Raw genomic sequence first — 56,132 nt, forward strand, 5'->3', positions numbered from 1 at the left:
CCGGGCTGCTCATCACTTCACGGGCGAGCATGACTACAGCCCGCCCCACTTCGGCGTGTCGTCCTCGGTCCAGGTCAGTTCGTTGATCAGGTCCACGACTCCGCTGACGCGCGCGCTCATCCGGGCGGCGATCTCCGCCTCACTGCGGCGTTCCATGCGCCCGCTCAGGACGGCGACGCCGTGACGGACCTCGACCTTGACGTGGGAGGTGTCGACCCACAGCGCCCGCCCCAGCACGTCCTCGCGGATCTCCCTGGCGAGCTCGTCGTCGGAGCGGACGAACACCTTGAGCAGGTCCCGCCGGCTGACGATGCCCAGCAGGCAGCCGTCGGCATCTGTCACGACCAGACGCTTGAGGTTGTGCTCGTCCATGGTGCGCGCCGCGACGACCGTCGAGGCGTCAGGATCTACGGTGATCGCGGGAGCGGACATGAGCTGGGCCGCCCGATCGCCGAGCGCCTTGCGCGCAGCATCGGGGTGACGGCGCCGGACGCGGAGCGGCGGCCGGTAGCCCTCCCGGTAGTACAGCTCGCGAAACTCCTCCTTGAACAGCAGGTCAGCCTCGGACAGGACGCCCATCACCCGGTCGTCGGCGTCAAGCACCGGGACCGAGCTGATGCCGTGCTCGATGAGCGTTTCGGCGACGTCCTTGAACGGTGTGCCGCCGTGGACGCTCACCGCTTCGGCCGTCATGACGTCGCGAACCTTGGTGCGCATGATGGTTCCTCCTTCATCGCAGATGGCGGCGCAGGGGCGAGGGCCTGGCCCCGGCCGGGGCCAGGCGGATTCGTACGTCCACGGCGGCGACGCCGTGCGGTGTGACGATGAGCGGGTTGAGGTCGAGTTCCGCGATCTCGGGCAGGTCGTCGAGCAGGTGGCTGACCCGCACGATCTGGTCGGCCAGCGCGTCCACGTCGACGGGCTCGCTGCCGCGGTAGCCGTACAGCAGGGGCGAGCAACGGAGTTCACCGAGCATCTCGATGGCCTCGGCACGGGTGAGGGGCGGGACGCGGAAGGCACGGTCGCCGAGCAGGTCGGCGGTCACCCCGCCCATGCCGGTCATGATCAGCGGGCCGAAGGCGGGATAGGCGACGCCGCCGACGATGAGCTCGACGCCCTTGGCGAGCTGGTGCTGCACGACGGCCCCCGACATCTCGGGGATGGTGGCGGCCATGTCGCGGTAGGCCTGCCGTACCTGCTCCTGGGTCTCCAGGCCGAGCCGCACCCCGCCCACGTCGCTCTTGTGCACCGGACCGACCGCTTTGAGTACGGCGGGCAACCCGACCAGGCCGGCCGCCTCGGCGGCGGTCTCCGGGCCGTCCACGGTGATCGATTCGCAGGTCTGGATGCCGTAGCAGGCCAGCAGCCGGGCGGCCGCGGCAGGGGAGAGCCACCCGCTGGACAGTTCGCGTGCCACCAGCGTGCGTGCCGCTTCGCGGTCCAGCCCGGAGAGCGGCTCGTCAGCCGGTACGGCCCGGCCGAGCCGGTCGGCGTAGGCGACGGCGCGGGCCAGGGCGCTGAGCGCCTGCTCGGGAAAGGCGTAGGCGGGAACGCGGTCGTAGATCATGCCGTCGTGCCCGACGATGCACGCCACGACGGTCTTGTCCGTCGTCCGGGTCGCGTCGGCGATGGCCTGCCGGGTGGACTCCGGCCCGTCGCCGAAGGGCGGGGTGTACACCACCAGGACGGCGTCGACGTCGGTGCAACCGGCGAGGGTCGCGACGGCTTGCCCGAGCCGCCGGGCGGGCACCTCGGCCGTCAGGTCGACCGGATTGCCCAGGGCCGAGCCGGCGGGACCGTCCACGAGCCCGGCGGGCAGCTCGGGGACCGTCAGGCCGTACCGCTCGCAGGCGTCGGCGGCCATCGCCTCCGGCCCGCCCGAGTTGCCGACGATCGCCACCCGCCGGCCGCGCGGCAACGGCTGGGAAGCCAGCAGCCGGGCGGTGTCGGCGAGTTCCTGCAGCGAGTCGAGCCGGATCACGCCGGAGGCGCGCACCAGGGCGTCCACCGCCAGGTCGGGCGTGGCCGCCGCCGCCGTGTGCGACCGGACCGCCCGGTCGCCGGAGTCGGAGCGGCCGCTCTTGACCAGCAGGACGGGTTTGCGCGCCGAGACCCGGCGGGCGATGCGGGCGAACTTGCGCGGGTTGCCGAACGACTCCAGGTACAACGCGATCACCCGGGTGCCGGGGTCGTCCTCCCAGTACTCCAGCAGGTCGTTGCCGCTCACGTCGGCCTTGTTGCCGACCGAGATGAAGCTGGAGATCGGCAGCCGTTCCAGCAGTGCGGCGCCCACGGCGCCCGACTGCGACATGACGGCCACGCCGCCCCTGGCAGGAGCCCGGTCGAGGAAGGTGGCGTTGAGCCCGGAGGCGGTGTTGGCCAGCCCCAGGCAATTGGGGCCGATGAGGCGCATGCCTGCGGCGCGGCAGATCTTCACCAGCTCGCGCTGGCTGCCGTGATCCTCGTTCTCGGCGAATCCGGCCGTCAGAACCACCAACCCGGCGACGCCAGCGGCCGCGCAGTCGCGGGCGACATCCAGCACATGCTTGGCCGGCACGGCGACGACCGCGAGATCGGTCCCTTCCGGAACCATGTCGAGGCATGGCAGGCCCTCGATCTCGGTGGCACGCGGATTGACAGGCTGGACAGTGCCGGTGAAGCCGCTGTCGAGCAGGTTGCGCACGACCCGGTGCCCCACCGAGCGAGGGTCGCGGCCCGCGCCGACCACGGCGACCGAGCCAGGGGCGAGCACCTTGGCCAGGGAGGCTCGTCCAGCCTCATGGTCGCGCGCGTCGATGGTGAGCTGCAGACCGGCGGTGGGCTCGGGTTCGATGCGGACCTCGACCGTCCCGCCCTCCTGGCGGAGCGTGACGGCCAGCCCGAGGTCGAGCAGCACCCGGCGCATCGGCATGTTCTCGGCCAGCACCTCGGCCACGAGGGCCGTGACACCCCGTTCGGCCGCCTCGAGCGCGACGTGTTCCAGCAGCAGGGTGCCCAGTCCGTCGCCCTGGGCGGCGTCGTCGATGAGGATGGCCAGGTCGGCGCTGCCGTCCTCGACGGGGATCCACTCCGCGACCGCCACGAGCCGCTCGCGGACCAGGGCCACCAAGGCGTGCCCGCGGTAGTCGTCCCCGGTGATGCGGTCCATGTAGGCGTGGGCGGTGGCTCTGCCGCCGGTGAAGAAACGCAGGTAGGCCGAGCGCTCGCTGCACCGGCCGACCAGCTCGTGCAGCGCGGGCCGGTCGTCGGGGCGGAGGTGGCGAAGTCGCGCGATACCGCCGCTTCGCAGGAGCACGTCATACATGGGGATCCTCGTTCAAAGGTCGTCGCGGAGCCCCGGGGCACGGAGGGCCCGTACCCGAGGCGCGTGGTCATCTGGGCGTGCCCCGTGCAGGTCCCGGTCGGTCCGGCGTTCGGCGACGGCCTGGTAGAGGTCGCATGTCCGGGGTCGGGGGAGCGTCGTCGACCAGGCGTACCGCCGCCAGAACCTCGAGCTCATCCTCTGCGCGGGGTAGTAGCCGGATCGGCGACCGCCGGCGGTCGGTTCCACCGTCCAGGGCCGGGTGTCGTGCACCGACGGCGCCTGGCTCGTGGCGACGAGCAGACGACGGGCGAGCGGCGTGGCCATGACGCACCTCCTGCACCTGAGCCTCGCCGAGCACGCCCGCCGGCGGTCAGAGCCACAGGGCTGCGATGGTGAGGACCAAAGTCCCACGTCGACGGGCCGAGATACCCTACGGCGGCGAAAAGCGGGTGCAGGACGCTGGCGCGCATGGATGTCCTGGATCTATCGCGCTGGCAGTTCGGCATCACGACCGTCTACCACTTTCTCTTCGTTCCGCTGACGATCGGCTTGTCGATCATCGTGGCCGGGCTGCAGACCGCCTGGTACCGCACCGGCCATGCCAAGTACCTGTCGCTCACCAAGTTCTGGGGCCGGTTGTTCCTGATCAACTTCGCCATGGGCGTGGTCACCGGCATCGTGCAGGAGTTCCAGTTCGGGATGAACTGGAGTGACTACTCCCGCTTCGTGGGCGACGTCTTCGGGGCGCCGCTGGCGATGGAAGGGCTCATGGCCTTCTTCCTGGAGTCCACCTTCCTCGGCTTGTGGATCTTCGGCTGGGACCGGCTGCCCAGACGGGTGCATCTGGCCACGATCTGGCTGGCGGCCATCGGCACGAACCTGTCGGCCTACTTCATCCTCGCGGCCAACTCCTGGATGCAGCACCCGGTGGGCTACCGGATCAACAACGGCCGGGCCGAGCTGACCGACATCTGGGCCGTTCTGACCAACTCCACGACGCTGGCCACCTTCCCGCACGTCATCTTCGGCGCCTTCCTCACCGCGGGTGGCTTCGTGCTGGGCGTGAGCGCCTGGTTCCTGCTGAGGAAACGGGACGTGCCGCTCTTTCGGACCTCGGCCAGGCTGGCCCTGGTCGTCACCGGGATCGCCGCCGTCGGCGTGGCCTTCTCGGGGCACTGGCAGGCGCAGATCATGACCCAGCAGCAGCCGATGAAGATGGCCGCCGCCGAGGCGTTGTGGGAGGACGAACCGGCCGCGGGCTTCTCCCTGTTCGCCGTCGGTGATGTGGAGAACGGCCGCAACCACGTCAACGTGCAGATCCCGTACGGCCTGAGCCTGCTGTCCACCAACACGCTCGACGGCGAGGTCGAGGGCATCAACGACATCCAGGCCCGCTACGAGCGGCAGTACGGCCCGGGCGACTACAAGCCGGTGATCGGCCTGGCGTACTGGTCGTTCCGCTTGATGATCGGCTTCGGGGCGCTGTCGGCGCTGCTGGCCCTGGCGGGACTGTGGCTGATGCGACGTGGCCGGCACAACCGCTGGCTGTATCGCGCCGCGTTGGCCGGGATCGCCCTGCCCTTCCTGGCCAACTCGCTCGGCTGGATCTTCACGGAGATGGGCCGCCAGCCCTGGACCGTCTACGGGATCATGCGCACCGCCGCCGCCGTCTCGCCCGGAGTCGACGTCACCGAGGTCGCCATCACCCTCGTCGGCTTCACCCTCCTCTACGCGGTGCTGGCGGTGATCGAGGTCAGGCTGCTGGTGAAGTTCATCCGCCGCGGCCCGGACGAGGAGCACACGCCCGAGCCCGCCGCCGCGCTCAGCTACTGACGCCCAGCTACTGACAAGGAACTCCTGCCATGGAACTCACGACCGTCTGGTTCCTGCTCATCGCCGTGCTCTGGGCCGGCTACTTCGTCCTGGAGGGCTTCGACTTCGGGGTGGGCATCCTGCTGCCGGTGCTGGGCCGTACCACGCAGGAGCGCGCCGTCGTCGTGCGCACCATCGGGCCCGTCTGGGACGGGAACGAGGTGTGGCTGCTCGTGGCCGGCGGCGCCACCTTCGCCGCCTTCCCCGAGTGGTACGCCACCTTGTTCAGCGGCTTCTACCTGCCGCTGTTCGCCATCCTGGTCGCGCTGATCGTGCGCGGGGTGGCGATCGAGTACCGCGGCAAGTCCGCCTCGGCGAAGGGATGGGACCGGGCCTTCTTCTGGGGCTCGCTGCTTCCGGCCTTCCTGTGGGGCGTGGCCTTCGCCAACATCGTCCGCGGGGTGCCGCTGGACGCCGGGCACGAGTACACCGGCACGCTCCTCACCCTGCTCAACCCCTACGCGCTGCTCGGCGGGCTGGCCACACTGGCGTTGTTCACCACGCACGGCGCCGTCTTCCTGGCGTTGCGCACCACGGGCGAGCTGCGCGCGCGGGCGGTCCGAGCCGTGCGCGCCCTGCTGCCGGCGACGATCGTGGTGGGCGCGGCCTTCCTGCTGGTCACCGCGGACAAGCCGGCGGCCTGGGTGAGCGCGGCCACGGCGGCCGTCGCGCTGACCGGCGCCCTGGTGGCGGTCCTGCGCGGTCGCGACGGCTGGACTTTCGCGGCGACGACGGCGGCGATCCTGGCGGTCGTCGCCACCCTTTTCCTCACCCTGTGGCCCGACGTCATGCCCGCGCTGGACCCGGCCAACAGCCTCACCGTCACCAACGCCGCCTCCTCGCCGTACACGCTGACCGTCATGACGTGGGTAGCCGCGATCTTCACACCGCTGGTGCTGGCCTATCAGGCGTGGACCTACTGGGTCTTCCGCCGCCGGGTGAGCGGGGCCAACGGCCCGGCGGCAGAGGCCTTTCGACCCTGAAACCGGCCTCGCGTCGATGATGGGCTGGTGGAATGAAGAGCAAAGCGGTGACCAAGGCCGACGCCCTCCATGCCGCGGTGGAAGCCGCGCGCTGGGCGCCGTCGGTGCACAACACTCAGCCCTGGACCTTCGCCGTCGCCGGCGAGGAGATCAGCCTGCGCGCCGACACCGAGCGAAAGTTGCGCATCGGCGACGCCGACGGCCGTGAGCTGCTGGTCAGTTGCGGCGCGGCGCTGTTCACGCTGCGGACCGCGCTGGCCTGCCAGGGCTACGAACCGGCCGTCCGGGTCGCCCCTGACCCTGACCGGCCATCCCTGCTCGCGCTGGTCCGGCCCGTGGACGCCATCGAGGCCGACGAGCACACCCGCCTGCTGGGCGAGCAGATCAAGCTGCGGCGCACCCACCGGGCCGGATTCACCACGCTTCCGGTCCCGGACCGTCTCGTCGACATGCTGACCCGGCAGGCCGCTGCCGAAGGGGCCAGGCTGGTCCCGTTCCGCGAACCGCCGGAGCTGGCCATCGTGGCGGGAGTGACGCGGGCGGCGCAGGGCGCGCAGTCCCGGGATCGCCTGAGCGCGCTGGAGGTGAGCCGCTGGGCCAGGCCGCCCGGCAGCTCCCGCACCGACGGCGTCCCCGCGAGGGCCTACCCCCGTGAGGCCACCCGGGGCGGGTTCGCCCAGCGCGACTACGCTCGCGGCCACGATTGGGGTTACACCGCCGACCAGCGCCTGTCGGACTCCGCCGGCGTGGTCGCCCTGCTGACCACAACCGGGGACGCACGCGAGGACTGGCTGGCCGCCGGCCAGGCTCTCCAGCGGATCCTGCTGCACGCCGCCGCCTACGGCCTCAGCGCCGCCTTCCACACTCAGGCCCTCGAGTTCCCCCTGCTCCGCGCCTTCCTGAGCGCCGAACTCTGCGACCAGGCCCATCCACAGATGATCATGCGCTTGGGGTTCACCTTCGATGACACGACGGGGGTGCGCCGGCCGCTGTCGGAGGTCCTGGAGATCAGGGACGAAAGTCCCTGAGAGCCCGAGCCGTACGGCACTGCCCGCCCGAGCTCACAGGCGGTGAACTTGGAGCAGAGACCACAGGAGGACATCATGACCGCCGTTCACCCCCGAACCGTGATGGAGACACCGTCGCGGAACGCCGCTGCCGAGCCCGTCGACTACGTCTGGGCGGTTGCCCGGATCTCGCTCGGCTGGGTTTTCCTGTGGGCGTTCCTGGACAAGACGTTCGGCTGGGGTTTCGCCACCCCGGCCGCCAAGGCGTGGCTGAACGGTGGCAGCCCGACCACCGGGTTCCTCAAGGGCGCCGGCGAGAACGCGCTGGGCGGCTTCTTCTCGGGGCTGGCCGGTCAGGCGTGGGTGGACTGGCTGTTCATGGCCGGTCTGCTCGGTGTGGGTCTGGCGCTGGTGCTGGGCATCGGCACCCGGGTGGCCGCCGCGGCGGGCGGCCTGATGCTCATGCTCATGTGGGCGGCGGAGTTGCCGCTGGCCAACAACCCGTTCATGGACGACCACATCGTCTACGCGATCGTGCTGGTGGGCCTGGCGCTGGCCAACGCCGGTGACACCCTGGGGCTGGGCAGGTACGTCCGCCGGCCGTACCTGAAGTAGCCGCTTCTGAGGCCGACGCCCATCCCGGCAGGGGTGGGCGTTTCGCCGTCCAACGCCGTCGTGCGTCAGCCGGCTCCGCCCGGGGATGGCGACGACCTCCAGGGTCGATGTGGTGCTGTTCCTGCTGGGTGATCGCCGGGTGCGCCAGCGTGATCTGGGAGAACGCCTGGCGGTGACCGAGATCGCCGAGCGGGTGCGCGGGCGCACCGGTGAGTTGCTGGAGCGGATGAACGCCTCCGCAGGCCTGCCCGTTCCGGCGGCCCAGGACATGGCGCGCGACCTCCTCGGCGAAGCCGCGGGCTACCGGCGGGCCTAGTGACGCGCTCAAGTCTCCCGGAGAAGGACACGGCGAAGAGACAAGGGACGCAAGACCAAGGACCTCGAGGGCAGGGACTTTCGCCCCCTGCGCCCGGACGCGCGAACGGCGAACCTGGACCTATGAGCATCGTTGAGCAAAGCGCCGAGCGGGTGATGAGCCGGATCCTCGTCGTTGTCAAGCCCGAGGAATCCCCGATGATGGCCTGGGAGATCATGCACCGGGCCGGGATCCGTCACCTGCCTGTGATGGAGAACGGCCGGCTGATCGGGATCCTGAGCAGGGACGACGTGCTCGCCTCCTGGTACGGCGGCCCGGAGGTACAGGCACGCCGCCAGGTACGTGCCCTGCTCCACGGCCGGCGGATGCCCAGGGCGCAGACGGGTGACCCGCTGAGCCGGATCGCCCAGCTCATGCTCGACACCGAGACCGACGCCGTTCCCGTCTTCGCCGGCGACGGCCGCGTGGCCGGGTTGGTCACCAGCACCGACGTGCTCACCGCCGTGGCCGGACGGCTCCCGGCGGAGCGGGCACCCAGCGAGGTCGTCACCGGCATGTTCCATCTGGAGCCGGTGCTCCCAGCAGCAGGAGGATGAGGAAGATGCGCGCGCTCGTGATCTACGAATCCATGTTCGGCAACACCCGGGCCATCGCGGAGGCGATCGGGCGGGGGCTGGCTCGGAACATGCCGGCCGATGTGGTCGAGGTCGGCGTTGCGCCTGACACCGTCGCCGAGGATGTGAGCATTCTCGTCATCGGCGGGCCCACGCACGCCTTCGGCATGTCCCGCCCGTCGACCCGCAGGTCCGCGGCGGAGCAGGCGCTCGGCGAGCTGGTGTCCCAAAGCAGAGGCATGCGTGAGTGGCTGGCGACGGCGAGCGTTCCGCTGACTGCCGCCACCGCCTTCGACACGCGGGTGGGCAAGCCGCGGCTTCCGGGGTCGGCGGCCAAGGGAGCACTGCGCCGCCTGCGGCGGCTGGGCCTGGGCCTGGCAGCTCCGGCCGAGAGCTTCTACGTCGGCGGCACGCTGGGCCCCCTGGCCGAGGGCGAGCTGGCCCGGGCACAGGCGTGGGGTGAACACCTGGCCGTCTCCGTGCGGTCCGCCGCCTCCCGTCCCTAGGGCGGGCTCACGATGATGGGCGCTGCCAGGGGCCGAGGCAGCACCCATCGCCTCTGCGGGACGGGAGCCGCATCGCCCGCGGCGTCGTGGCCGCGGTGTACGCGCTGTTCCCGGCGGACCGACCTGCCGGTCATCAGCAGCATCCGGGAACCACGGCCACCATCCTGCTGCTCGGCCTGGCCGGTTGTTGCGCGCTGAGCAGGCGCGACGTCTACGCCCCAGCCGCGACTGCGCGGTCCGCAGGTATTCGACGCCGCCGCGTCGCTCACATCGTGGTTGATCGCGACTGTCCGGCACGCAGTCACCCACGTCGCGGAGCAGCAATCGCTCCTCTGATCCCCGGGCCTAAGGTCCTCGCTTCGGGGGCCTTTCGGCTCCGGCCTGCGCCACGTCGGCGATGATCTGCTGAAGGTATGAGTGGTGTGACGGAATTGTCCGAGACGCAGGCGGCACGCCTGCTCACCGAAACCGGCCCGAACGAGCTGCCCCAGCCTCGGCCACCCGCCCTCGTGGAGCGGGTGGTGAGGCATCTGGCCGACCCCCTGTCGCTGCTTCTCCTGGTCGCCGGACTGGTCACGCTGGGCGTTCTCGGCGAGGTGCCGGAAGGCGTGGCGATCCTCGCCATCCTGCTGATCAACGTGGTCATCGGGGTGGGCCAGGAGCTCAAGGCGGAACAGGCGGTCCGCGCGCTCAAGTCGCTGACCGCACCCATGGCGAAAGTCCGTCGCGACGGAGTGGTCAGGCGCGTGCCCGCGGCCGAGGTGGTCCCGGGCGATCTCATCGAGCTGGCGGCAGGCGACCGCGTGCCCGCCGACGCCCGGGTGATCGAGGCCAGCGCGCTCGCGGCGGACGAGGCGATGCTGACCGGGGAGTCGCGTTCGGCGGCCAAACAGGCCGGGGGAGCGACCGGCGGGCCGCTCGGTGACCGGGACGGTGCGCTCTTCTCGGGCACGCTGGTCGTCCGCGGCAGCGGGCTCGCCGTGGTCGAGCGCACCGGCGCCACGACGGAGATCGGCCGGATCGCCTCGGCGCTCGATCACGGCGTCAAGGGCCCTCTGGAGATCGAGCTGGCCACGGTCTCCCGGCGCATCGGGGTACTGGCCGTGACCGCGGGCGCGGTCATGGTCGTGCTCGGCTTCACCCGCGGCGGCATCGCCCCCTTCGATCTCGTCCTCGCCGGGGTCGCCCTGGCGATCGCCGCGGTGCCGGAGAGCATGGCGGCCGCCGTGACCACCGCGCTCGCCCTGGGCTCGCAGCGCATGGCTCGCCTCGGGGTGATCGTGCGGCGCCTGTCGGCCATCCAGGCGATGGGCGCCACCACGGTCATCGCCTCCGACAAGACGGGGACGCTGACCACCGGACGGCTGGCGGTCGCCGAACAGGTCGGTGACCCGTGGCTCGCCGCGCTGCGCTGCAACGACTCCCGTGACGGGCTGGGCGACGCGGTCGACGTCGCGCTCAGCGCCGCCGCCGGTCTTCGCGGCGTACGGCTGCCGCCGGGCGAGCGCCGCCTGGCCACCCGGCCCTTCGAGGCGGAGACGCGCAGCATGGCGGTGGTCACCGACGGGCCGCTGCTCACCGTGAAAGGCGCGCCGGAGACGGTCCTGGACCGCTGCTCACCAGGCGCGGGCGTGAGCGCCCTGCGCGCGGCGATCCCGGATCTCACGGGTCAGGGCCTGCGCGTGCTGGCGCTGGCCGAGAAGGCGAGCGACGACCTGGACGCCGGCGGGCTGAACCCCGTGGGACTGGTCGCGCTCAGCGACGAGATCCGGCCCTCGGCGAGGAAGGCGATCGAGGACTGCCGCCGCGCCGGCATCAGAGTGATCATGGTGACGGGCGACCACGCCGACACCGCCCGCTCCGTCGCCGAACAGCTTGGCATCCCGACCGAGCCGGTCGTGACGGGCGCCGAGCTCGACGGATCCGACCGCCGGACGCTGCTCCGCCAGGCAGGGGTCGTGGCCCGCGTCGACCCCGCCACCAAGCTGGAGCTCGTCCATGCGCTACGGGAGCACGGAGAGGTCGTCACCATGACGGGTGACGGCGTCAACGACGCCCCCGCCCTGCGCAACGCCGACGTCGGCGTCGCGATGGCCGGCGACGAGGGCACAGACGTCGCCCGCGAAGCCGCCGCGGTCGTCGTCACCAACGGCGAGCTGGGCACCATCGTGGCGGGCGTCCGCGAAGGGCGGCGGCTGCACCGCAACGTCGCATCGATGATCGGTTACCTGCTGACCGGCAACCTCGCCGAGGTCTTCCTCGTGCTGGTGGGCCTGTTCGCCTGGCCCGACCTGGTCATCCCGCTCCTGCCGGTGCATCTGCTCTGGATCAACCTCGTCCTCGACGGCATCCCGGCCATCGCCCTGGGCGTCGACCGGCCGGTCGGGGACCCGCTGGCGTCGAGACCGCCGGCGGGAGGACTGCTGGCCGGACCGGTGCTGGCCAGGATCGCGCTGCGCTCGCTCGTGGTGGCCGCGCTGGTGTTCGCCGCGGTGGAGGTCGCGCGACGGCTGGGCTGGAGCGAGGAGGCCGTGCGCACCCAGGCGGTCCTGACCCTCGTGCTCGCCCGGCTGACCCTCGCCTATGTCGCCCGCGCCCGCCGGTGGACCTTCGAGAAGGGCTGGTGGCGAGGCAGAGCCGTACTCACCGCCGTGCTGGCCACCGGCGCGCTCCAGGCGCTGGTCACGCTGATCGCCCCGCTCGGCGCGCTCCTGGCCCTGGTGCCCCTTCCGCCGCTCGGCTGGGCCATGGCCGGGGTCGCGGCGCTGCTCACCCCGCTCGTCTGTGACCTTCTGCGGCCGCTGTCAGGGACCTTCGGCACTGCAGCAAAGCGTCGCCAGAAGCTGGGATAGAAGTATGAACGCACACATCGTGGTCGCTACAGACGGATCAGCTCCCGCCGCCGACGCCGTGCGCTGGGCCTCGGCCGAAGCCGCCCGCACTCGCCGCCCGCTCCGCATCGTGCACGTGTCCGGGGTATGGGCCTACGACCGCCCCACCCGCTCCGCGCTCAGCGCCATCGAGCAGGTGGGCGAGCACGAGCGCAACATCCTGGCCGAGGCCGCGCGGCTGGCGCGCGAGCAGGCGCCCGGCCTGGCCGTGGACACCGCGATCGTCTGGGGCCGGGTCAACATCGCCCTGCAGCGTGAGGCCGAGCACGCCGAGCTGCTGGTGCTCGGCCGCCACGGCCATGGCCTGAGTGCGGCCCTGCGCCTCGGCTCCGCCGTCACCGCGCTGGCCGCCCGCACCCCGTGCCCCCTGGTCGTCGTCTCCGGCAAGCCCGCCGAGCCGTTCGACGAGATCGTGGTGGGCTACGACACGAGGTCGGCAGGCGACCTCGACTACGCCTTCGCGGAGGCGGAGCGCCGTGGCGCCAGACTGCGTGCGATCCACGCCTGGGCCCCGCCCGCCTTCTCGCCCTTCACCGGCGGCTGGCCGCCCCTGTACACGCAGATGTTCGAGAACGCGCAGGCCGAGGCCCGGCGCACCCTCCAGCCCTGGCGTGACAAGCACCCCCGGGTGGAGGTGATCGAGGAAGCCGTGTGCGGAGGCGCGGCGCCGGCGCTCAACGCCGCCTCCGCCCGCGCGGACCTGGTGGTCGTGGGCGCACGCCGCGCCATCCTCGGCTCGGTCACCAACGGCGTCCTGCACGGCGCCCGCTGCCCGGTCGTGGTCGTGCAGGCGGCCCACGCCCTGGCCGGCGCCCGCTGACCGGCCCTCGGAGCAACACGGTGATCATGGCGGACGGAACAGGGGCCGAGATGGAAACACCTCTCCTGACCGCGCAGGAGGAGGTCGCGCTCGCTCAACAGATAGAGGCGGGCCTGTACGCCAGGCACCTCATCGAGACGAGGGGGCCCGACCCCGAGCTGGAGGAGGTGGCGGCGGAGGGTGCCGCGGCCCAGGAACGGATGATCTGTGCGAACCTCCGCCTGGTCCTGCCCATCGCGCATCGGTACGCCTACCAGGGCGTGACCTTCGCCGACGTGGTGCAGGACGGGAACCTGGGTCTCATCGAGGCCGTGCGGCGCTTCGACCACGCCCGGGCTTCCGCTTCTCCACCTGCGCCACCTGGTGGATCCGCAAGGCCATCCAGCAGGGACTGAAACGCTCGGGCACGATCCGCATGCCGGCTCATGCCACGAGGCCGCCCTGGGTGTGCGTCGCACTCGACACCACTTTCGGGAGGTGCTGCATGACATGGACGAACTGCCGGTGGCAGATCAAGTGGAACAGCACCTGATACAGGAATCGCTGGAGCCCGTGGTCGATCACGCCCTCGCGTCTCGTGAAGCGCTGATCACGAGGATGCTCTTCGGCCTCGGCGGCTACTCTGTCCGCACGCGCCGCTAGGCCGCTACCGAACTTGGGCTCACTGCGACCTGGGTTCGTCAGTTGGAGAAGGAATCGCTGGCGCGTCTGCACGCCCGTCCCGAGATCCTGGCGCTGGCCGGCTGAGTCGATAGGCTTCCACAGCGGCGGGCCGGGTAGGCAATGGGCGCTCCGGGCCCGATGCCGCCGTGAGCCTGTAGGCGTCCAGCGTCGCGCGCAGGTCCTGCTTCACGCGGGCCAGGGCGAAGACGCCGCGCAATCCGAGTTCAGAGCGCAGGGACTCCATCGCGTCCACCGCGGTGCTGTCGACCTCAACCATGGCCTCGACGTTGGGCACGAACCAAGAGGTGTTCTCACCCACCGCAGCCAGCGCGCGGCGCTTGAGTTTGAGCGTCGGCGAAGAGCAGCGGCAGGATCGACAGGTCGACTTCGCCGCGGCGCCGCGGCCGCCTGCACGCTGAGTGCCCGCGATGATCCGGGTGGTGCTCGTCACGGCCAGACGCTGGTGCGTGGTGCCCTGGCGGCGCTGTTGAACCTGGAACGAGATCTTGAGGTGGTCGGGCAGGCAGGCAGGCAGGCTCCGCGACGGAGGCCATCGATGCCGCCCGCGCCGCCCGGCCTGACGTCGTCCTGCTGGACATCCAGATGGCGGGCGGCGACGGGTTGAGCGCAGTCTCGGGTCTTCGTGACCTGGGCTGCCGGGTGGTCATGCTCACTACGTTCGCCCGCCCGGGCTATCTGACCCGCTTCGAGCTAGAACGCGCCGACCGCGAACCGTGCCGCACGTTTCGAAGTCCGCAGCCGGGCGACCCCTGCGGCCGTCACCCCGGCGCCTGCCAGCAGCAGCGCCCCGCCCGTGCCCACCACGCTCGGCGCGTGGGCGATCCAGTACGAGCCAACCAGGGTGGCAGTGACCTCGACTGGGTCCTGTCGGCCGTCATGGTCGACGAACGAAAGCCGGGTGCGCGGGGTGGGTGCAGGGACCCAGGGCGCACCGCCGGAACGGTGGGCGCGCAGCGCGTCCAGCCGGGCCCGGCGCTCGTTCTCCGCGGCCGCCTTGATCTGGGCGGGAGTCATGCCGAAGCAGTGCCACACGGTGCCGCCCTTGGCCGTACGCGTCTCGTGGCAGGAGATCCGGGTGAAGGTCTGCGTCTCCAGACCCGGCGCCCCGGTCCCGACGGCGGTCATCCCGCCTCCTGCGAGCAGCAGTAGCGCCCCTGCCCCCAGCCACGACATCCCCGCGACCATGCTGTGCTTTCCGGCCCCGCGCGCCCCGTCCATTCCGGCCCCCGTCGTAGGACATATGGGGCCAGACTAGGGACAATGGCGCGGCGGCGGAATCCTCGGCTGACGCGATGTCCCCCCGCGGCCCTGTTCGCCGACGGCTCAGAAGCCATCCCCGCACGGGGGCAGCCACCTTGGCGGGGGTTCCCCCGCACGTCTCCGTGAGTCCGTCCGCGTGATGTGGATGGCTGTCGCCGATCTGCCTCATGGCGGCTGTGAGCTCGGGGAGGTGCTCGCGGCGGCGCCTGCCGAGGCGGCAGGGCGGGGTGGGCAGCTCGCCCTAGCAGGAGTGGGCCACGCGCAGGTTCGCATTTTCTGTGGAGTTGGACCGGTTCGCCACGGTTGCGGAGGCTCTCGATTGGCTCGATATCCGGGCGTGATGCCTCGATCAGGTCGTGTTGGGTTGACGGTGGTGTGCCGGGAAGCCTGATCGGCGTGGGAGCGTCGTCAGGAGCAGAGATTCGGTGCACCGCCCGATCTGCTGGTTCGAGCCTTGCTCTTCGTGCTCTTCGTCGTGGCCTGGTGCGGCGTTAGGCGGCTCGACGGACTATCTGTGGCTCACCGTCTGTGTCGTAGCGCTCGGTCTTGGCCTGAGGATCCGCGTGCTACGGCATGGGAAAGGCATCGGCGACTCTTCTGGCTCCGGAAGGACTCGACCAGCGCATGAGCTTGGGCGGCGCCCCGCTCCGGAGGGCAGGCCGCACGTGCACAGCGGCCCCGCGGGCTGCGGCGGGGGAGGCTGGCACGTCTGGCACGACGAGCAGGGCGCCCTCTGGCTCCAACGGCGAACGAGCGGTGAAACGCCGCCCGGTTCGCCGTCGACGTACTCGCCGTGACCATCATGGCTGATCCGCAGTGCCGTTCAAATCGGATCAGGGGAGCTCGGCGAGCAATCGTCGTTCGAGGGACAAGTCCAGCCAGGAGTCCGGAGAGGGAGCGTCCGGACGCGGGGCGGGATCGCCCTCGGCCTGTAGCCAGGCCCAGGTAGCGTCGATGGTCTCGGCCAAGGGGCGGATGCTCAGCCCTGCGGCGACGGCGGCGGAGACGTCGGCGTCATGCATGCCGGCCGGGTAGGCCTCGCCGGGGAAGCACAAACCGAGTTCCATGCCCAACGGCAGCCCACGTTCCAGCAGCCACGGGATCGGAGCCCAGACGAGTTCGGCCGACGACCCGCACGCCTCATGCATGGCTCGCAGCAGGGCGCCGACGGTGGTCTCGCCTGGCGGCCCGGTGACGGTGAAGGCCCCATGCGTGCCGTTCTCGGCGCAGGTGAGCATCCATGCCGCCAGGTCCCGGACGTCGATGTACTGCAGCGGCGTCCCCTCAGGGCCCGGCGCCAGCACGCGGCCACCCTTCTCCAGACGGCGCAGCCACCAGGGGATGCGGCCGACGTCCTCGTACGGGCCGAGGACCATGCCCGCACGGGCCAGCAGCGACCGGCCGCTGAAGTGTTCCAGTACGGCCAGCTCGCCGCCGCGCTTCGCCGCAGCGTAGTCGTCGCTGTCGTCGCTGCCCGGGTCACCGGCGACCAGCGGAGCGCTCTCGTCGGCGCCAGAGGGCCAAGGCCAGGCGTGCACGGCACGGCTGGAGACGTAGCCGTAATGGCCGGCCCGTTCAGCCAGCAGCCCGGCCGTGTGACGGACGGCGCGTGGGGCCCAGGCCCAGGTATCGAGGACCGCATCCCATTCGCCGTGAGCCAGCGCTTGCCGTACCGCATCGGGGTCGGTGCGATCGGCGATCAGCGCATGGACACCGGGCGCGGGGGAGCGGGACAGCCCGCGGTTGAGGGTGGTCACCTCGTCGCCACGTTCCAGCGCCGCTTCGACGAGGGCGCGGCCCACATGGTGGGTGCCGCCCAGGATCAGTACGCGCATGCGGACATGCTCCTTATCGTTGGATCTGGAAGTTGCGTTCGATGAGCCGGCGGACCGGTTTGTAGGAGGCCAGCCGCAGGGGTAGCTGGGTGAGCTCCAGGAGGAGGGCGTTGCGCGGGGCGTAGACGCCCTTCACCCGCCGGCCGAGTTTCTGCTTCTGCTCGGCTTCGGGCCGGAGCTCGTCCTCCCATGCGGCCAGTGCTGCCGGGATGTCGCCGGGATGGCGTTCCAGCGCGGCGCCCAGCCGGTCGGCGCCGCCGACGGCGAGTGACGAGCCGTACCCGGCGAACAAGGTGACACACCAGGCGGCGTCGCCGAGCAGGACCACTCGGCCCTGGCTCCAGCGGTCGACGACCATCTGGCTGATCGTGTCGAAGTAGACCGACTCTGCGCTCTTCAGCTCGTGCAGGGCGTGCGGGACGAGCCAGCCCATGTCGCCGTAGACGTCGTGCAGCTCCTCGATGGAGGCGCCGGGAGCCAGGTCGGTTCGGTAGCCGAAGAAGGCCGCGCTCCGCCCGTCGCCCACGCTGATCATCGCGAAGGTGCGCCCGCCGGAGGTGATCGAGCCGGTGGTGCCCGATGGCAGCTCCGCCGGCGGGCGGCGCATCATGAAGACGGCGACCCGGTGGCCGAGGTCGAGGCGGTAGCGCTCCTCGGGCCCGAAGACCATGGCTCGGGTGGCCGAGTGCAGGCCGTCCGCGCCGACCAGCAGGTCGGCGTGCTCGACGCGGCCGTCGCTGAGGGTGGCCGTGACGCCGTCGGCGCTCTGGTCGATGGCGGTGATCGTGGTGGCGAAGCGGATCTCGCAGTCCTGCTCGACGGCTTCGTACAGGACCGCCTCGATGTCGCCGCGCAGGATGTTGAACGCCTTCTTGCCGAGGGTGGCGGCGATGGTCGGGCCGTTGAGCACGAAGCGTCGTCTCCCGTCCGGCCTGCGGTAGACGAGCTCGGTCGTGGTGAAGGCCTTCTGGCGGAGCGCGGGCAGGATGCCCATGTTCTCGGCGCCGTCGTGGCCGATGCCGCCGAAGGTGACGCCGTAGCCGCCGCCGCGCCGCTGCGGGGCGCGCTCGACGATCAGGCACTGCCAGCCCGCCTGGTGCAGGCGCAGGGCGGTGGCGAGGCCGGCGATTCCGGCGCCGGCGATGAGGGCACGCATGGCGTGCTCCTTTCCAAGGGTGAAGATCAAGAGGGTGAGGAGGCGAGGGGAAGCCATACCGCGGACGGCCGGTCCGCGCTGTGGAAGATCTCCTGCTCGGACGGACGCAGTTCGCCGGCGGTCGCCAGGGGCTGACCGGTGCCGGGGTTGCGGCCGTAGCGCGGGTGCGCGCCGGAGCAGACCTGCAGCCGGATGCGGTGCCCGCGGCGGAAGCGGTGCGCGAGTGGCCACAGCTCGATGTCGGCGACCTCGGCCGCCGACTCCAGGCGGATGATGCCGTCGCACAGGCCGATGGAGCGGCCGCGTTGATCGACCTCGCACAGGCGGGCGACGAAGTCGGTGCGGGGGTTGCCGGCGCGTACGTGCAGCCGGACCCGGACCGGGCCGATCACCTCGACGTCGCCGGCCAGGGGCTCGGTGGTGAAGGTCAGGACGTCCGGGCGGGACTCCAGCGCGCGCTGGTCCTTGCGCCCGGACGTCCAGCCGACCTGGGTGCCGCCGATGGCCGGCGTGGGGTCGTGCGGGTCGTAGCGGTAGCGGCTCGGCGGCTCGTCCGAGGCCGGCGCTTCGGTGCCGAGCAGTCCGGCCGGGTGCAGGAACCAGGGGGTGGGCTCGTGCGGTGGCGGCCAGGACGGCAGGTTCGTCCAGCGGCCGGATCCGGTGACCATGACCCGCACCCCGGTCCGCGGCTCGCGCCCGAGCAGGACGGAGTCCAGAGCGTGCAGGGCGTCCCGCAATCCCGCGCGGGTGTAGAGACCCCGGCCGTGGGTCCACGGCCCGACCAGCAGGCGCACCCGCCGCCCGGCCGCGACCAGCGCGGCGTGATCGGCGAGCATGGACGGCAGGAAGAAGTCGTCCCAGCCGCCCTGCAGATGCACCACCGGCGGCATCCGCCCGACGTTGGCACGGTGGTCCGTCGGCCGCCAGTAGGCCTCGTCCGGCCCGTGCGTGACCCATTCGCGGAACCACGGCACCCGGTGCCCGGTCAACGCCACGTCCGCGTCCAGTAGCGGCACCGTCAGACACGCCCGGCGAAGCCGCCGGGAGGCCCCAGCCAGCCCCAGCACCTGGCGGATCATCGAGTGGCCGCCGGCGAACATGCGATCCACCAACTGCACCCAGCCCAGCGCGTTGCCGGTGGCGAACGCCCCGCCCGGGTACATGAAGGGGTGCGCGAACGACGAGGGCGCGTCCTGGATGAGGGCGATCTTCCACTCCGGGATCTCCCGGGCGGCCAGCTCCCACTGCGCGAAGCCGAGGTAGCTGGCTCCCCAGGTGGCGAGCACGCCGCCGAACCAGGGCTGTTCCCGCAGCCAGGTCAGCGTGCCGTCCGCATCGGCCGGGTCGATGACGAACCCGTCGAAGCGGCCCTCCGATCCGGCTGTGCCGCGCAGGCTCTGGTACAGAACCTGGTAGCCCCGCTCGGCCAGGAGCCTGGGCAGCCCGTCGGCGGCGTTGCCTCTGCCGTACGGCGAGCGCAGCAGCACCAGCGGCGGGCGCCGCAGTCCTGCGGGGAAGTAGTGCGTGGCCAGTAGCCGGGTGCCGTCCGCGGCCGGGATCGCCACGTCGTGTCGTACCCGCACCCGGTAGCTGGGACTGGGACGCACGCCGTACAGGCGGCTGAGCAGGGTCATGTGGCCGGTCTCCTCATCGACGTTGAGCGCTGTTGGACTCACCTCGCCGACCAGGCTTCCCGGCACACCTCAGCCCGTAGAACGGACCGACACCTCTCAACATACCGAAATTTCAGAAATTTCTGAAGACTCAGGGATTCGATATTCTGCGGGGCATGGACGACAACGACAAGCGGTGGCAGGCGGCCGAACATCTGGCGCTCAGGCTGACCGAGGGCGGGCTGCAACGCATGGCCGCCCGCACCCTTGCCGTGTTTCTGTTCACCGAGCAGCCGAGCGTCACCGCGGGTGAGATCGCCGAGCGGCTCGACGCCTCGACCGGCGCGGTGTCCGGCGCCGTCAAGTCGCTCCTCTCCGTGGGCCTCATCGAACGGCTGCCCGTCCCCGGCAGCCGCCGCGAGCACTACCGGCTCCGCGACGACGCCTGGGCGACCCTGTTCACCGCCCAGAACACCGTGATCGGGGCCATGTTGGAGGCCGCCGAATCCGGCATGGCCGCCACCGCCGCCGATGGTCCGGCCCACCAGCGGCTGGCCGGGATGCGCGACTTCTACACCTTCCTGCTCGGCGAACTGCCTGCGCTCCTGCAACGCTGGAGCCGGCAGCGCGCTACGTGAGCTCAGTCGCCGCCGCGGCGACACCGACAGGTTGCGCGATCCAGCCAACCCCGCCCAGGAGACGCGGCCAGATGTCTGCGGTGGCTTTCACGCTCACTTCAAAAAGACCACTGCCTCCTGGGTGGTGGGAAAGACGTTGAAGTGCGCCTTCAGCCCCGTAGCTTGCAGCATCCAGGCCAGCCGGCCAGTGACCGAGCACAACGCCACGCGCCCGCCGGCCTCCTCGGTCGCCATCCGGGCGTTCAGCAGGACCGACAGGCCGGTGGAATCGCAGAAGGTGAGCTCCGCGACATCGAAGACCACGGCCGGTGCGTGGCACCCGGCCAGCGCCTTCCCGATTCCTCCCCGCAGTGTCGACGCGGTCACCTGGTCGAGCGCGCCCCGCAGACGAAGAAGGACGACGCCGTCACGGGTGTCAGAGTCGATGCTGAAATTGTTCTCCACGTGACCTACCTTCAGTAGCGGCGCCGGCTCAGCAGACCGGCCGGCCGGGTGGTCGATGAAACTGGGGCGCTTGGCTCCGGCGGAGTTGCCAGGCCGCCCAGGAGACTGTCCGCGCGCAAGATCAGTGCCGCGCGAAGGACCCGGCGCGGTCACCTCGGCAGTGCCCCCAACGTGTGTGCTCAACGTTGCAACCTGCGGATGCCCTCGTCGATCAGCTCGGCTAACGCCTCATCGAGGCTGCCTCGCACGACGAGACGCGGGTCCGGCGGGTCAGTGCGGAGTCCGGTCAGGACGAGTCGGCCCGACGAGCGGCTGATCAGGTCGTGCGCGTCGATGAATACGCCGAACCCCTCTTGCTCATCGACGGTCACCCCGGACAAGTCCACGATGACCCAGGGCGGGTGCCGGATGCTGATGGCCAGGTCGAGATGCTCTCGCAGGAAAGGAAAGTCGTCGCTGGACAGCCGTCCGCCCAACCGCAAGACGATGCAGGGCCCGTAAAGCCCCACCCGGACGAGCAAGTTGGAGAAAGGTTCACGGCGCCGACCGCGGTGATGAGGTAGATCCACAGAAGTCTCCCGGCAGTGGTCATGGCTGTGGCCCGCCGACCAGACTTCCCGGCACTCCTCACGGGGTACCGTATCGAAGTCAGGCCCGGCGGCACAGTTGGCGGAAATCCTGATCAGGCCAGGTCACGGCGTCGGAAGCCGGCCACCCCCAATCCCACCAGCGCCAAGGCCAGCCCACCCAGCCATATCAGCGGTGCCGCCTCGATCGGCCCGCCCGGGACCTGCGGCAGGTGGGCGTACGGTGACAGGAGCTGGACCCACTCCGGCAGCCGCAGCACCTCGCCGAGCTGACCGAGCAGGGCGAAGACCACGAGCGCCGCCCACGCCGCCGAGACCAGCCGGGGCTGCGTGCCGTACAGCAGCATGGCCAGGCCGGCGAGCACCCATACGGCCGGCAACTGAACCCACGCGGCGCCGGCCAGGCTGAGCAGGTGCGTCGAGGGGTCGCCGGAGCGGATGCCGTGGACCAGCCCCATCGCCAGCCCGCCGGTGGCCAGGATGACCACCGGTCCACCGAAGGCGACGATCAGGTGGGCGGCGGCCCAGCGCGAGCGGGGCACCGCCCCGGCCAGGACCGCCTCGGCGCGCGACGACGTCTCCTCAGCGTGCAGCCGGAGCACGGACTGGACGGCGAAGCCGCTGGCGACCAGCCCGAGCAGCCCGATAACGGTGGCGAGGAAGCCGTCGACCAGCGCCCCGGCCCCGCCGATGCGCTCCAGGATCTGCGCAAGCTGGGCGTTGCCGCGGATCACCTCGCCGACGCTCTGCGCCAGCGCGCCGAACAGCGCGCCCGCGACGGCGAAGGCGAGGGTCCAGCCCAGCAGCGCGCCGCGCTGCAGCCGCCAGGCCAGGCCGAACGGCCCGTTCAGGTACGGCGGAGCCTGCGCGGGACCACGCCTCGGCGGCAGCAGCCCGGCTCCGAGGTCACGCCGGGCGTTCAGCGCCGCCGCCACGCAGATCAGCAGCGCTGTGGTGAGGGCGGCCAGCGCGAGCACCCACCAGCGCTCGCCCGCGAACGCACGTACCCGCTGGGCCCAGCCCAGCGGCGAGGCCCACGACAGCGCCTCGACCCCCGAGGCGTCGCCGCCGGCGCGGAGCAGGAAGGCCAGCCCGAGCACGGCCAGTGCCGCTCCGTTCGCGGTTCGGGCGTGCGCGGTCAGCTGCGCGGTGATCGCGGCGACGCCACAGAACAACCAACCGGTGACGGTGATGGCCAGGCCGTAGGCGATCGCGCCCGCCCCCGGCAGGCCGAGCGCCGTCATCGTGACGATCAGGAGCAGGCCGATCAGCAGGTTCACGCCCATCGCGACGGCGAGCGCCGCCGCGGGCAGCGCCTGCCGGCCGACCGGGCACGAGCCGACGAGCTCGGCCCGGCCGCTCTCCTCCTCCGCGCGGGTGTGCCTGGTGATGAGGAACACGCTCATGAGCGCGACCAGGACGGTCGCCGGGGTGGTGGCCCGCCACGCGGTGAGCCCGCCCACCGAGGCGGAGTCGAAGACCGGGCCGGTCAGGGCCTGGATCGCGGGCGCCTGGCCGATCGTCACGCCCAGGGCGACGCGCTGCGTCATGCCGGGGTACAGCTCGGCGATGGCCGAGGCCGTACCCGTCACCGCGGCGGTGATGAGGAGGATCCAGGCGGGCAGCAGGACGCGGTCCTGGCGCAGTGCCAGCCGGATGAGCTCCCGCGTGCCGGTCACCGCTCCTCCTGGTAGTGGCGCAGGAACAGCTCTTCCAGAGTGGGCGGCCGGCAGATGAGGTCGCGGACACCGGCGCGGGTGAGCTGGGCCAGTACCTCGCCGAGGCGGTCGGGTTCGACCTCGAAGGTGATCCGTGACTCGCGGACGCTCAGCGCGTGCACGCCGGGCAGGTGGTCCGGCACCCGGTCGAGTTCGGCGGTGACCGTGCTGCGGGTGAGGTGGCGCAGCTCGCCCAGGGTGCCGTGCTCGACGACTTGGCCGGCGCGGATGATGCTGACCCGGTCGCAGAGGGCTTCGACCTCGGACAGGATGTGGCTCGACAGCAGGACGGTGCGGCCCTCGTCGCGCTGCTCCTCGACGCAGCCGCGGAAGACGGCCTCCATCAGCGGGTCGAGTCCGGCGGTCGGCTCGTCCAGCAGCAGCAGTTCGGCTCTGGAGGCGAGCGCGGCGATCAGCGCCACCTTCTGCCGGTTGCCTTTGGAGTAGGTCCGGCACTTCTTGCCCGGGTCGAGCGCGAACCGCTCGATGAGGACCTGCCGGTAACGCGGGTCGAGCCCGCCACGCAGCCGGGCGAGCAGATCGATGGCCTCGCCACCGGACAGGGTGGGCCACAGGACGACGTCGCCGGGTACGTAGGCGAGGCGCCGGTGCAGCTCGACCGCGTCCCGCCAGGGGTTGCCGCCGAGGAGTTCGGCGTGCCCCGAGTCGGCGCGCAGCAGGCCGAGCAGGATGCGCAACGTGGTGGTCTTGCCTGCGCCGTTGGGCCCTAGGAAGCCGTGCACCTCGCCCGTGGCCACGTGCAGGTCGAGGCCGTCCAGGGCGCGGGCGGGGCCGAAGGATTTGACGAGGCCGCTGATGAGCACGGCGGGGTTGCCAGGCATGTGCGTCTCCGGAAGCCGGTCGGACAGGACGTTGCCGACCAGACTTCCCGGCGCACCGAAGGTGACGGTAACAGCGCCTGATCGCGCGCGCCAGAGCGGCGGCTACCCAGTCCGTCTGAGGGACGTAGGGATGGCGTCAAGACGCGTAGAAAGGGCGTGAGGCCGGGTCAGTCGCGCTGTGTCCTGCGAGATCGCTACCGATGAGAGCGAGCGCACCGCACAACCAGGCGACGGGTGCGAGCGCCGCATCGCATTCCGGAGAGGTCTTGGGTCACGTCCCGCGCATCGGAGTGATCGCTCACAGCGGGACCAAAGAGGCGGTGAGCTTGGCACTGCCGCCCGTCATGCGCGCTCTGCCTGTGCACCCAAAGGGGCGGCACCGCCGAGTCCCGATGTGATGTGTAGGCGGCGAGCCGTTTGGCCATCCCGGTCCGGTGCGACAGCTCGCGGGCCGAACTGTTGCATGGAGCAATAGTCGGCTACGGTGGGACGAAGGTGTGCCGGGAAGTCTGGTCGGCGGCAGTACTCACATGTCCGCAGCCCGGAGGTATTCGATGACACCGCCCCGACGGCACCATGACTCTCACCCTGGCCTGACGGTGCGGATGGGATTGCACGGGCCCTGCGTCGTCCTGCGTCTGGCGGGGAAGCTCTCCGTCACCACAGAGCCGGTTCTGCAGCGGCGTCTCGAGCAAGCGATCGCCTTCCGCAGCCCGCCCTGGATCATCGTCGAGATGTCGGGTCTCAGCGAACTGCGCGGGACGGACCTGGGCCTGTTCGACGAGGCCCGCAGGCGAATAGAGGCAAGGTCGGGCAGGTTCATCCTGGTCGGCCCTCAAGGCTTACCGCCCGCCGTTTCCGAGGTTCGGCCGAGCCTGGAACAAGCATTGCGGGAACTCGTCGATGAAGGAGTGGGCAGGTTCCACCGGTAGATGTACCTCCGGGCGGCTAAGCCCCCCGCCAGCGGTACCCGCGCTCCGTACCCTCGCGCACCTCTTGCATCAAGCACCTGCCGGCTAGCTCGGTTTCGGATGGGCCGGAACCCTGGCCAGCGGAGGTGGCCAGTGCCTGCCACGAGAGGCCCCATGATGCTCCACCACCCCCAGACCCTCCCCGATCCTTCAGGCTGAAACATGCGATTGAAACGCCGCCCGCACCTGACCGTGCAGAGCAGGAACTTCGGTCCCGTCACCGTCCTGACCCTCGCGGGAGACCTGACCGAGGCGACCCTGACCTCCCTGAGCGAGACCCTGGCGAAGGCGCTGTCCAGGATCCCTCCTCTGGTCGTCCTTGACAGCAGGCAAATCCACACAATCGACAGGGCGGGAGGTTCACTCCTCGTGTCAGCCGCTGGGCACGCCCGCTCCAGCGGGGGGCAACTGATCGGTGTGGGTGTCGCGCCATCGGCCGACTTCGAGATGGCTTCCTCTGTGGAGAAGGCACTGGTCGCGATGAGAAGGCACTGATCATCTTGACGAACTCCGGAAGGCGCAGACGTGGCCAGGCGCGTTCGCAAGAGATCCTGCGCGGGTTGCCGTTCGCCGCTATGGCCCTCGTCGCGGCCTCCGACCTGATCGCAGGCTCCTCCCTCGGATTCCTTCCGCTGCTCACCTTGGGACCGACTTTCGCCTCCGTCTCGGGCACCGTCCGCCGCACCGCCGCGGTCGGCGCTCTGGCACTGGCCATCTGCCTGCCGGTGGCCGCCTACAACAACACCCTGCTGACGTGGCAGAACAATCTGACCATTGTCACGCTCGTGAGCGTCACGGGTGCCAGCATGCTGGCCAGCTACCTGCGGCTACGGCGCGAACGCGAACTCGCCAACCTCAAGGCGGTGGCCGAGGCCGCCCAACGGGTGCTGCTGCGCCCGGTGCCTCGACGCGCAGGGGATCTGCGCCTGGCCCTCTCCTACACCTCGGCCGCCGCCGAGGCCCGGATCGGCGGTGATCTGTACGAGGTCGTCACCACCCCGGCCGGGGTCCGGCTGATCATCGGAGATGTGCAGGGCAAGGGCCTCAAAGCTGTTGAGACCGCCGCATGGGTACTGGGAGCCTTCCGCGAGGCCGCCTACGACCAGCCCGACCTGATCTCCGTCGCCCAGCGCCTGGAAGCCAGCCTCACACGCCATCTCGGGGCCGAATCCTTCGTCACAGCCATTCTCGCTGAAATCGCCGGAGGCGAGATCACCTTACTCAACTGCGGTCACCCCGCCCCGCTGCTGCTACGCCGCGACGGGCATGTGGCCGTGATCGTGCCCCCGGAAGAGAGCCTGCCCCTCGGACTCGCCGCGCTGGCCGCCACAGCACCGAAGCCGCACAGTTTCGGCTTCGGCGAACACGACCAGATCCTCTTCTACACCGACGGTGTCATCGAAACACGCGACCCGTCCGGAGAGTTCTATCCGCTGACTGAACGCCTGGCGCCTCTTCGCGACCATGACCCCCAGCAGGCGCTCGACACACTTCGCGAAGACCTGATCGACCATGCCGGCGGGCCGCTGGCCGACGACGCGGCCATGCTGCTGCTGCGCCGACAGAGCTATTGAGGAACAGCCATTATGGAAGCCGGTTTCAGCGTCGACATCGACAGGCGCGACGGTGTCTTCCTCCTGCGCCTTCGGGGAGAGCTTGACATGATGAGCGCGCCAACCCTTCATGACTGCCTTGGCGCGGTCCTGGAGGTCAGCCGCAAACCCGCCGTTGTCATCGACGTGGCCGAGCTCGCCTTCTGCGACTCCAGCGGACTGGCCGCGCTGCTCGGCGCGCAAAGGGTGACGGAGGCCACCGGCGGGTGCATGGCCCTGAGCGCGGTCACGGGAAGACTGAGCCGGTTGTTGCAGCTCACCGGGCTGGAGGAGCGCTTCTATGTCTTTTCGACGACTCGCGAGGCGGTTGCATTCGTGAAATGAGGTAGAAAGAGCCCATGCAAGAGCTTGATCAGGTCAGCTCGGCAGTGCTGACCGGCTCGCGGGTGCTGGTCGGCGTCGCTGCTCGGTCCCTGGCGGCCGTCGAGGACAGGGTGACACTGCCGCAGTTCAGGATGCTGGTGGTGCTGTCCGGCCACGGTGAGACCAAGCTCGTCACCATGGCCGAACTGCTCGATGTGAACTCCTCGACCGCGATGCGGATGGCCGACCGGCTCGCCGCCGCCGGGCTCATCCTGCGTGAGGTCAACCCGGGCAACCGCCGCGAAACACGGATGAGGCTCACCGCCGCGGGGCGGCACCTGGTCGACGAGGTCACCACTCGGCGGCGCGAAGAGATCGACTCGATCGTCTCCCGGATGGCTCCCGAGCACCGCAGAGCGCTGATCGAGGCCATGGCCGCCTTCAACGAAGCGGCCGGCGAACCGCCCGCCGACGGCCCCCACCCGCTCGGCTGGCCGTGAACGTCATCGTGGGAAGCTGTCGGCAAAAGCCGGCTTGAGATCGCGCGAGCCCTACGTAGCAGGGGTGCCGGCAAGAACCTTGCCAGCAGCCCCAAACCGGGTTGATCGTGTTCTCGAAGTGTCAGTTCCGGCTTCGCCTGGAGTCACGGTCCCCGACGCCGGTGATCAAGGGACGGGCGACAGACCCTCGCGCTTTCATCCCCCTGGCGCCGCCCGGGGTTCCCGGGACGACGCCAGGCCTGCCGGGCACGGCTTAGATCGCCTTCTGTTCCCGGCTTTCCTCCTGCTCGGCCCAGGCCGCATCCAGCAGGGGTGCAGGCGAGGTGGTTGGTGTAGTCAGACAGCGTCTTCATGCCGACGCCGAGCACGATGTCCAGCACGTGACGGCGGGTGTGACCGGCGGCCAGGAACACCTCGATCTCGGCCTCGTTTACCCAGCGTCCCCTCGATTTGCCCAGCCAGGTCCTATGAGGACGCGGCCTTGTCCAGGCTCGGTTCACGGCTCGATGTCATCTTCATGGGGCTCGACCTTCTGGAAGCGAGCCAATGCCCAACCGAATGTGAAGCAAGCGCCAGAAGCCAACATGGTCAAAGTAGCTACAATCAGCATCTCCCCCACATGAACGCTATTGCACACACTATCCCGATCCAGCCCACAATGAGCATTTCTCGGGCATTGGTCTCCTTTATCTGCATGGCACCCTCACTATTGGCGGTCCTGTTCACGCGAACTTCGACTAGGAAGCGCAGGTCATACCTGTTGTGTTTGATTCTCTCTAGCTGCCCTTGACGCTGGGAATGCCTCGAGCCGGCGGCTCGACATGCCAAGTCCAGTCGATGAGCGGAATGGACGAGCGTGTTCGTTATGGGCTCGGCGTGCCGGATCTCATCGTGGTCGTTCGGCGCGGCGATCATCTGAGTGACGCCCGCCACGGCCACGTTGCGCCCCGTGGTCGTGGCCGTGGACTGCCAAGCGGCCCTACCGCTGGATGGAGGGCTGGAAAGGACTACCGGAAATTTCCTGGTCAGCTTTGCGGCTCCGGGACCCTCTCCAGCACCTTGACCGTGCGGATCTCGGGCCGTTCGAGCAATTCCATGAGGTCCCGGCTCCCGGACCGAGTGTCGATGAACCCGTAGATCAACCCTTCCTCCGCCGCTGTTCTCATCTGCTGCAGATCGAGCCCGATCTTTTGAAGGTTCTCGGCATCCTCCTCCGATAATTGGCTGACCCATTCGCGAAAATCGGCTGTCACTGATCGATGCCCGCAATTGTTGCTGCGAATAACTACGGCGGAACAGCCGTTCCAACCGGGCCACCAATATAGCGGCTTTTCGGACAGCGTTTGAGTTCCGGACAGAAAGAATCTCTTCCACTCGCTGTTGCGGTAGGCGAGGATGCGATCAAGCGCGGTTTCCGGCAGGGGCTTGGTCAACTCCACCAACACGAGCACTTGCTGCGCGGCAGGAAGCTGCTTGGCTTGACGCATGGCTTCCCGCTTCTCTTCTGAGCTTTCGCCGAGCCCCCCTTTGAAGTCCTTCAGGTGACTGGACATGTGGGATCTAGGAAGCGCCGGAAAAGTTGCGTCACCAAGAAGGCTTTGGGAAATGTAAAATGTTTGACGCGGTCCACTGACCGTAAGGGCGTTCATGTGCGTGTCGAGTTCCACTGCCGTCGTCGCGCTGAATAACTCTTCAGTGGTGTCGACGGAGCCGCGATGGTAAATCTGATACTCGGGATAGGCCACCTGTAGTGCGTTGCCCCAGGTGTAGCCAGGATTCTCTTCGATGCCCAGCCGACGGATCGATGGCGGTGACCAGGCAGCCAGGCCGCCCAGGGCGGCAATCGCCGAAGCGAGCGCGATGAGTCGAGACCGATTGTTGATATTAGCCTCCTTGGGGCAGTTGTGGCGGTGGATGGGTCCCGCAGTCGGCGCTCTGGGCGGCCATCTCATTCGGCGGGGATCTATTGCTCGGAGCTGTGATCGTAGGTGTGGAGGCCCATGTATCGCCAGGGCGTCCAGCCCGTCGACTTCCCCGTTCCGTCGGTGAAGGGGGCGGGCAGCCTCATCGTCCCCGTGACCTCAAGTCGCGCATCGGTTAACTTGCAGCCGAGAAGGGCTGGGCTGCGTTGCGTTTGAAAGTCGTTCTCGCCCGTTCTCGGGGCACGGGTACCATGCGTCGTCGTCATTCCCGGCGCTGAGGTCGCGGTCGGCGAATGGCTGGTGCACTTGAGTACAGGAGCGCCTCTGCCTGCCGGCCGACGAATGCGATCGGCGCGCCGCAGGCCGGCGCTCACCACCGCACCTGCCTGACCCGTTGGGCCGGAGGGGATGTCGCCCGCCGCGTCCGGGCGCTCCTGTCTCAGCCCACAACGAGGTCGTCGTGACCAGCCTGGCTGACAGGACGGGTCGTCGGCGGCCTCCCAGACTCCCAGGGGTTACCTCGGTGGCGCGACTGCCGGGCCAGCGCATTGGCGCTTCATTTGTTCGGTTCGATCCGAACAAACCGATAGAGTGAGCCGGTGGAGGATTTCGTCGAGCACGCCGGCCTGTTCTACGAGCGGCTGGGCCTGAGCCGGACCGCCGGCCGCGTGATGGGCTGGCTGCTGGTGGCCGAGAGCGACAGCGCCGACGCCCCAGAGCTGGCCGAGGCGCTGATGGTGGCCAAGAGCAGCATGAGCGTCGCGCTGCGCCAGCTCGACCAGGCCGGGCTGGTCGAGCGCTTTCGCCGCCCCGGTGAAAGGCGTGATCGCTACCGGCTGGCCGAGGACGTGTTCGCTCGCGCCTTCCGGGCCAAGATGGCGGAGTTCGCGGCGTTCCGGGCGCTCGCCGAGGAAGGGCTGCGCGCGGTCGGCGACGACCCCGCTCGCCGCCGGCGACTGGAGCTGATGCGCGACATGTACGTCTTCATGATGGAGCGCTTCCCGCGCCTCCTCGACGAATGGGACAGCCGATGAGAGCGCTCCTGGTCACCATGGGCAGCCGGGGCGACGTCCAGCCCTATCTGGCCCTCGCCCGGGGCCTGCTCGCCGCCGGGCACGAGCCGGTGGTGGCCGGGCCACGCCGCTTTGAGCCGCTCGCCACGCCGCACGGCATCGCCTACGCTCCGCTTCCGGACGAGATGCTGGACCTGCAGGACAAGGTCAAGGGCAATGGCGCCCGCGCCACGATCACCGCGGCGCGGTCGGTCCGGCCGATGATCCGCCGGCTGCTGGAGGCCCAGTCCGAGCTCCTGCGACAGGACGCCGACGTGGTCGTCTACCACCCGAAGGCGCTCGCCGGGCCGTACCTGGCGGAGAGATCGGGCGTGCCCGCGGTCGCCGGGCTGCTGCTTCCGCTGTACGTGCCGACCGCCGCGTTCGCCTCCCCGATCCTCCCGGTACGGCTGCCGCGGGCACTCAACCGGGCGAGCTGGCGGATGGCCTCGGCCGTCGAGCTGCCTTACCGCGGCGCGGTCCGAGCGTGGCGGGCGGAGTCCCTCGGGCTGAGGGACGCCTTCCCGGCGATGGCCGAGCTGGTCCGGCAGGGCCCGGTGCTGCACGCGTGGAGCCCGCACCTGCTGCCCTCGCCCGGCGACTGGCCGGACCGGGCCACGCCGACAGGCTTCTGGAACCTGCCGGCCGGCCCCGCCTGGACGCCGTCCGCACGGCTCGCGCACTTCCTGGACAGCGGTGAACCGCCGGTCTACGTCGGCTTCGGCAGCATGGTGGGCCCGGATCCGCAGGCCCTGACCGCCCTGGTGATCGACGCGGTGCGCCGGACCGGGCGGCGCGCGGTCCTGGCCACCGGGTGGGGCGGCCTGCGACCGGGCGACGAACCCGACGGCGTGCTGATGATCGACGAGGCTCCCCACGACTGGCTGCTGCCGCGCACGGCCGCGGTGGTCCACCACGGCGGGATCGGGACGGTCGCCGCGGCGCTGCGGGCGGGCGTGCCCCAGGTCGTCCGGCCCTTCGTGGGCGATCAGCCGTTCTGGGCCGCCCGCGCGCACGTCGCGGGCGTCGCACCCGCACCGCTCGGGCGGCGGCTCACCGCTGAAGGGCTGGCCACGGCCATCAACCGGGCGGTCACCGACCCGGAGATGACCGGACGGGCGAGAGCTCTCGGCAGAGCCGTCCGGTCGGAGAACGGGGTGGGCGCCGCCGTCGACGTGCTGGAGAAGCTCGTCTGATCACGGGATCAGCCGTCTGCTTCGATCCTCACCGTTCCGGCCGCCCCGTCCAGCGTGATCACCTGCCCGGTCCTGATCTCGTGCGTGGCGTTGCGGACGCAGATGACGGCGGGAATGCCGTACTCCCGGGCGACGGTCGGCCCGTGCGCGACCGGCGAGCCCGTCTCGGTCACCAGGCCCGCGGCGGTCAGGAACAGCGGAGTCCACCCGGGGTCCGTGGTGGGAGCCACGAGGATCTCGCCCGGCTCGATGTGAGCGTCACTCGGGTCGCGGATCACCCGCGCCCGGCCGGTCGCCCGCCCCGCGGCACCGGCCATCCCGGTCAGCGTCCCGTCCGTCACGGGTCCGGCCGGCAGGAGCGTCTCGACATCGGTCCCGTCGGACAACAGCGCCCCGGGCACGGTGTGCCGGCGCAGCTCCCGCTCGTGCGTGGCGCGGCGGGCGGCGATCAGGTCCCGGTGATCGCGTCCGTCGTGCACGGCGGCGTGCAGTTCCCGCAGATCGAGGAACATGACGTCGTCCGCGCTCGCCAGCCTGCCTCGGGCGGCCAGGTCCTCGCCGATCAGCAGGAGCTGCTCCCGCGCCGCCTGGATCGCCGGCAACCAGGCGAACTTCCCGAGCTCCCGCAGCCCGGTGAGCTCGCGCGAACGCCGCAGCAGGAACGCGGCCAACCGGCCGCGCACCGGCCTGCTGCGGCGGCCTCGCCGCGCCAGCGTCTCGACCATCGCCTCCGCCTTCCTGGCGGCCTGCTCGAATCGGTGGTCGGGGGCCTGGGCGGGATCGTCCACGCGCAGGTAGTTGGCGATCGTGGCGAACAGCGGCGCCGGATCCTCCGCCCAGCGGGGTACGCCGACGTCGACCTCGGCGGCGGCTCGCATGCCGTACCGGCGGAGAAAAGTGGTCATCCCGATGTCCGGCAGGGCGCCCGCGAGCTGGCGCGCGGCGAGCTCCTCCGGCGTGGTGGTGCGGAACAGGTCGCCGTGCTCGCGCGCCCGCACCGCGATCCGCCACAGCTCCAGGTCCATCTCGGTGGTCACGTTGTACGGCATGCCGCCGAGCACGGTGTCGAGCTCCTCGCCGGAGGCGATGCCGTCGAGCAGTCCCGCCGGAGCCGTCCCCGCGACGATGCCGGCCATCAGCGGCCACACGATGCCCTGCATGTCGATGCTCATGATCGCCTTGTGGGAGTCCTCGATCACCCACCGCAGCCGTTCGCCGGAGCCGGCCGTCGGCGGGGGAGGGGTGGTCAGCCGTCTGATCTCCGCCGCGCCGCGATGGGCCCGGGCCCGGGCGGCCTCGGGCCGGATCAGGCAGCGGGCGAGCCCGAAGAGCGCGGGAGGCGCCAGCCGTACCGTCATCTTCAGAGCGGCGCCGGGGCGGAACGGCAGGCCGCGCCGGGGCGCGAACCGGGGATCGTCCAGCACGTGGGTGACGGCGTCGCGGACGCGCGGGCCGTACACCTCCAGGGAGGCGCCGAGCCGCTTGCGCATGGCCTTGGCGCGTACGAAGTCGGTGAGGTCGAAGTAGAGCCGCCCGCCGATGGGCACCATCCGGGGCAGCGGGTCACGCGGATCGACGGAGGCGCCGGCGGCCTTGAACCACAGGCTCGCGCCGACCTTGAGCAGGGAGACGCCCATCGGCGTGGTCGGCCTGAGCAATCCTTGGATGTGCCCGAACTCCAGGTAGAGCCGGGTGTCGCCGGTGTCGGGCGGGGCCGGGAACAGGGTGGTGATCGGCCGTGACTGCAGCAGCCACAGTTCTCCGGCGGCGTCGATCGCCCACTCGATGTCCTGCGGTGCGCCGAAGTGCGCCTGCAGCCGCCGCCCCGCCTGGCGGAGTGCTTCGAGCTGCGTCCGGTTCAGGCACCCGGTCGTGGCCGGTCCGGCCGGCGTCCGGTGATCGAGGAGGTAGTGGTCGGGGACGACGGTGCCGTCGACGATGGCCGTGCCCAGTCCGGGCGCGGCGTCGACCACCATCTCGGTGCGGCAGCCGGTGATCGGGTTGGCCGTGAACAGCACTCCGGCCGCGACGGGGTCGACCATGCGCTGGATGACCACGGCCATGGCGGCCTCGTCGACGCCCGCGGCCGCGCGGTAGGCGACGGCGCGCTCGGTGTGCAGGGACTCCCAGCACCGGCCGACCGCGTCGATGAGCGGCCGCTCGCCCTCGACGTCGAGGTATGTGTCCTGCTGGCCCGCGAAGCTGGCTTCGGGCAGGTCCTCCGCCGTGGCGCTGGAGCGGACGGCCACCCGCCCGCCGCCGAGCCGTTCGTAGGCGGCCAGCAGGTCCTTCGCCGGGATCTCCCCGGCGAGATAGGGCTCGACGGTGAGGCAGAATCCGTCGGGGACGTTCTCGCCCGCGTTGATCAGTTCGCCGAGCCCGGCGGCCTTGCCGCCGACCAGCTCGGTCATCGAGGCGTCGATGTCAGCCAGCCGGATCAGTTTCATCCCGAATCCTCCTCGCGGCCTTGGCGTAGATCTCCATGGATCGCAGGATGATCTCCCGCTCCTCCTCGGTGCACCGGTCCCAGAGCGCCATCTGCCCGGCGATGCGGACTTCGCGGATCCTGCGGAGCTTCGCCGCGCCCTCGTCGCTGAGGTGGATCCTGCGGGCGCGGCGATCGGCGGGGTCCTCGTGCCGTTCGGCGAGGCCGCGCCGCACCAGCCCGTCGACGAGGCGGCTGGTCCTCGACACCGATCGGCCGATGGTGGCGGCGAGTTCCTTGACGGTGGGTGCCTCGCCGCGGTCGAGGACCTGGAGCAGGACGCTGTCGAGCATCCGCAGGTCGTCGCTCTCGTGCATGCGCATCAGGGACGGCATGAGATCGCGCTGCATGGAGGCGAGGAGTGAGAGGAGATGTTCCCGGCTGTCCATGTGCTACCCCGCACTAGTTGCGCTGCTAGCAACTAATTTAACTCGCCGAGGCCCGGCGGTCCATCCCGCCGGGCCTGATCACATGAGGTAGCGCAGCCAGAGGTACGGCACGCACAACGCGATGGTCACCACGGTCACCACGAGCCCGTACTTGGTGAACTGCCAGAAACTGATCGGATGGCCGTTGCGCGCGGCGATGCCCAGGACGACCACGTTGGCCGCCGCCCCGACGGCGGTGGCGTTGCCGCCCAGGTCGGCGCCGAAGGCGAGCGCCCACCACAGCACCTGTCCCGGCCCGTCGCCGCCGTTGGCCTGCACGAGCCCTTCCACGATCGGGCTCATGGTCGCGACGTACGGGATGTTGTCCACGACGGCCGACACCCCCGCCGAGGCCCACAGCAGCCCCATCGTGGTCAGCCCGAGCTGGCCCTGGGTGGCCTCGGCGGCGGCTTCGGAGACCCTGCCGATCACGCCGGTGTGCACCAGCGCGCCGACCATGACGAACAGGCCGGCGAAGAAGGTCAGCGTCGGCCACTCGATCTCGCTGATCGCCTCCTCGGTGGTGACCTTGGTGGCGGCGACCAGGATCCCGGCGCCCAGCAACGCGACCACGGACGGCTCGTAGTGCAGCACCGGGTGCAGCACGAAAGCCGCCATGACCAGGGCCAGAACGGCCAGGGACTGCCACAGCAGCCGCGAGTCGCGGATCGCCTCGCGCTCGTTGAGTGTCATGATCTCCGCCGCCCGCTCCGGGTCGTAGCGGAAGGACCTGCGGAACAGGACCCGGCACAACCCGATGTAGACGATCATGAGCACGATGACCATCGGCGCCATGTGCACCAGGAAGTCGTTGAAGCTCAGCCCGCCCCGGCTAGCGATGATGATGTTCGGCGGGTCACCCACCAGCGTGGCCGCGCCGCCGATGTTGGACGCCATCACCTCGGCGATCAGGAACGGCGCCACGGGCAGCGCCAGCCGTTCGCAGACCAGGAAGGTGACCGGCGCGATCAGCAACACGGTCGTGACGTTGTCCAGCAACGCCGAGGCGATCGCGGTGATGACGACCAGCAGCACCATCAGCCGGTACGGCTTGCCGCGCGCCCGCTTGGCCGCCCAGATGGCCAGATACTCGAAGACGCCGGTCTGCTTCAGCACGCCGACGATGATCATCATGCCGAGCAGCAGGAAGATGACGTTCCAGTCGATGCCGGTGGCCTCGGCGAAGAAGGCGGCCTCGGCGTCGGTGGCGTGGATCAGCAGCATGATCCCGGCGCCGCCCAGCGCCGCCGCGACCCGATGGATCTTCTCGGTGGCGATCAGGACATAGGCGAACAGGAAGACGGCGACCGACAGCCAGGCGGTGACGGTCACGCGGCGAGCCCGCCGGCCAGCGCCTGAGGGGCGGGAGAGGGCGGGTCATGGGGGAGGACGGGGAACGGGGTGGCCAGGTCGCGCGCACGCATCAGCGCCGCCCTTCATGATCGACAACAGAACTCGCCGACCAGACTTCCCGGCACACCTGCCAGAACCGTATCAACGATCTCCAAGATCCCGGAAGACTGCTCGCCCGCGTGCGCGGCGAGCTCACCCGGCGGCGCATCCATGGGTTCCCTCGCTGATCCCTTCGGGCTTTCCGCTTCCTGATACGGTTCGTGCTGGTGTGCCGGGAAGCCTGGTCGGCGATGTCGTATTCGCATGGCCGACGAGAGGCATGTCGTGGTCACCTTGCTGACGGCTTTCGCCGCACTGCTGCTGCTCGCCGTCCTGCTGTCGAGCCTGGCCAACCGCACCATCCTGTCCACGGCCGCGCTGTTCCTGGTGGCCGGATTCGTCCTCGGCGACGGCGCCCTCGGCCTGATCTCGCTGAGCCCGGACGACGACATGGTCGGCACGCTGGCCGAGCTGGCCCTGTTCGCCGTGCTGTTCACCGACGGTATGCGAGTGGGCTGGAAGGACCTGCGCACGGCGTGGCGCCTGCCGGGACGCGCGCTCGGCTGGGGACTGCCGCTCACGCTCGTCATCACCGCCCTGGCCGCGCACTACATCGTCGGGCTGGGCTGGATCGAATCGCTGCTCGTCGGCGCCATCCTGGCCCCCACCGACCCCGTCTTCGCCGCCGCCCTGGTCGGCAACGAGAAGGTGCCGCCACGGCTGCGGCAACTGCTGAACGTCGAATCCGGCGTCAACGACGGGCTCGCCCTGCCGTTCGTCATGCTCTTCCTCGCCGTCGCCGCCGGCTCCGACGACCTCCACCTCGGCGACCTCGGCCTCGAACTCGGCCTGGGCGTGCTGATCGGCGTCGCCGTACCGTGGCTGGCGATCAAGCTGGAACAGACCCGCTGGTTCTCCGCCTCCACCCAGTACGAGCCGCTCAACGCCCTGGCCATCGGCCTGCTCGTCCTCGCCCTCGGCAAGGCCACGCACGGCAACCTGTTCCTGGCCGCCTTCTCCGCCGGCATCACCGTCGCCACCTTCGGCGAGCGGCAGCGTGAATCCTTCGAGCACTTCGGCGAGCTCATCGCCGAGTTGTTCAAGCTGGCCGCGCTGCTGGTCTTCGGCGCGCTCATCACCCCCGCCCTGCTCGGTTCGGTCGGCTGGACCGGCTGGCTGTTCGCCGTCCTGGCGCTGGTGGCCGCCCGGCCGGTGGCGATCTGGATCTCCTTCCTCGGCTCCGGCCTGTCCATGCGCGAGCAGGCGGCGGTGGCCTGGTTCGGGCCCAAGGGCTTCGCCTCGGTCGTTTACGGCCTCATCGTCCTGAGCTCCGGCATCGCCGCCGGGCAGGAGGTCTTCCAGCTCGTCGCGGTCACCATCGTGCTGTCGATCCTGCTGCACTCCTCCACCGACATCGTGGTGGCGCGCGGGTTCGACGACGAACGAGACGTGCCCGCCTGGTTCGGGATCGTCCGGCGCATCCGCGACCGCAAGAACGGACAGTCGGACAAGTGAGGCGTGCGCGGTGGCGCGCTGCCCTGCTCGGCCGATTCCACCATCCCGCACAGGTCGTCGTGACCGGCTTCGGCAGCGCGATCCTGGCCGGGACCGCACTGCTGTCCTCTCCGCTTGCCACCACGACCGGCGAGTCAGCCGACGTGCTCACCGCCCTGTTCACCGCCACCTCCGCGGTCTGCGTGACGGGCCTGGTCATCGTCGACACCGCAGGTCACTGGTCATCCTTCGGCGAGATCGTGATCGCGGGACTCATCCAGGTCGGCGGGCTCGGCATCATGACCCTCGCCACCTTGTTCACGGTATTGGTGGCAGGTCGGCTGGGCCTGCGAGCCCGGCTGTTCGCCCAGGCGGAGACCAAGACCCTGAGCATGTCCGACGTCCGCCGTGTCGTGCGCAACGTGGTGATCTTCAGCGTCGCCTGCGAAGCGCTAGCCGCGGCGGTGCTCACCGCACGCTTCATGATCGGATACGGCGAGCCGTTCGGCCGGGCGATCTACCTGGGCGGCTTTCATGCGATCTCCGCCTTCAACAACGCCGGCTTCGCACTGTGGCCTGACAGCCTCATGCGCTTCGTGGCCGACCCCTGGATCTGCCTCACCATCGCCGCGGCGGTGATCGTGGGCGGGCTCGGCTTCCCGGTCGTGTTCGAGCTCGCCCGCAACTGGCGGCGGCCTGGCCGGTGGTCGATCCTGACCCGCGTCACAGTCGGGATGACCCTGACGCTGCTGATCGCCGGAACGCTGATCTTCCTGGCCACAGAGTGGCGCAACCCGAAGACACTCGGCGGCCTGGAGGAGCCGGCCAAAGTGCTGGCGGCCTTCTTCGCCGGCGTCATGCCGCGCACCGCTGGCTTCAACAGTCTCGATATAGGCCAGATGTACCCGACGAGCCTGCTGGCCACGGACGTGCTCATGTTCATCGGCGGTGGCAGCGGCGGCACCGCCGGGGGCATCAAGGTCACGACGTTCGGTCTCCTGCTGTTCATGATCTGGGCCGAACTCAGGGGCGAGCCTCGCGTCATCGTCGGGCATCGGCGGATCGCCGGGACGGCACAACGCCAGGTCGTGTCCGTCACCATGATCAGCATCGCCCTCGTCGCCATCTCCACCTACGTGCTGCTCGCGCTCACGCCGCACACACTGGACCAGGTGCTCTTCGAGGCGGTCTCCGCCTTCAGCACGGTCGGCCTGTCAACGGGCATCACCGCCGGCGTCACGCCGGCTGGTCACCTTCTGCTGACCGCCTTGATGTTCATCGGCAGAATCGGCCCCCTCACCCTCGGCTCCGCCTTGGCCATGAAAGACCGCGGACGCCGCTACGAGCTACCGGAGGAGCGTGTCATCGTTGGCTGACAGGCGTGTTCTCGGGTCACCACGTCGTCCGTTCAGGAGCCGACAACCCCTTCGCAAGGCGGGCATGGAGCGCCACAATCGAAGTACCCCAGGGCCAGCACACAGGCGATCCAATCCCGCCGACGCAGGGGAGCAGCGATGACGAACGTTTCGAACCTGCCCTTTGGCGGCGCACCGATAGCCAAGGTGGGCATAGAGCAGTTTCATCACCCTCGTCCGGTAGGCGTCGGCCGTGGATCGAGCATCCAACCGACCGAGCAACGTAAGCGGCTGCTCGCCGGGCTGACCGGCCTCGTCGTCGAATACGGTGCCGGTGACGGGGTGAAACTCTCGTGCTACCCCAGCAGCGTGCAGGAAATCATCCTGGTCGAACCCGACCCCTTCCTTCGCGGCGCCGCCGAACAGATCGCCTCGGGCTCAGTGATCCCAAGCCGCGTCGTCGATGGCAGCCTCACGCGACTACCTGTGCCAGACCAGTCATGCGACGCAGTGGTGTTCTCACTCGTGCTCTGCTGCGCACCACTCCAGAGCGCGCTCGCCGAAGCCAGACGCGTGCTACGACCGGGCGGAGAACTGCGCTTCTACGAGCACGTGCGATCGCCCAACCCGCTCTTCGCGCTCACCGAGGCACTGGTCACGCCGATCTGGTCCGCCGCCAGCGGCGGATGCCACCCCACCCGGAACCCGCTCCCCGCCATCGAAGCGGCGGGGTTCACCGTCGCACACCTTGAGCGCTTCGTGTTCCTGCACATCAGCCACGTCCTGGGCGCAGCGACGTCAAGGGGATAGCACCTAGCATCGCTGGCCCCCGCACACGTGACGCGCTGCGAGCGAGCAGGCAAGGCGCCGCGGACAACACGTCGACACTGATCTCCGTCTCGGACATCCGGCGACGGAGTTGCTCCATGCCGCTGCCGAGCATGATGCCGACCTTGTGCTGATCCGAGTGAGGACGGAGATGCCAGTCGGCGGTATGGCATTTGCCGGTGCTGAAGCCTTCCCCTCCCTGCTGCACGCCGCCACGGCCGACCCCGACGGATGCAAGCTGCTGTTCCGCTACGCCGCCCGCGAGCCCGACTTCCGCGACCTGATCGACTCCATCGCCGACGCCTCCCGTGAAGTCGGCCGGCGCAACCTGGCGTGCGCTATCCCGGAGGGGCCGTGGCTGGACTGGGCCGCCAACCTGATCCCTGCCTTTACCCTGGAGGCCGTCATCGCCTGGCTCGACGCCGGCCAGCCCGCCCCTTGACCGGGTGGCTGAGCGCATCACGGCTGTCGTGCACGGCGTCATGGTCGCCGCCCATCCCACCGCGTGAGGATGAGGGGCGAAATGACTCCGCCTTCTGCTTCGCTATGACGCATGACGACGGTGAACTGGGAGCGCGAACCCGGGGAGAAGGTCGAAGAGTTCGTCGCGGCACTGCTGCTGCTCAAGCACCCGCACGGCAACCGGCCCACCCCATCACGTGGCGACCGAGGCGTCGACGTACGGGTCTGGAACCCAGACGGCTATGACATCTACCAGGTCAAGCGCTACAGCGGCCCGCTGAAGCCCGGTCAGGCCAAGAAGGTGGAAGCCTCCTGGAAGACCTTCGTCGCCGAGACGCTGCCCACCGTGCCGGTGCGCTCGTGGACCCTTGTGACCCCGTGGGAACCGAGCAACGAGCGACTGGACTGGCTGGGGCAGCTGACCGCCGGCCACGGCGTCCACACGCACTGGATGGGCGGCTGCAAACTGGACGGCATGGCCGCCGAGAATCCCGCCCTGGTGGAGTACTTCTTCGGCGACGGCGGGCAGCGCCTGCACCGGCTGATGGCCGACGCGCTACAGGGCGGCCGCGAGGTGCCCCAAGGGGTGCCCGGCCAAGATCTGCTTCAGGCGGTCATCGCCCGGCAGCGCGGCCTGGCCGCCGCGCTGAACGAGGTGGACCCCTTCTACCGCTACGAGGTGCAGATCCGCTCCGGCCGCGTGCGCGATCAGGCGTGGGACAGCGACCTGCACAGCGCCGTGCCGGTGGCCTGGGTGCAGTACCGGCAACTGGATGAGGAGTCGTATCTGCTGATGCGGCTGCTGCCCCGCTGCGCCGAGTCGCTGCGGCTGCGGCCGATCACCACCTCGGTGCAGTTGGAGGTCCCGGTCGGCTCTCCCGAGCAGCAGGCGGTCGAGGACTGGCTGCGCTACGGCGCTCCCTTCCACGATGTGCCCGGCACTGTCACCAGCGTCACCGGACCGCCGGGCTTGTTCGCCTCCGCCGGGCCGGGCCGGTTCAGCTTCATGGTCCCCAGCGAGGGCGGCGCGGGCCGGCCGGACCTGGAGATCCGGCTCCTGGCCGCCGACGACACGGTGGCGCACACGCTGGACCTGGTCGACGTGCAGCTCTCCCGCGGCGTGGACGGGCCCGGCGTGTGGCTGTCGGGCACCGACCGCTCGGGCGTCCTGAAGTTCCGGTTCCTGCTGAACGGGCCCGACCGCGACCGGGTGCGCATGAGCCTGTCCGCGCTCGCCGGCAAGACCCCCGCCGACGTGCTGCCGGCGATGCACCTACTGGCCGCCCTGCCCGACACCCCAGGAATCGTCGTCGCGGTGCGCGGCGGCCGCCCCCTCACCTCGCTGTGGCGGCCGGAGGAATCCGAAGTGCGCGCCTCGCCCCTGCCGGACATGGCCCGCCAGACAGTCACCTTCCTGCAGGCACTGCTCGCCGTGCAGGCCCACACCTTCCACCGCGTGACCGTGCCCGGCCTGGATGAGGTCACCCCCGAGCAGGCAGGCGAACTCATCCAGCTCGCCGCGCTCCTGCGCGGTGAGGAAATCCGCACCACCTGGTCCGAGATCACCATGACCCGGGGCGCCTCCGCCGGGCCGCCGCCCACCGACCCGGAGTTCAGCGTCTTGAGTGCCAGCCCGGTCCAGGTGAACCTTGCCGGGCAGCAGATCGTCCTGGACGACGTCCAACGTCGCGTCCTCTATCACCACGCGCGCCCAGCCGACCCCCACGCGCTCGCCTCGGCCCAGCCGGGCGACTCCATCCGCCTGGTGCCCGGAGCCTCTGCCGAGGCGACGATCGCCGTGGTCCCCGTCAGCGGCCCTCCGCAATGATCGCCCGGAGAAGGCGGTCGGCTCCCGGCTGGAATCTCACCGGCCTCGCCGGCCAAGACCCGGAGACCCTGGCCACCGACAGATGCCGGCCCTTGTTGGCATCCGAGGAGGATGAGTGCAGGATTTGGCGCTAACGTTGATCGTTAGCGTGATGACGGAACGTGGCGCGTAGATCTCCGTCAGGCGTCGGAGCCGACCGTCTCATCGTGATCGCGGAGCATGCGCAGGACGGTCGCGGGCGAGGGGTGTTGGCCCTTCTTCCTGCCCTTGCTGATGACCAGGCGGGCGGCGATGTCGCGGAGGCTGAGGTCCTGTGCGCGCAGGTGCAGGGCCATGGAGAGCATGGCGGGGTCGGTGACGGCGGCGCCGCCGATGGTCTTGCCGCGGCTGCGGGCGGACTCGTAGCCCTCCAGGGTGCGGTCGTGGATGTATTCGCGTTCCATGCCCGACAGAGAGGCGAGCACGGTGAACACCACCCCGGACGGGTTGTGGGAGCCCTGCAGCTCGCCGGTGAGGAACTGCAGCGCGATCCCGGCGGCGCGCAGCTGCTCGGCCAGGGTGGCCAGGTCAAGGCCGCGGCCGAGTCGTTTGTGCTCGTGCACCACGAGGGTGACCGCCACGCTGGCCGATCGGAGCTCGCGGGCCAGGGCGACGGCCCGCTCGAGCTCGGGGCGGACGGCGGGTCCAGCCGAGATACTGGGAAACCGGCCGTGAGTTGATCTTGAAGCCCGTTTCCGCAGGCAGGCGTACGTTCAGCGGTCAACCGTGATCAGTTTGAGGACGCTTCCTTGTCCTTGTCGGGGTGCCGTTGGCCAACGTGGCATCAGCCGCCATATAGGCCCTCCTCTGCCTCGAAAGCGTCTCCGCCAGCCGGAGCGCCCTCGAAGGCCATGCCGCTCTCCTACGTCCCTGGCACGCACGCTGGCATCCCGTAAAACTCGCAATAACTCGCGATGATCAATACCGTGACCGCTGCTCGGCATCTGACCTGGGCTTATCCGTGAACGCGCGAAAGAAAGGGAGGTTTGTAGCGCGGCGGGTGCAAGGCGTCGCCAGGCACGGTAGCCCGGTGCATCCTCGGAGTCGTATCGCCTGTCGGATGAGCTGGCGAACAGATCCCAGGAGGATGATCATCATGGTCTGGCAGGACGTGCGTACGGATCGCGAGCTGAGGCGGGCGGTGGAGGACCTCAGTGACCCGCTCCGTGAGCGGCTCACTGAGTCGGGGCGTAGCCAGGAGTGGCTCGCGCGGGCGACCAGCTACTCGCCGAGCTCGATCTCGCGGGCCCTGTCGGGTCGTGTACTGCCCTCGCGCGAGGTGGTCGTGGCGATCTCCGAGGCCCTCAAGCAGTCACCTAAGGACACCGCCCGCCGGTGGCGCAGGGCCGCGAACCTACGTCGGACCGATAGGCGGGAGCAGCGCACTGCCGAGCTCTCTGGCTGGCCGCCGCACATCAGGACCTACGAGGACCTGCTCGGTGCGGTGCGGCGGCTCATCTCCCGGAGCGCGGTCACACAGACCAGGCTCGCCGAGCGGATCGGCGTTCCCCCCTCCACCCTCAGCGCCGCTCTGCGTGGCACACGGAGCCTCCACCGCCAGCTGCTGGAGGACGTCATCCATGCCTGGCAGGGAGAGACCGGCGCGGTCTCCCGCGCAGCTGTCGCGAGGCAGCAGATCGAGCAGTGGCTGCGCGCGTGGGATCAGGTGGGCAGGCCCTACCAGCAGCAGCGGCTGGCCCGACGGCAGGACGGCTACCGCCGGAGCGGGGAGGCGAGACGAACGGGGCTGGCGATCCTGTACGAGCGGAGGCGGCAGCACGGCGCGTGGCTGCGTGAGCTAGAGGCGGTCCCGCGCAGGCGAGTACGGAGACGTCGCCCGCCACGGTGACGATCGTTACGGCAGAAGGGCCCAAGTGCGCTGAGCTGGCTGACCACCTGCGGTGTCCGGCTGGTGCCGCAAACCCCGGCCGCAGCAGCCTCGCTCCACACTGCGGACCTTCGAGCCGGATGCTATGCGGCACCCTTCGGTACTGTGTTCGATAGAGAGCCCGCGCGTGGGGAAGCGCTGCGGGCTCTCTTCTTGGCCTGCCGGTAAGAATCGACCACGTACGTCCGACGATCAAAGAAAGATCCCTTAGACCGTGACTCATTTGGGGATCGGTCGTTAGTTCGTTCGTGGACGCGTTCCTTCGGCGGCTTGTGCCGGATGAGTTGTGGGAGTTGTTCCTGCGGGTGGTCCCGGCGGCGCCATCGCGTCCGCAGGGTGGCGGCGCGGCGGGTCGACGATCGGGTGATTCTGGCGGCGATCGTGTACGTGGCTACCACCGGGTGCGCTTGGCGGCAGTTGCCCCCGGTGTTTGGTGCCTCCTGGCAGACGGTGCACCGTCGCTTCACCGAGTGGAGCACCGCACGCGTGTGGGCCAAGCTGTACCGGATCCTGCTGGACGAGCTCGGCGCCCGTGGCGAACTGGACTGGTCGCGGTGCGCGATCGACTCGGTCAGTGTGCGAGCTGTGAAAGGGGGGAGCTGACAGGCCCGAATCCTGTCGATCGCGGCAAGAAAGGGTCGAAGATCCACCTCATCACCGATCGCACCGGTCTGCCGGTCTCTGTCGCGATCAGTGCCGCCAACGTCCATGACAGCCTGGCCCTGGAACCACTGGTGCGCAGCATCCCGCCCATCCGTTCCCGCCGCGGGCCTCGACGCCGCCGCGCCGCCAAGCTGCACGGAGACAAGGGCTACGACTATCCCCACCTGCGGACCTTCTTGCGCGGCAGGGGCATCGTGCCGCGTCTTGCCCGCCGGGGGATCGAGTCCAGCCAGCGCCTGGGACGTCACCGCTGGGTCGTGGAAAGGACAGTCTCGTGGCTGGCCGGCTGCCGTCGCTTACACCGGCGCTACGAACGCCGGGCCGACCACTTCGCGTCCTTCGTTGCCATCGCTGCAGCCCTCATTTGCTACCGCCGACTCGCCAATTGAGTCACCGTCTTAATAGTCCGTGGGCACCAGGACTGACTGGGCGGACGCCATCGCGTGTACCTGGTTGCACGACTCTTACCGGGACCCCGAATCGTGTCGCACGGCCCAAGCGAGCGGCACGAAGCATCGGAGGGCCGTTCGCGGCATGCCCAGGTCGAGCTGGACCGCGACCCGATGTTGATCCGCCTGGCAGCGCCGTTCTGCACGGTGGCCGCTCACGTCACAGCACGCCCATGCTCGTGAAGACCAGCAACGTGATGGTCACCGCGCCGGCGAACGCGACTCCGGCCTTGCCAACGGCACTTGTCGGCGAAGCGCCGGCAGCCCTGGCGAGCATGGCCGCCGCCAACGCGATCAGGCACCCGATCAGAAGGGCGATCACAACGAGAAGAACCCTGGTGGACGTCACGAACGAGCTCATTTCGATCTAGGACGAAGTTGAGATCGGTCACACGCCATACCTGATTGCGGGCATGACGAAGCGACTCGATCTCAGGGTCGGCAGCGGTCGAGCTGCTGACCCTGATGTGGTGACCGAGCCTTGGCCGTCGTCATCCCTGCGATCGGCGAAAGAAGCTTTCCCGTTCCCCCACGAGTGGGGGCTCTCCTCCAACCAGGCTCCTGCGGTGCAAATCATGGCAGAAGGGGTGTCGCTAGATCCGGGAGATCGGCCATTTCGCCCGCACGTTGATCCGCAAAGCCCTGAGCAGCCGGACTGGCCTGCGGCGAGCCGACAGGGTCGGTGATCAGCCTGCCCTTGACGACAGCAACTCCGAACTGCTGTCGTCGGGGCACGGCGAGCATCCGAACGAAAAGTCCCGTTAGCGGGTGCCCTCGGCTAACTATTTGATCTTCCGCTCGTCCTGCTTGCCTGGCCTGCCCTACCTTCGGCGTCTATGCCGGTGAGATGCGTGCCCCGCACTGGTTTCGGTAGGTAACACCTTAATCACACAGATACCGGCTGGGCTCAGGCCGGATCAGGCTTGACGGCATGACGGGAGAGCATGGCACGACGGGGCGGAGGGGCGGCTCGTGGTGGTGGCGCGGAGTCGCTGCGCTCGGGCTGGTGTTCCTGACGGTCTCGGTGACACTCGGGCTGGTGTGGTTCTTCTCCGACCCGCAGCCCGATTCCGGCGCATGGCTGGAGCTGCTGAGCTGGCGCGCCGGTGTGGTGGGCATGTTCGCCGGGACAGGGATCGGCCTGGCGGCGCTCGTGGTTTCCGTCCTGGCGTTGCGAGCCCAGAAGAAGGCTGAACAACAGCCCGACCCAACGAGCTCGGCCGCCCCCGAAGGTGCGCTCGAGCCGGAGGGCGGGATCGGAACAGGGGCGGCCCCGTCGCCGGCACAGCAACCGGCGGGCCCGTCGCAGCTCCCCGCCGCCTCAGCTGAGCAGGAACGGCAAAGCGATGGTCCTCCTCGCTCCTATGGAGGTGACCACATCGAGTTCCGGGGGGATACGTTCAGCGGGCCGGTGATCGGCAAGCAGGTCAACCAGCCGGCCTCCCCACCTGCGCCTCCTCCCACCAACGAGGAAGACCTGCCGTGAGTGGGACCAGCGGCGATGAGCACGAGCAACAGGCGGATTCCCGACGCTACGTCGGAGACCATATCGAGCTGCCCGACGGCGACTTCCACGACCAGGTGATCGGTAAGCAGGAGAACCATCACCACGACCACCATTACTACCCGGCGCCGCCGGCGGGACCGAGTGGGGATCAGGCCCCGCCGGGCGTTCCGCTGAGCCAGGTGCAGGACCCGTTCCAGTTCGAGGTCCACCGGCCCTTCGACCTGCCACATGAGGGCCTGCCGCCGCTTCCGCCCTACATCTCCCGTGAACACGATCGACGTCTGCGCGATGTGGTGCTGGCCGCCGCCGAGGGGAGTGTCAGCCGAATCGCGGTGCTGGTGGGAGGCTCGTCCACCGGCAAGACCCGCGCCTGCTGGCAGGCGCTTGAAGTGTTACGCGATCGTCCGGAGCCGTGGCGGGTGTGGCACCCCATCGATCCCGGCCGTCCCGGCGCCGCCGTGGCCCGGCTGCGCCAGGTAGCCCCCTACACGGTGGTGTGGTTGAACGAGGCGCAGTTCTACCTGGCTCCCGATCAGCTCGGTGAGCAGGTCGCCTCGGGCCTGCGCGAGCTGCTACGCGATACGAGGCGGGGCCCGGTGCTGGTCCTAGCCACCCTGTGGCCGCAGTACTGGGACGCCCTGACCACCCGTCCGGAAGCCGGAGCGCCCGATCCGCACGCCCAGGCGCGGGAACTGCTGACCGGCCACATGATCGCCGTCCCGGACGCCTTCACCCGCCCCGACCTGCAGGCCATGACCGATCGCGCCAAAGGTGATCCCCGCCTGGCCGAAGCCAGCGAGCACGCGGCCGACGGCCAGATCACCCAGTACCTGGCCGGGGCGCCGGTCCTGCTGGACCGCTACACCCAGGCCTCGCCCGTCACCAAAGCGCTGATCACCGCCGCCATGGACGCCCGCCGCTTGGGTGCCGGCCCGCACCTGCCGCTGGTGTGGCTCTCCGAAGCCGCGCCCGGCTACCTCACCGACACCCAATGGCAACAGACCGGCCAGGACTGGCTGCAGCAGGCCCTGGACTACGCTGCCACCCCGTGCAACGGCATCCCCGGCATCCTGGCCCCTATCAAGACCGGAACTCCCCGCAACCGGCGCAACCGCCGCGCCACCCCACCCGCCGCCGCTCCCGCCCCGCCTGCAAACGGGGTGCTCTATCGGCTGGCCGACTACCTCGACCAGTACGGCCGCCACCACCGCGCCGGCCACATCCCGCCCATCGACTTCTGGACCGCCGCCGCTCGCCACGCCCACCCGGCCGACCTGACCGCGCTCGGCCAGGAGGCCCGCGACCGCGGTCTGTATCGCGACGCCGCCCAACTCCTCAAACACGCCACTACCCACGGCTACCCCGGCGCCGCCGCCCTCCTCCTACGGCTCATGCACTTCACACACCCGACCGACAACCGCCCCGCCCGCATAGCCGCCGCGCATCTCCCCCTCGACACCCCGTACGCGGTGGTTCGTCTGCTCGAGGCGTTCTGGGAGGCGGGTGCGGTAGAGCAGATCGCGGGGCTGGCCGAACGCTCCGTCGTGCATGTCGCCCTAGACAACCCCCGCGAGGTGGCTCGTCTGCTGGAGGTGTTGCGGGGGGTCGGGGCGGTGGAGCAGATCGCGGCGCTGCTGGAGCGTGAGCCCGCCATGCACGTCGCCCTAGACGACCCGTACGGGGTGGCTCGTCTGCTGGAGGTGTTGCGGGGGGTCGGGGCGGTGGAGCAGATCGCGGCGCTTGCCGGACGGGCGGTCGCGCACGTTGCCCTTGACGACCTGTACGCGGTGGCCCGTCTGCTGGTGGTGCTGCGGCAGGTGGGGGCGGTGGAGCAGTTCACCGCGCTTGCCGGACGGGCGGTCGCGCACGTTGCCCTTGACGACCTGTACGCGGTGGCCAGCCTGCTGGAGGCGTTGTGGGAGGCGGGCGCGGTTGAGCAGGTCGCGGCGCTCTTGGAGCGTGATCCCGTCACACACGTCCCCCTCGACGACCCGGATGCGGTGGCCAGCCTGCTGGAGGCGTTGTGGGAGGCGGGCGCGGTTGACCAGGTCGCGGCGCTCTTGGAGCGAGATCCCCTCGTGCACGTCGATCTCGACGACCCGGGCCCCGTGGCGGGCCTGCTGGAAGCATTGCGAGAAGTGGGGGCGGTGGAGCAGGCAGCGGCGCTTGCCGGACACGCGGTCGCACACGTTGCCCTCAATGATCCGGACGATGTGGCCAGCCTGCTGGAGGCATTGCGGTGGAACGGGGCGGCTGATCAGGTCGCGGCGCTCCTGGAGCGTGATCCCGCCAGGCACGTCGCTCTCGATGACCCGGACGATGTGGCCAGCCTGCTGGAGGCATTGCGGTGGGTCGGGGCGGCTGATCAGGTCGCGGCGCTCCTGGAGCGTGATCCCGCCAGGCACGTCGCTCTCGATGACCCGGACGATGTGGCCAGCCTGCTGCAGGTGCTGCGGTGGGATGGGGCGGCTGATCAGGTCGCGGCGCTCTTGGAGCGTGATCCCGCCAGGCACGTCGCTCTCGATGACCCAGACGCTGTGGCCTACCTGTTGGAGGTGTTACGGGGGATCGGAGCGGTGGAGCAGGTCGCGAAGCTAGCTGGACGCGTCGTCGTGCACGTCGCCCTCGACGGCCCGCGCGGGGTGGCCCGCCTGCTGCAGGTGTTGAGGGGCACTGGGGCGGTGAAGCAGGTCGCGGCACTGGCCGAACGGTTTCCTGCCGCCGGGCTGTTTGATCAATTTCTCGAGTTCGGTGACCATCGGCACAAGTACCGGTTCGGACGAGAACCCGATGGACGCGCTGCTGATCCGTGGGATTGGGACGACCTGGATTGATCTGGGGGAGGACATAGTGACCCAGGTCAGTTTCGCAGGGCGGCAAGGGCGCGGCTTTTCCTGCCAGCGGATCAGCGCCTCAGACGGGATCCGGGCGATGCGGCCAGCGAAGCGACGAAGGTGTGCTCCAGGTGGGCCAGTAAAGTGGGCGCCCTTCATTAAACGATCGTTTTTTGAAGGCTCTCGGACCGGAGGGGCCGACCAGGGCGAACGGTCTTCAAAAACTCGCTTCAACAACCGGGCGACTTCAATAACTTTGGAGACCGTTTGTTGAGAGAATCAGCGGGTGACGATCACACCGATGGAGCTGCCCGAGGACGTCCTCGCCGCCTTCCCCGCCGTACGGTCCGAGATCCGCATCGGCTACGCCCGCGTCTCCACCCGCGGCCAAAGCCTCGACCGCCAGATCGACGCGCTGAGCGCCGCCGGCTGCCGCAAGATCTTCGCCGACAAGAAGTCCGGCAAAACCGCCCAGCGCCCCGAGCTCGAGGCCTGTCACGCGTTCCTGTCCGCCGGCGACACCCTCGTCGTGCCCGAGCTCGCCCGCTACGGCCGCTCCCTGCACGACCTCATCACCATGGTCGGCGACCTGCGCCGCCGCGAGATCGGCTTCACCAGCCTGCACGAACAACTCGACACCACCACCCCCGGCGGCCGGCTGGTCTTCCACGTCTTCGCCGCCCTGGCCGAGTTCATCCGCGAACTCATCATCGCCGGCACCCACGAAGGCCTGGCCGCCGCGCGGGCCCGCGGCCGCACCGGCGGCCGCCCCACCGTCGTCAACACCGAACTCCTCAAGGCCGCCCGCGACCTGCTGCCCGACCCTGGACGCTCCGTCACTTCGATCGCCAAGCTGCTGGGCGTCAGCGTCGGCACGCTCTACAACCACATTCCCGACCTTCAAGAACTCCGCTCAGGACAGCAGCCGACTCTCACATAGAGGGCACGGGCTCGCGAGAGGGAACTGGTAACACGGTCGTTGAGGTCCCCAAGGCCTACGCAAGCCGCTCCGTCCAGCGGGCCAGGTTGTGCCGGGTGGCCAGGACGTCGGGGTGCTCGGCACCCAGGACCCGCTCCCGCACCGGCAGCAGGTCGGCGAACTGGTCGCGGGCCGCGGCGGCATCCCCCGCCTGGCCTGTCCAGTAGGCCAGGCTGTGCCGGGTGGCCAGGACGTGGGGGTGCTCGGCACCCAGGACCCGCTCCTGTACCGGCAGCAGGTCGGCGAGCTGGTTGAGGGCCGCGGCGGCATCCCCCGCCTGGCCTGTCCCGTAGGCCAGGTTGTGCCGGGTGGCCAGGACGTGGGGGTGCTCGGCACCCAGGACCCGCTCCTGTACCGGCAGCAGGTCGGCGAGCTGGTCGCGGGCCGCGGCGGCATCTCCCGCCTGGCCCGTCCAGTAGGCCAGGATGTGCCGGGTGGTCAGGACGTCGGGGTGCTCGGCACCCAGGACCCGTTCCCGCATGGGCAGCAGCTCGGCGAACTGGTCGCGAGCTGCGGCGGCATCCCCCGCCTGGCCCGTCCCGTAGGCCAGGTCGTGCCGGGTGGCCAGGACGTGGGGGTGCTCGGCACCCAGGACCCGCTCCTGTACCGGCAGCAGCTCGGCGAGCTGGTTGAGGGCCGCGGCGGCATCCCCCGCCTGGCCCGTCCAGTAGGCCAGGTTGTGCCGGGTGGTCAGGACGTGGGGGTGCTCGGCACCTCGAACCCGCTCCAGTACCGGCAGCAGCTCGGCGAGCTGGTCGCGGGCCGCGGCCGCATCCCCCGCCTGGCCCGTCCCGTAGGCCAGGTTGTGCCGGGTGGCCAGGACGTCGGGGTGCTCGGCACCCAGGACCCGCTCCTGTACCGGCAGCAGGTCGGCGAGCTGGTTGAGGGCCGCGGCGGCATCTCCCGCCTGGCCCGTCCAGTAGGCCAGGATGTGCCGGGTGGTCAGGACACTAGAGTGCTCCGCACCTCGGACACGTTCTTCTACTGGCAGCAGGTCGGCGAACAGATCGCGGGCCGCGGCCGCATCCCCCGCCCGGCCCGTCCAGTAGGCCAGGTTGTGCCGGGTGGTCAGGACACTGGGGTGCTCCGCACCCAGGACCCGTTCCCGCACCGGCAGCAGTTCGGCGAGCTGATCGCGAGCCGCGGCCGCGTTGCCGTCTGCGCCTGTGCAGTGAGCGAGGACATGTCGGGCGTGCAGGGCGCAGGGGTGGGTGTCGTCGCGGAGATGAGCGGTGACCTGTTCTGCCAGTTGCCGGGCCTGGGAGCGATCGTCGATCTGCAGCAGGTAGGTGAGGATCTGGCTCAGCCCGGGTGAGTCCAGCGGCAGCACGGTGCGGGCGTGGGGGAGCAGGTGCTGGTAGAGCGGCCAGGTCGCGGGGTCTTCGGGCTCGGCCGGGAGCGCCTTCAGCAGCAGGTCGGCGGCTTGGTCTTTCAGGCGGGTGCACTGGCTGGGGTCGAGTTGGTGGCGGGTGACGGCTTGGACCAGGCGGTGCACGCTGATCACGTCGTAGCTTTCCGCCGCCGGCTCATCGTCGGCGGATTCGCGAGTGTCCGGGAGGTCTTGGGTGGTCACGGTGATGAGGCTGTAGGAGGCCAGCAGGGCCAACGCCTCATCGACCTGCAGCTCGTCGATGTCGCTGGATCCGGCCAGGACCTGGCACGGTAGGTTGTCGGGAGCGAAGAAGGCCAGCAGGTTCAGCAGGTCGGCCGCCAGCGGGCTGACCTTTTGGATGCGGGCCTGGCTGAGCGCCCACACTTTGGCGATCACGCGTTCGGCGTCGCCGTCCATCGGCGCCGCCTGATACATCCGCTCCGGCATGTCCGCCAGGAGTTTCAGGTAGCGGCGCAGGGTGACGCGCGGGGTGCGGGCGATGTAGGCGCCGGCCTGGGTGAGCGCCAGCGGCAGGTCGCCCATCTGCTCGGCCAGTGTCTCCAGCCCTTCGGCGTCGCCGACGGCTGCAGGGCTGATCAACTCGGCCAGCAGGTGCACCGAGTCGGCGCGCGGCAGCAGTTCCAGCCGGATCGGCGCGGCCTGCAGGCGCTCCCAGCCGGCGTCGCGGCGGGTGGTGATGAGCAGGAAGCCACGTGACAGGTCGGCCAGGTATGGCTCGACGTGCGCGATCTCCTCGACGTTGTCGAAGACGATCAGCCAGCCGGGATGGTGGGCCAGCCAGGCCAGCGTCCAGGCGGCGGCCTCCTCCGCGGTGGCCTGCGCGGCGGCGACCGAGTCGACGGGGGTCGCCAGCGCCCGGCCCAAGGCGGCCAGCCCGGCCTGGATCTGCTCGGGGCTGTCGGCGTCGATCCACCACACCAGCAGGTAGTCCTGCTGGTGCCGGCGGGCGTGCTGCAGAGCGAGTTCGCTCTTGCCGATCCCGCCCAGCCCGACCACGGCCTGTGTGATGACCCCGGTTGCCGGCCCAGCCGCCAGGTGGGCGCGCACCTGCTCCAGCGCGTGATCGCGGCCGACGAACTGCACCGCGCTGCGGCGCGGCAGGTGGATCAGGCCCGGCGGCGCCTGCACCGAGGCGGCTTTCGGCAGCGGCGGGCGCGGCGCTTGCAGGATGGCGTGCGCGCCGTCACCGGTCTGCACGATGCCCCGGTTGACATCCAGCGCCGCTCCCCGAGGGCCTGGCAACAGTCCCTCTGTCGGTGGACCGCCGTCGCTACGACTCGGGCCGTGTCCGCTCACCCGGGTCACCGCTGGGTGGTGGAGTTGTCTCCGGTCTGGATGACACCGGAGTTGTCCCGCACCACGACCGAGCGCGGGCCCTGCGCGGTGTAGCTGTCACCAGCCGCAGCCGGAGCCGGAGCCGGAGCGGGCCCGGCGCCACCATCATCGATGGAGGCCGCAGCTTCGGTCGCACCGGTTGCGGCCTCCGCGGGGGCTGCCGACGTTGTCGGAGCGGGACCGGAAGCCGGGGCAGGGGCTTGTGCGCGGGTGAGCCGGTGAGCGACCACCGCCCCCACGGCGGCGAGCATCACTGCGGCGGCCGTCCAGGGCCAGCTCCACCCGGCCTCGGTGAGGATCTGGTTGCTGGCCACCGCCACCGCGACCGGCGCCACCACGCCCAGCGCTAGCCAGAGCCAGCGCATCCAGCTCGAACCGCCTGTGACCGTCATACCGCCATCATCGGCGCGGACCAGGCGCCTCGGCAGGCCTGTTCGTCAAACAGTGACCTGGCCCCAGCCGGTTCACCGGGTTCAACCGGTTCAGCAGGTGGTGAGCATCTCCTGCAGGGCTGTCTTCTCGCTGGGCTGGAGGGTGAGTTGCCAGTTGTGTTTCACGCTCACCCAGCTCAGCGCGTAGGTGCACCAGAAGCTGGTCAGCGGCGGCTTCCAGGCGCTGGGGTCGCGGTCGCCTTTGTGCTGGTTGACGTCATCGGTGACGGCCCACAGCTGGGAGTCGGCCAGGGAGTTGGCGAACTGGCGGCGTTTGGCCGGCGTCCACCGCGAGGCTCCTGATCGCCAGGCTTCGGCCAGCGGCACCATGTGATCGATGTCGATGTCGCTGGCTTGGTGCCAGACGGCGCCGTCGTAGGGGCTTCGCCACGTGCCGGAGGTTGCGGTGCAGGAGGCGTTGGTGATGACGTCCTGGCCGTCGCGCTGCAGGACGGTCTCGCGCACGTTGCAGGTGCCGGCCACGGCGGCCCAGTGCGGGAACAGGTCCCGGTCGTAGGAGCTGGCGTTGCTTTCGGGGGCCACGGTCAGGCCGGCGAGCTGCGCGCTGGCCGTGACCACGGTCGGGATGCCCGGCGGCCCGGCTGCTGCGGCGGCCGGGCCCGCGCCGAGCGGGACGACGAGCACGACGGCGGCGGTGGAGAGGGCGAGGTGCGCCGGGCGCATGAGCGGCTCCTTCTGTCCCCATGTCCCGGCCAGGCCTCATGGCTGGTCATCTGCGGGCGGGAGGCAAGCAGACGATCTCAAACCGCCGCCCGTTCGTGCTGGTCATCGGCGAAGTTCGGCATGGCGCCGCACGAGCGTCCCAGCCGTCGAAAGCCAGATCCGTGACGTCATCGAGGGGACGTCCTGCGAGCTTCTCCTCCAGCTGGCCGCCAGCTCCATCTGTGCCAGGAGGAGACGCCGGCACCGCCGTACCGGGCGAATCCTGCTCGGCAAGGGCTGGTGGTGCCGGCCGCGGGTCTTCCCCGGGGAACCAGGGACGTCAGCTGGTGGAGTGCGGGGGCTGGGCTGCCAATCCCGGCCCCCGCACCCCGGGAGTGCTGACTAGTCAGCGGCTCGACGAAGAGGCGACGACATCAGCGCATCTATTAACGCCGTTTCGGGGCATTTCCTGCTCGGATCTTGCGCCAATGGATGAATATCCTGTCACTGCGGTTGGGAATAGCCCTCCGCGAGGGTAGAGAATCGTCTTCCACGTTTTATGTCGCATGCCATAAATGGCATCGTCTCCCCAGGTGGGAGCGGGTGTCTGTGCGTGAATTCGTATCGATAAGATCAAGTTGGCCTTTATTGCCGACCTACCCCTATCGTCACCCACTGCAAGGGTTTCTGCCTCCCTTGTATGCATATGAAGTGCTCGACGAAGAGGCCGCGCGCGTCCACGGCCGGGGGCCGCCGGAAGCCGCGGAGGACCCCTGGGGCGCGGCGGGGACGAACTTGGCTATCGGTGAAGGATCTTCTTGATGAGCGAAACCAATCTGGCCGTGGTCATCGCGGGCGCGGTCGTGGTGATCGCCATCGCCGCCATGGCCGGCTACGCCGCCATTCGCCTGGCCTCCACCGCGCCCCGCGTGCTGGTGGGGGCGCTGCTGGCGCTCGCCGTGATCCTGGGCGCCATCCCGGCGATCCTCATCGCGCTCCAGCCCGCCTGAATTCCGATGACTACCTCATCGACGAAAACGGCGGCCGGCGCCAGTGGCCGGCGCGGTGCCCGGCCGCCGCGGAAAGGGCAGCCCGGGTTTTGGGACCTCTTGCCACCTGACGGCCGTCAGGCGCTGACCAGACTCGGGGAGGTGCGCTGGGTCCACACCGATCACTCCTGGTCGCTGCACGAGCACCTGACCATCGTGCTGGAGGAGGGCTGGGTGTGCCTGCGGGTGGGACAGCCCGGCGGTGGCTACAGCGTGCTGGATGTCGCCGGGCCCGGTGACATCGTCAGCCCCATGCACGTCATGGTCCCGGACCCGCCCCGGTGGCTCGGATCCGCCGACCAGGTCAGGGTCCATGTGCTGGCCAAGGGTCGCGTCCTGCAGATCCCGGGTGAGGTGATCCCCGGTGTCCGGCAAGCCGAGGGACTGCATGATCTGCTGGTCTCGCTCGCCGGCGAGCAGCAGCACGCCCTTGCGCACCGGCACGTCAGCAGCCACCTGGACATCCCGGCACGTCTGGCCAGGCTGCTGCTGCAGTTGCAGCGGCGCTTCGGTGAGCGGCACACCCCGTACGGGACGGCCCTGGCCGCGCCGCTGACTCAGGCCGACCTCGCGGCCTGGATCACCGCCAGCCCCTCAATGGTGGCTCGCACCCTGGCGTGCTGGCGCGAGCGTCGCATGATCGAGACGGGCAACTCCCGCATCCACATCGTCAACCGCAGGGCCCTCACCGCCGTAGCCGCCTACCCCCCTCGGCGGAGTCCTGCCGAACCCGCCAGGCAGCCGCACGACATACTGCCGGCAGAGGCGAGGCCGCCCCTGATCCCCGATCTGCCGCCGAGCTGGAGCCGGGGCATCGCCGAGCAGAACCGTCGCGCACTCTCCTAGAGATCCCGGGTCGGCGTCGGTGCCGGTGCCGGTGCCGACCGTCTCTGAGTCTTCCGTGAATCCTGGTCGACACGCTCCGGCCCCGGCTAACGCTCGTCGTCGTCATCACCCGTCTTGCTCTCGGGGGGAGAGGCGCGCCGGGCGGCACGGTAGTTGACCAGGGCGGTGGCAAGCTCCACCACGGCCGCCGCCAGCGGAAGCCACAGGGGAAGCTGGTCGGCGAAGGAGAGCATCATGGCGGGGTCCCTTTCGTGTTCCGGCCGCCCGATCGGGCGGCGCACCCCTCACGATGGGGCCGCCCGGATGTCAACGCAGCACCCGCGAACAAGGCGGAACAGAGGCTGACAAGGTCATCCACGGCGTGACAGCCGACGACAACCACATACGCCGCTGGACAGCTGCTGACAGCTCTCCGCGTTCGGTCTTTACAGCCGCTTACAGCGTGGCATGCTCGTGGACACCATGAGCGAGATCAAGGACGGAGAGGCCGGCACGGGCGGCACGGCCGGTGACCCGCTGACC

General features: G+C 70.0%; 53 protein-coding genes and 2 pseudogenes (2 of these 55 only partly in view). 33 read left to right on the plus strand and 22 right to left on the minus strand.

What is annotated here, in order from left to right:
• The 3 genes in view from AB0I67_RS16425 to AB0I67_RS16435 are tightly spaced (at most 13 nt apart) and all read right to left on the minus strand, a layout consistent with a single transcriptional unit that may run on beyond the window.
• A protein-coding gene (locus AB0I67_RS16425) for a CBS domain-containing protein (RefSeq protein ID WP_357923811.1) crosses the window boundary here: on the minus strand, positions 1–31 show its 5' end (the start). 572 nt of this gene lie to the left of the window's left edge; 31 of the gene's 603 nt are visible here — the first part of the coding sequence; its start codon is at positions 29–31; its stop codon lies beyond the left edge, outside the window.
• Between the two features lie 2 nt (positions 32–33).
• Positions 34–717, minus strand: coding sequence for a CBS domain-containing protein (locus AB0I67_RS16430; RefSeq protein WP_357923813.1), 684 nt, complete (start codon positions 715–717; stop codon positions 34–36).
• Between the two features lie 13 nt (positions 718–730).
• A complete protein-coding gene (locus AB0I67_RS16435; RefSeq protein ID WP_357923815.1) occupies positions 731–3,304 on the minus strand; it encodes a GNAT family N-acetyltransferase in 2,574 nt (857 codons plus the stop codon).
• A gap of 468 nt (positions 3,305–3,772) precedes the next feature.
• Between AB0I67_RS16435 and AB0I67_RS16440 the strand changes: the two genes are divergently transcribed.
• From AB0I67_RS16440 to AB0I67_RS16490, 11 genes are all read left to right on the plus strand, one after another.
• On the plus strand, positions 3,773–5,137 hold the full coding sequence (locus AB0I67_RS16440) for a cytochrome ubiquinol oxidase subunit I (RefSeq protein ID WP_357923817.1): 1,365 nt from the start codon (positions 3,773–3,775) through the stop codon (positions 5,135–5,137).
• Between the two features lie 29 nt (positions 5,138–5,166).
• A complete protein-coding gene (gene cydB / locus AB0I67_RS16445) occupies positions 5,167–6,159 on the plus strand; it encodes a cytochrome d ubiquinol oxidase subunit II (protein WP_357923819.1) in 993 nt (330 codons plus the stop codon).
• Between the two features lie 32 nt (positions 6,160–6,191).
• The gene (locus tag AB0I67_RS16450; RefSeq protein WP_357923821.1) at positions 6,192–7,187 is read left to right on the plus strand and encodes a nitroreductase family protein; all 996 of its coding nucleotides are present in this window, start codon (positions 6,192–6,194) and stop codon (positions 7,185–7,187) included.
• Positions 7,188–7,289: 102 nt separating this feature from the next.
• Entirely contained in the window at positions 7,290–7,781 is a 492-nt protein-coding gene (locus AB0I67_RS16455; RefSeq protein ID WP_357924079.1) for a hypothetical protein, read from the plus strand.
• 112 nt (positions 7,782–7,893) lie between these two features.
• Complete coding sequence (locus tag AB0I67_RS16460) at positions 7,894–8,097, plus strand: hypothetical protein (protein WP_357923823.1); 204 nt, start codon at positions 7,894–7,896, stop codon at positions 8,095–8,097.
• A 122-nt stretch (positions 8,098–8,219) separates the two neighbouring features.
• Positions 8,220–8,693, plus strand: coding sequence for a CBS domain-containing protein (locus AB0I67_RS16465; RefSeq protein WP_357923825.1), 474 nt, complete (start codon positions 8,220–8,222; stop codon positions 8,691–8,693).
• 5 nt (positions 8,694–8,698) lie between these two features.
• Entirely contained in the window at positions 8,699–9,217 is a 519-nt protein-coding gene (locus tag AB0I67_RS16470) for a flavodoxin domain-containing protein (protein WP_357923827.1), read from the plus strand.
• 422 nt (positions 9,218–9,639) lie between these two features.
• Complete coding sequence (locus tag AB0I67_RS16475; RefSeq protein ID WP_357923829.1) at positions 9,640–12,069, plus strand: cation-transporting P-type ATPase; 2,430 nt, start codon at positions 9,640–9,642, stop codon at positions 12,067–12,069.
• 4 nt (positions 12,070–12,073) lie between these two features.
• A complete protein-coding gene (locus tag AB0I67_RS16480; RefSeq protein WP_357923831.1) occupies positions 12,074–12,928 on the plus strand; it encodes a universal stress protein in 855 nt (284 codons plus the stop codon).
• Positions 12,929–12,978: 50 nt separating this feature from the next.
• Complete coding sequence (locus AB0I67_RS16485) at positions 12,979–13,323, plus strand: sigma factor (protein ID WP_357923833.1); 345 nt, start codon at positions 12,979–12,981, stop codon at positions 13,321–13,323.
• 94 nt (positions 13,324–13,417) lie between these two features.
• Positions 13,418–13,570, plus strand: coding sequence for a hypothetical protein (locus tag AB0I67_RS16490; RefSeq protein WP_357923834.1), 153 nt, complete (start codon positions 13,418–13,420; stop codon positions 13,568–13,570).
• A gap of 19 nt (positions 13,571–13,589) precedes the next feature.
• Here AB0I67_RS16490 and AB0I67_RS16495 read toward each other — a convergent pair whose 3' ends face one another.
• A complete protein-coding gene (locus AB0I67_RS16495; RefSeq protein WP_357923836.1) occupies positions 13,590–14,042 on the minus strand; it encodes a hypothetical protein in 453 nt (150 codons plus the stop codon).
• A gap of 137 nt (positions 14,043–14,179) precedes the next feature.
• Here AB0I67_RS16495 and AB0I67_RS16500 point away from each other — a divergent pair.
• Positions 14,180–14,227, plus strand: a pseudogene (locus AB0I67_RS16500) (hypothetical protein); the annotation flags it as partial.
• A 75-nt stretch (positions 14,228–14,302) separates the two neighbouring features.
• Here the strand turns inward: AB0I67_RS16500 and AB0I67_RS16505 are convergent.
• The 4 genes from AB0I67_RS16505 to AB0I67_RS16520 form a co-directional block, all read right to left on the minus strand.
• Positions 14,303–14,737, minus strand: coding sequence for a hypothetical protein (locus AB0I67_RS16505; RefSeq protein WP_357923838.1), 435 nt, complete (start codon positions 14,735–14,737; stop codon positions 14,303–14,305).
• 968 nt (positions 14,738–15,705) lie between these two features.
• Positions 15,706–16,707: an NAD-dependent epimerase/dehydratase family protein gene (locus AB0I67_RS16510; RefSeq protein WP_357923840.1), complete on the minus strand. Its 1,002-nt coding sequence runs from the start codon at positions 16,705–16,707 to the stop codon at positions 15,706–15,708.
• 13 nt (positions 16,708–16,720) lie between these two features.
• A complete protein-coding gene (locus AB0I67_RS16515) occupies positions 16,721–17,863 on the minus strand; it encodes an FAD-dependent monooxygenase (RefSeq protein ID WP_357923842.1) in 1,143 nt (380 codons plus the stop codon).
• A 26-nt stretch (positions 17,864–17,889) separates the two neighbouring features.
• Positions 17,890–19,497, minus strand: a complete 1,608-nt coding sequence (locus tag AB0I67_RS16520; RefSeq protein WP_357923844.1) for a CocE/NonD family hydrolase — start codon at positions 19,495–19,497, stop codon at positions 17,890–17,892.
• 155 nt (positions 19,498–19,652) lie between these two features.
• Between AB0I67_RS16520 and AB0I67_RS16525 the strand changes: the two genes are divergently transcribed.
• The gene (locus tag AB0I67_RS16525; RefSeq protein ID WP_357923846.1) at positions 19,653–20,114 is read left to right on the plus strand and encodes a MarR family transcriptional regulator; all 462 of its coding nucleotides are present in this window, start codon (positions 19,653–19,655) and stop codon (positions 20,112–20,114) included.
• A gap of 93 nt (positions 20,115–20,207) precedes the next feature.
• Here AB0I67_RS16525 and AB0I67_RS16530 read toward each other — a convergent pair whose 3' ends face one another.
• The 4 genes from AB0I67_RS16530 to AB0I67_RS16545 all read right to left on the minus strand — a co-directional run bounded on the left by AB0I67_RS16530 (position 20,208) and on the right by AB0I67_RS16545 (position 23,705).
• Positions 20,208–20,558: an STAS domain-containing protein gene (locus tag AB0I67_RS16530; protein ID WP_357923847.1), complete on the minus strand. Its 351-nt coding sequence runs from the start codon at positions 20,556–20,558 to the stop codon at positions 20,208–20,210.
• Positions 20,559–20,737: 179 nt separating this feature from the next.
• Positions 20,738–21,127: an STAS domain-containing protein gene (locus tag AB0I67_RS16535; RefSeq protein ID WP_357923849.1), complete on the minus strand. Its 390-nt coding sequence runs from the start codon at positions 21,125–21,127 to the stop codon at positions 20,738–20,740.
• 113 nt (positions 21,128–21,240) lie between these two features.
• Positions 21,241–22,824 (minus strand): ABC transporter permease, encoded by a 1,584-nt coding sequence (locus AB0I67_RS16540; RefSeq protein ID WP_357923850.1) that lies wholly within the window; start codon positions 22,822–22,824, stop codon positions 21,241–21,243.
• On the minus strand, positions 22,821–23,705 hold the full coding sequence (locus AB0I67_RS16545) for an ABC transporter ATP-binding protein (RefSeq protein WP_357923852.1): 885 nt from the start codon (positions 23,703–23,705) through the stop codon (positions 22,821–22,823). Before AB0I67_RS16545 ends, AB0I67_RS16540 begins: the two co-directional genes overlap by 4 nt.
• A gap of 605 nt (positions 23,706–24,310) precedes the next feature.
• Between AB0I67_RS16545 and AB0I67_RS16550 the strand changes: the two genes are divergently transcribed.
• The 5 genes from AB0I67_RS16550 to AB0I67_RS16570 all read left to right on the plus strand — a co-directional run bounded on the left by AB0I67_RS16550 (position 24,311) and on the right by AB0I67_RS16570 (position 27,092).
• Positions 24,311–24,637: an STAS domain-containing protein gene (locus AB0I67_RS16550; RefSeq protein WP_357923854.1), complete on the plus strand. Its 327-nt coding sequence runs from the start codon at positions 24,311–24,313 to the stop codon at positions 24,635–24,637.
• A 201-nt stretch (positions 24,638–24,838) separates the two neighbouring features.
• Positions 24,839–25,171: an STAS domain-containing protein gene (locus AB0I67_RS16555; RefSeq protein ID WP_357923856.1), complete on the plus strand. Its 333-nt coding sequence runs from the start codon at positions 24,839–24,841 to the stop codon at positions 25,169–25,171.
• A gap of 80 nt (positions 25,172–25,251) precedes the next feature.
• The gene (locus AB0I67_RS16560) at positions 25,252–26,250 is read left to right on the plus strand and encodes a PP2C family protein-serine/threonine phosphatase (protein ID WP_357923857.1); all 999 of its coding nucleotides are present in this window, start codon (positions 25,252–25,254) and stop codon (positions 26,248–26,250) included.
• A gap of 12 nt (positions 26,251–26,262) precedes the next feature.
• Positions 26,263–26,613: an STAS domain-containing protein gene (locus AB0I67_RS16565; protein ID WP_357923859.1), complete on the plus strand. Its 351-nt coding sequence runs from the start codon at positions 26,263–26,265 to the stop codon at positions 26,611–26,613.
• A gap of 14 nt (positions 26,614–26,627) precedes the next feature.
• Positions 26,628–27,092, plus strand: a complete 465-nt coding sequence (locus AB0I67_RS16570; protein WP_357923860.1) for a MarR family transcriptional regulator — start codon at positions 26,628–26,630, stop codon at positions 27,090–27,092.
• A gap of 1,025 nt (positions 27,093–28,117) precedes the next feature.
• On the opposite strand, the gene AB0I67_RS16575 is transcribed toward AB0I67_RS16570, so the two are convergent.
• Complete coding sequence (locus AB0I67_RS16575) at positions 28,118–29,044, minus strand: hypothetical protein (RefSeq protein WP_357923861.1); 927 nt, start codon at positions 29,042–29,044, stop codon at positions 28,118–28,120.
• Positions 29,045–29,613: 569 nt separating this feature from the next.
• Here AB0I67_RS16575 and AB0I67_RS16580 point away from each other — a divergent pair.
• The gene (locus AB0I67_RS16580; RefSeq protein WP_357923863.1) at positions 29,614–30,048 is read left to right on the plus strand and encodes a MarR family transcriptional regulator; all 435 of its coding nucleotides are present in this window, start codon (positions 29,614–29,616) and stop codon (positions 30,046–30,048) included.
• Entirely contained in the window at positions 30,045–31,262 is a 1,218-nt protein-coding gene (locus AB0I67_RS16585; RefSeq protein WP_357923865.1) for a glycosyltransferase, read from the plus strand. The genes AB0I67_RS16580 and AB0I67_RS16585 overlap by 4 nt, the downstream gene beginning before the upstream one ends.
• 8 nt (positions 31,263–31,270) lie before the next feature.
• Here the strand turns inward: AB0I67_RS16585 and AB0I67_RS16590 are convergent, their stop codons facing one another.
• The 3 genes from AB0I67_RS16590 to AB0I67_RS16600 all read right to left on the minus strand — a co-directional run bounded on the left by AB0I67_RS16590 (position 31,271) and on the right by AB0I67_RS16600 (position 35,507).
• Positions 31,271–33,709, minus strand: a complete 2,439-nt coding sequence (locus AB0I67_RS16590) for a PEP/pyruvate-binding domain-containing protein (protein ID WP_357923867.1) — start codon at positions 33,707–33,709, stop codon at positions 31,271–31,273.
• Positions 33,687–34,097, minus strand: a complete 411-nt coding sequence (locus AB0I67_RS16595) for a MarR family transcriptional regulator (RefSeq protein ID WP_357923868.1) — start codon at positions 34,095–34,097, stop codon at positions 33,687–33,689. Before AB0I67_RS16595 ends, AB0I67_RS16590 begins: the two co-directional genes overlap by 23 nt.
• 117 nt (positions 34,098–34,214) lie before the next feature.
• Entirely contained in the window at positions 34,215–35,507 is a 1,293-nt protein-coding gene (locus AB0I67_RS16600; protein ID WP_357923870.1) for an ArsB/NhaD family transporter, read from the minus strand.
• Between the two features lie 324 nt (positions 35,508–35,831).
• Between AB0I67_RS16600 and AB0I67_RS16605 the strand changes: the two genes are divergently transcribed.
• The 5 genes from AB0I67_RS16605 (at position 35,832) to AB0I67_RS16625 (ending at position 41,534) form a co-directional block, all read left to right on the plus strand.
• Entirely contained in the window at positions 35,832–37,082 is a 1,251-nt protein-coding gene (locus AB0I67_RS16605; protein WP_357923872.1) for a cation:proton antiporter, read from the plus strand.
• Positions 37,083–37,141: 59 nt separating this feature from the next.
• Positions 37,142–38,437 carry a potassium transporter TrkG gene (locus AB0I67_RS16610; RefSeq protein ID WP_357923874.1) on the plus strand — a complete coding sequence of 432 codons (1,296 nt, stop codon included), beginning with the start codon at positions 37,142–37,144 and terminating at the stop codon, positions 38,435–38,437.
• 138 nt (positions 38,438–38,575) lie between these two features.
• On the plus strand, positions 38,576–39,226 hold the full coding sequence (locus AB0I67_RS16615; protein WP_357923876.1) for a class I SAM-dependent methyltransferase: 651 nt from the start codon (positions 38,576–38,578) through the stop codon (positions 39,224–39,226).
• A 184-nt stretch (positions 39,227–39,410) separates the two neighbouring features.
• Positions 39,411–39,686: a hypothetical protein gene (locus tag AB0I67_RS16620; protein WP_357923878.1), complete on the plus strand. Its 276-nt coding sequence runs from the start codon at positions 39,411–39,413 to the stop codon at positions 39,684–39,686.
• 111 nt (positions 39,687–39,797) lie between these two features.
• Positions 39,798–41,534 carry a hypothetical protein gene (locus AB0I67_RS16625; protein ID WP_357923880.1) on the plus strand — a complete coding sequence of 579 codons (1,737 nt, stop codon included), beginning with the start codon at positions 39,798–39,800 and terminating at the stop codon, positions 41,532–41,534.
• A 179-nt stretch (positions 41,535–41,713) separates the two neighbouring features.
• On the opposite strand, the gene AB0I67_RS16630 is transcribed toward AB0I67_RS16625, so the two are convergent.
• The gene (locus AB0I67_RS16630; RefSeq protein ID WP_357924081.1) at positions 41,714–42,274 is read right to left on the minus strand and encodes a recombinase family protein; all 561 of its coding nucleotides are present in this window, start codon (positions 42,272–42,274) and stop codon (positions 41,714–41,716) included.
• Between the two features lie 395 nt (positions 42,275–42,669).
• On the opposite strand from AB0I67_RS16630, the gene AB0I67_RS16635 reads away from it, so the two are divergent.
• Positions 42,670–43,422, plus strand: a complete 753-nt coding sequence (locus tag AB0I67_RS16635; RefSeq protein ID WP_357923882.1) for a helix-turn-helix domain-containing protein — start codon at positions 42,670–42,672, stop codon at positions 43,420–43,422.
• Between the two features lie 287 nt (positions 43,423–43,709).
• Positions 43,710–44,513, plus strand: a pseudogene (locus AB0I67_RS16640) (IS5 family transposase).
• Between the two features lie 220 nt (positions 44,514–44,733).
• On the opposite strand, the gene AB0I67_RS16645 reads toward AB0I67_RS16640, so the two are convergent.
• Positions 44,734–44,934: a hypothetical protein gene (locus tag AB0I67_RS16645; RefSeq protein WP_357923883.1), complete on the minus strand. Its 201-nt coding sequence runs from the start codon at positions 44,932–44,934 to the stop codon at positions 44,734–44,736.
• A gap of 570 nt (positions 44,935–45,504) precedes the next feature.
• Here AB0I67_RS16645 and AB0I67_RS16650 point away from each other — a divergent pair.
• The 3 genes from AB0I67_RS16650 (at position 45,505) to AB0I67_RS16660 (ending at position 49,854) form a co-directional block, all read left to right on the plus strand.
• Complete coding sequence (locus AB0I67_RS16650) at positions 45,505–46,059, plus strand: hypothetical protein (RefSeq protein ID WP_357923885.1); 555 nt, start codon at positions 45,505–45,507, stop codon at positions 46,057–46,059.
• Positions 46,056–48,914 carry a hypothetical protein gene (locus AB0I67_RS16655; RefSeq protein ID WP_357923887.1) on the plus strand — a complete coding sequence of 953 codons (2,859 nt, stop codon included), beginning with the start codon at positions 46,056–46,058 and terminating at the stop codon, positions 48,912–48,914. Before AB0I67_RS16650 ends, AB0I67_RS16655 begins: the two co-directional genes overlap by 4 nt.
• Before the next feature lie 301 nt (positions 48,915–49,215).
• Positions 49,216–49,854, plus strand: coding sequence for a recombinase family protein (locus AB0I67_RS16660; RefSeq protein WP_357924083.1), 639 nt, complete (start codon positions 49,216–49,218; stop codon positions 49,852–49,854).
• 55 nt (positions 49,855–49,909) lie between these two features.
• On the opposite strand, the gene AB0I67_RS16665 is transcribed toward AB0I67_RS16660, so the two are convergent.
• The 3 genes from AB0I67_RS16665 to AB0I67_RS16675 form a co-directional block, all read right to left on the minus strand.
• Positions 49,910–52,483, minus strand: a complete 2,574-nt coding sequence (locus AB0I67_RS16665; protein WP_357923888.1) for a tetratricopeptide repeat protein — start codon at positions 52,481–52,483, stop codon at positions 49,910–49,912.
• Positions 52,484–52,587: 104 nt separating this feature from the next.
• A complete protein-coding gene (locus AB0I67_RS16670; protein WP_357923890.1) occupies positions 52,588–53,013 on the minus strand; it encodes a hypothetical protein in 426 nt (141 codons plus the stop codon).
• Positions 53,014–53,103: 90 nt separating this feature from the next.
• The gene (locus AB0I67_RS16675) at positions 53,104–53,736 is read right to left on the minus strand and encodes a DUF1524 domain-containing protein (RefSeq protein WP_357923892.1); all 633 of its coding nucleotides are present in this window, start codon (positions 53,734–53,736) and stop codon (positions 53,104–53,106) included.
• A gap of 800 nt (positions 53,737–54,536) precedes the next feature.
• Here AB0I67_RS16675 and AB0I67_RS16680 point away from each other — a divergent pair.
• Positions 54,537–54,725 carry a hypothetical protein gene (locus AB0I67_RS16680; protein WP_357923894.1) on the plus strand — a complete coding sequence of 63 codons (189 nt, stop codon included), beginning with the start codon at positions 54,537–54,539 and terminating at the stop codon, positions 54,723–54,725.
• Between the two features lie 141 nt (positions 54,726–54,866).
• The gene (locus AB0I67_RS16685) at positions 54,867–55,610 is read left to right on the plus strand and encodes a helix-turn-helix domain-containing protein (RefSeq protein ID WP_357923895.1); all 744 of its coding nucleotides are present in this window, start codon (positions 54,867–54,869) and stop codon (positions 55,608–55,610) included.
• An 86-nt stretch (positions 55,611–55,696) separates the two neighbouring features.
• Here the strand turns inward: AB0I67_RS16685 and AB0I67_RS16690 are convergent, their stop codons facing one another.
• A complete protein-coding gene (locus AB0I67_RS16690) occupies positions 55,697–55,846 on the minus strand; it encodes a hypothetical protein (RefSeq protein ID WP_357923897.1) in 150 nt (49 codons plus the stop codon).
• Positions 55,847–56,072: 226 nt separating this feature from the next.
• Between AB0I67_RS16690 and AB0I67_RS16695 the strand changes: the two genes are divergently transcribed.
• On the plus strand, positions 56,073–56,132 hold the start of the coding sequence (locus tag AB0I67_RS16695; protein ID WP_357923899.1) for a WD40 repeat domain-containing protein. It continues 2,271 nt past the right edge of the window; 60 of the gene's 2,331 nt are visible here — the first part of the coding sequence; its start codon is at positions 56,073–56,075; its stop codon lies off the right edge, out of view.

This window comes from Nonomuraea sp. NPDC050310 (assembly GCF_040655795.1).
Classification (GTDB): Bacteria; Actinomycetota; Actinomycetes; order Streptosporangiales; family Streptosporangiaceae; genus Nonomuraea.

What these genes read in the sequence shown, in the direction of transcription:
- AB0I67_RS16430 (WP_357923813.1), bottom strand. Translation starts at nt 717, where the DNA reads ATGCGCACCAAGGTTCGCGACGTCATGACGGCCGAAGCGGTGAGCGTC.
- AB0I67_RS16435 (WP_357923815.1), bottom strand. Translation starts at nt 3,304, where the DNA reads ATGTATGACGTGCTCCTGCGAAGCGGCGGTATCGCGCGACTTCGCCAC.
- AB0I67_RS16440 (WP_357923817.1), top strand. Translation starts at nt 3,773, where the DNA reads ATGGATGTCCTGGATCTATCGCGCTGGCAGTTCGGCATCACGACCGTC.
- cydB (WP_357923819.1), top strand. Translation starts at nt 5,167, where the DNA reads ATGGAACTCACGACCGTCTGGTTCCTGCTCATCGCCGTGCTCTGGGCC.
- AB0I67_RS16450 (WP_357923821.1), top strand. Translation starts at nt 6,192, where the DNA reads ATGAAGAGCAAAGCGGTGACCAAGGCCGACGCCCTCCATGCCGCGGTG.
- AB0I67_RS16455 (WP_357924079.1), top strand. Translation starts at nt 7,290, where the DNA reads ATGGAGACACCGTCGCGGAACGCCGCTGCCGAGCCCGTCGACTACGTC.
- AB0I67_RS16465 (WP_357923825.1), top strand. Translation starts at nt 8,220, where the DNA reads ATGAGCATCGTTGAGCAAAGCGCCGAGCGGGTGATGAGCCGGATCCTC.
- AB0I67_RS16470 (WP_357923827.1), top strand. Translation starts at nt 8,699, where the DNA reads ATGCGCGCGCTCGTGATCTACGAATCCATGTTCGGCAACACCCGGGCC.
- AB0I67_RS16480 (WP_357923831.1), top strand. Translation starts at nt 12,074, where the DNA reads ATGAACGCACACATCGTGGTCGCTACAGACGGATCAGCTCCCGCCGCC.
- AB0I67_RS16485 (WP_357923833.1), top strand. Translation starts at nt 12,979, where the DNA reads ATGGAAACACCTCTCCTGACCGCGCAGGAGGAGGTCGCGCTCGCTCAA.
- AB0I67_RS16490 (WP_357923834.1), top strand. Translation starts at nt 13,418, where the DNA reads ATGGACGAACTGCCGGTGGCAGATCAAGTGGAACAGCACCTGATACAG.
- AB0I67_RS16505 (WP_357923838.1), bottom strand. Translation starts at nt 14,737, where the DNA reads ATGACCGCCGTCGGGACCGGGGCGCCGGGTCTGGAGACGCAGACCTTC.
- AB0I67_RS16510 (WP_357923840.1), bottom strand. Translation starts at nt 16,707, where the DNA reads ATGCGCGTACTGATCCTGGGCGGCACCCACCATGTGGGCCGCGCCCTC.
- AB0I67_RS16515 (WP_357923842.1), bottom strand. Translation starts at nt 17,863, where the DNA reads ATGCGTGCCCTCATCGCCGGCGCCGGAATCGCCGGCCTCGCCACCGCC.
- AB0I67_RS16520 (WP_357923844.1), bottom strand. Translation starts at nt 19,497, where the DNA reads ATGACCCTGCTCAGCCGCCTGTACGGCGTGCGTCCCAGTCCCAGCTAC.
- AB0I67_RS16525 (WP_357923846.1), top strand. Translation starts at nt 19,653, where the DNA reads ATGGACGACAACGACAAGCGGTGGCAGGCGGCCGAACATCTGGCGCTC.
- AB0I67_RS16545 (WP_357923852.1), bottom strand. Translation starts at nt 23,705, where the DNA reads ATGCCTGGCAACCCCGCCGTGCTCATCAGCGGCCTCGTCAAATCCTTC.
- AB0I67_RS16550 (WP_357923854.1), top strand. Translation starts at nt 24,311, where the DNA reads ATGGGATTGCACGGGCCCTGCGTCGTCCTGCGTCTGGCGGGGAAGCTC.
- AB0I67_RS16555 (WP_357923856.1), top strand. Translation starts at nt 24,839, where the DNA reads ATGCGATTGAAACGCCGCCCGCACCTGACCGTGCAGAGCAGGAACTTC.
- AB0I67_RS16560 (WP_357923857.1), top strand. Translation starts at nt 25,252, where the DNA reads ATGGCCCTCGTCGCGGCCTCCGACCTGATCGCAGGCTCCTCCCTCGGA.
- AB0I67_RS16565 (WP_357923859.1), top strand. Translation starts at nt 26,263, where the DNA reads ATGGAAGCCGGTTTCAGCGTCGACATCGACAGGCGCGACGGTGTCTTC.
- AB0I67_RS16570 (WP_357923860.1), top strand. Translation starts at nt 26,628, where the DNA reads ATGCAAGAGCTTGATCAGGTCAGCTCGGCAGTGCTGACCGGCTCGCGG.
- AB0I67_RS16575 (WP_357923861.1), bottom strand. Translation starts at nt 29,044, where the DNA reads ATGAGATGGCCGCCCAGAGCGCCGACTGCGGGACCCATCCACCGCCAC.
- AB0I67_RS16585 (WP_357923865.1), top strand. Translation starts at nt 30,045, where the DNA reads ATGAGAGCGCTCCTGGTCACCATGGGCAGCCGGGGCGACGTCCAGCCC.
- AB0I67_RS16590 (WP_357923867.1), bottom strand. Translation starts at nt 33,709, where the DNA reads ATGAAACTGATCCGGCTGGCTGACATCGACGCCTCGATGACCGAGCTG.
- AB0I67_RS16595 (WP_357923868.1), bottom strand. Translation starts at nt 34,097, where the DNA reads ATGCAGCGCGATCTCATGCCGTCCCTGATGCGCATGCACGAGAGCGAC.
- AB0I67_RS16605 (WP_357923872.1), top strand. Translation starts at nt 35,832, where the DNA reads ATGGCCGACGAGAGGCATGTCGTGGTCACCTTGCTGACGGCTTTCGCC.
- AB0I67_RS16615 (WP_357923876.1), top strand. Translation starts at nt 38,576, where the DNA reads ATGACGAACGTTTCGAACCTGCCCTTTGGCGGCGCACCGATAGCCAAG.
- AB0I67_RS16620 (WP_357923878.1), top strand. Translation starts at nt 39,411, where the DNA reads ATGGCATTTGCCGGTGCTGAAGCCTTCCCCTCCCTGCTGCACGCCGCC.
- AB0I67_RS16625 (WP_357923880.1), top strand. Translation starts at nt 39,798, where the DNA reads ATGACGACGGTGAACTGGGAGCGCGAACCCGGGGAGAAGGTCGAAGAG.
- AB0I67_RS16635 (WP_357923882.1), top strand. Translation starts at nt 42,670, where the DNA reads ATGGTCTGGCAGGACGTGCGTACGGATCGCGAGCTGAGGCGGGCGGTG.
- AB0I67_RS16645 (WP_357923883.1), bottom strand. Translation starts at nt 44,934, where the DNA reads ATGAGCTCGTTCGTGACGTCCACCAGGGTTCTTCTCGTTGTGATCGCC.
- AB0I67_RS16650 (WP_357923885.1), top strand. Translation starts at nt 45,505, where the DNA reads ATGACGGGAGAGCATGGCACGACGGGGCGGAGGGGCGGCTCGTGGTGG.
- AB0I67_RS16660 (WP_357924083.1), top strand. Translation starts at nt 49,216, where the DNA reads ATGGAGCTGCCCGAGGACGTCCTCGCCGCCTTCCCCGCCGTACGGTCC.
- AB0I67_RS16670 (WP_357923890.1), bottom strand. Translation starts at nt 53,013, where the DNA reads ATGACGGTCACAGGCGGTTCGAGCTGGATGCGCTGGCTCTGGCTAGCG.
- AB0I67_RS16675 (WP_357923892.1), bottom strand. Translation starts at nt 53,736, where the DNA reads ATGCGCCCGGCGCACCTCGCCCTCTCCACCGCCGCCGTCGTGCTCGTC.
- AB0I67_RS16680 (WP_357923894.1), top strand. Translation starts at nt 54,537, where the DNA reads ATGAGCGAAACCAATCTGGCCGTGGTCATCGCGGGCGCGGTCGTGGTG.
- AB0I67_RS16690 (WP_357923897.1), bottom strand. Translation starts at nt 55,846, where the DNA reads ATGATGCTCTCCTTCGCCGACCAGCTTCCCCTGTGGCTTCCGCTGGCG.